Annotated in this window: 52 protein-coding genes (2 of these 52 cut by a window edge); 46 read left to right on the top strand and 6 right to left on the bottom strand. The window is 64.8% G+C overall.

The annotated features are described in order from the left end of the window. The 5 genes from HMPREF1316_RS09955 to HMPREF1316_RS13375 all read left to right on the top strand — a co-directional run. Positions 1-226, top strand: partial view of a hypothetical protein gene (locus HMPREF1316_RS09955; RefSeq protein WP_021726788.1) — the 3' portion only. The gene continues 155 nt to the left of window position 1, outside the view; only the last 226 of its 381 coding nucleotides appear in the window; its start codon lies off the left edge, out of view; it ends in the stop codon at positions 224-226. A 165-nt stretch (positions 227-391) separates the two neighbouring features. Then, the gene (locus tag HMPREF1316_RS09950) at positions 392-1,216 is read left to right on the top strand and encodes a histidinol-phosphatase HisJ family protein (protein ID WP_051332996.1); all 825 of its coding nucleotides are present in this window, start codon (positions 392-394) and stop codon (positions 1,214-1,216) included. Between the two features lie 121 nt (positions 1,217-1,337). Beyond that, positions 1,338-1,991, top strand: a complete 654-nt coding sequence (locus HMPREF1316_RS09945; RefSeq protein ID WP_021726878.1) for a GTP pyrophosphokinase — start codon at positions 1,338-1,340, stop codon at positions 1,989-1,991. Next, a complete protein-coding gene (locus HMPREF1316_RS09940) occupies positions 1,988-2,662 on the top strand; it encodes a response regulator transcription factor (RefSeq protein ID WP_021726808.1) in 675 nt (224 codons plus the stop codon). Before HMPREF1316_RS09945 ends, HMPREF1316_RS09940 begins: the two co-directional genes overlap by 4 nt. 24 nt (positions 2,663-2,686) lie before the next feature. After that, positions 2,687-3,922 (top strand): sensor histidine kinase, encoded by a 1,236-nt coding sequence (locus HMPREF1316_RS13375; protein ID WP_021726842.1) that lies wholly within the window; start codon positions 2,687-2,689, stop codon positions 3,920-3,922. Here the strand turns inward: HMPREF1316_RS13375 and HMPREF1316_RS09930 are convergent. After that, positions 3,919-4,893, bottom strand: coding sequence for a LysR family transcriptional regulator (locus HMPREF1316_RS09930; protein WP_021726925.1), 975 nt, complete (start codon positions 4,891-4,893; stop codon positions 3,919-3,921). The two genes, HMPREF1316_RS13375 and HMPREF1316_RS09930, sit on opposite strands and share 4 nt — an antisense overlap. 322 nt (positions 4,894-5,215) lie before the next feature. On the opposite strand from HMPREF1316_RS09930, the gene HMPREF1316_RS09925 reads away from it, so the two are divergent. The 7 genes from HMPREF1316_RS09925 to larD all read left to right on the top strand — a co-directional run bounded on the left by HMPREF1316_RS09925 (position 5,216) and on the right by larD (position 10,946). After that, positions 5,216-6,265, top strand: a complete 1,050-nt coding sequence (locus tag HMPREF1316_RS09925) for an inorganic phosphate transporter (protein WP_021726898.1) — start codon at positions 5,216-5,218, stop codon at positions 6,263-6,265. 34 nt (positions 6,266-6,299) lie between these two features. Continuing rightward, positions 6,300-6,932 carry a DUF47 domain-containing protein gene (locus HMPREF1316_RS09920; protein ID WP_021726875.1) on the top strand — a complete coding sequence of 211 codons (633 nt, stop codon included), beginning with the start codon at positions 6,300-6,302 and terminating at the stop codon, positions 6,930-6,932. A gap of 127 nt (positions 6,933-7,059) precedes the next feature. Further along, the gene (locus HMPREF1316_RS09915) at positions 7,060-7,476 is read left to right on the top strand and encodes a Fur family transcriptional regulator (RefSeq protein WP_021726789.1); all 417 of its coding nucleotides are present in this window, start codon (positions 7,060-7,062) and stop codon (positions 7,474-7,476) included. Between the two features lie 94 nt (positions 7,477-7,570). Continuing rightward, positions 7,571-8,554: a metal ABC transporter substrate-binding protein gene (locus HMPREF1316_RS09910; RefSeq protein WP_021726921.1), complete on the top strand. Its 984-nt coding sequence runs from the start codon at positions 7,571-7,573 to the stop codon at positions 8,552-8,554. Next, positions 8,554-9,264, top strand: a complete 711-nt coding sequence (locus HMPREF1316_RS09905) for a metal ABC transporter ATP-binding protein (RefSeq protein WP_021726886.1) — start codon at positions 8,554-8,556, stop codon at positions 9,262-9,264. The genes HMPREF1316_RS09910 and HMPREF1316_RS09905 overlap by 1 nt, the downstream gene beginning before the upstream one ends. After that, entirely contained in the window at positions 9,265-10,065 is an 801-nt protein-coding gene (locus tag HMPREF1316_RS09900) for a metal ABC transporter permease (protein WP_021726860.1), read from the top strand. Positions 10,066-10,220: 155 nt separating this feature from the next. Next, entirely contained in the window at positions 10,221-10,946 is a 726-nt protein-coding gene (gene larD / locus HMPREF1316_RS09895; protein WP_021726787.1) for a D/L-lactic acid transporter LarD, read from the top strand. A gap of 319 nt (positions 10,947-11,265) precedes the next feature. Here the strand turns inward: larD and HMPREF1316_RS09890 are convergent, their stop codons facing one another. Next, on the bottom strand, positions 11,266-12,756 hold the full coding sequence (locus HMPREF1316_RS09890; RefSeq protein WP_021726857.1) for a radical SAM protein: 1,491 nt from the start codon (positions 12,754-12,756) through the stop codon (positions 11,266-11,268). 332 nt (positions 12,757-13,088) lie between these two features. On the opposite strand from HMPREF1316_RS09890, the gene HMPREF1316_RS09885 reads away from it, so the two are divergent. The 10 genes from HMPREF1316_RS09885 (at position 13,089) to HMPREF1316_RS09840 (ending at position 26,146) form a co-directional block, all read left to right on the top strand. Beyond that, positions 13,089-13,928 carry an HAD family hydrolase gene (locus HMPREF1316_RS09885; RefSeq protein ID WP_040652118.1) on the top strand — a complete coding sequence of 280 codons (840 nt, stop codon included), beginning with the start codon at positions 13,089-13,091 and terminating at the stop codon, positions 13,926-13,928. Positions 13,929-14,112: 184 nt separating this feature from the next. Then, complete coding sequence (locus HMPREF1316_RS09880) at positions 14,113-15,003, top strand: MurR/RpiR family transcriptional regulator (protein ID WP_021726770.1); 891 nt, start codon at positions 14,113-14,115, stop codon at positions 15,001-15,003. After that, a complete protein-coding gene (murQ, locus tag HMPREF1316_RS09875; RefSeq protein ID WP_021726775.1) occupies positions 15,000-16,043 on the top strand; it encodes an N-acetylmuramic acid 6-phosphate etherase in 1,044 nt (347 codons plus the stop codon). Before HMPREF1316_RS09880 ends, murQ begins: the two co-directional genes overlap by 4 nt. Positions 16,044-16,045: 2 nt before the next feature. Next, on the top strand, positions 16,046-17,524 hold the full coding sequence (locus HMPREF1316_RS09870; protein WP_040652199.1) for a PTS transporter subunit EIIC: 1,479 nt from the start codon (positions 16,046-16,048) through the stop codon (positions 17,522-17,524). 103 nt (positions 17,525-17,627) lie between these two features. Next, the gene (locus tag HMPREF1316_RS09865) at positions 17,628-18,713 is read left to right on the top strand and encodes a MupG family TIM beta-alpha barrel fold protein (RefSeq protein ID WP_021726865.1); all 1,086 of its coding nucleotides are present in this window, start codon (positions 17,628-17,630) and stop codon (positions 18,711-18,713) included. A 116-nt stretch (positions 18,714-18,829) separates the two neighbouring features. Continuing rightward, positions 18,830-19,768, top strand: a complete 939-nt coding sequence (locus HMPREF1316_RS09860) for a zinc ribbon domain-containing protein (RefSeq protein WP_021726848.1) — start codon at positions 18,830-18,832, stop codon at positions 19,766-19,768. Positions 19,769-20,118: 350 nt separating this feature from the next. Beyond that, on the top strand, positions 20,119-21,186 hold the full coding sequence (gene pheS, locus HMPREF1316_RS09855) for a phenylalanine--tRNA ligase subunit alpha (RefSeq protein WP_040652115.1): 1,068 nt from the start codon (positions 20,119-20,121) through the stop codon (positions 21,184-21,186). 47 nt (positions 21,187-21,233) lie between these two features. Next, the gene (gene pheT, locus HMPREF1316_RS09850; RefSeq protein WP_021726877.1) at positions 21,234-23,705 is read left to right on the top strand and encodes a phenylalanine--tRNA ligase subunit beta; all 2,472 of its coding nucleotides are present in this window, start codon (positions 21,234-21,236) and stop codon (positions 23,703-23,705) included. Between the two features lie 54 nt (positions 23,706-23,759). Then, positions 23,760-24,479, top strand: a complete 720-nt coding sequence (locus HMPREF1316_RS09845) for a hypothetical protein (RefSeq protein WP_021726786.1) — start codon at positions 23,760-23,762, stop codon at positions 24,477-24,479. A gap of 296 nt (positions 24,480-24,775) precedes the next feature. Next, the gene (locus tag HMPREF1316_RS09840; protein ID WP_021726820.1) at positions 24,776-26,146 is read left to right on the top strand and encodes an alpha-amylase family glycosyl hydrolase; all 1,371 of its coding nucleotides are present in this window, start codon (positions 24,776-24,778) and stop codon (positions 26,144-26,146) included. A 321-nt stretch (positions 26,147-26,467) separates the two neighbouring features. Here the strand turns inward: HMPREF1316_RS09840 and HMPREF1316_RS09835 are convergent, their stop codons facing one another. Further along, complete coding sequence (locus tag HMPREF1316_RS09835; protein WP_084620946.1) at positions 26,468-27,190, bottom strand: helix-turn-helix domain-containing protein; 723 nt, start codon at positions 27,188-27,190, stop codon at positions 26,468-26,470. Positions 27,191-27,420: 230 nt separating this feature from the next. Here HMPREF1316_RS09835 and HMPREF1316_RS09825 point away from each other — a divergent pair, with 230 nt between their 5' ends. Next, positions 27,421-28,659, top strand: a complete 1,239-nt coding sequence (locus tag HMPREF1316_RS09825; RefSeq protein WP_021726825.1) for an MFS transporter — start codon at positions 27,421-27,423, stop codon at positions 28,657-28,659. 131 nt (positions 28,660-28,790) lie between these two features. On the opposite strand, the gene pyk is transcribed toward HMPREF1316_RS09825, so the two are convergent. From pyk to HMPREF1316_RS14125, 3 genes are all read right to left on the bottom strand, one after another. Beyond that, positions 28,791-30,233, bottom strand: a complete 1,443-nt coding sequence (gene pyk / locus HMPREF1316_RS09820; RefSeq protein ID WP_021726862.1) for a pyruvate kinase — start codon at positions 30,231-30,233, stop codon at positions 28,791-28,793. A 123-nt stretch (positions 30,234-30,356) separates the two neighbouring features. Continuing rightward, entirely contained in the window at positions 30,357-31,364 is a 1,008-nt protein-coding gene (locus tag HMPREF1316_RS09815) for a 2-hydroxyacid dehydrogenase (RefSeq protein WP_021726806.1), read from the bottom strand. Positions 31,365-31,654: 290 nt separating this feature from the next. Then, positions 31,655-33,481: a sigma-54-dependent transcriptional regulator gene (locus tag HMPREF1316_RS14125; protein ID WP_040652110.1), complete on the bottom strand. Its 1,827-nt coding sequence runs from the start codon at positions 33,479-33,481 to the stop codon at positions 31,655-31,657. Positions 33,482-33,708: 227 nt separating this feature from the next. Here HMPREF1316_RS14125 and HMPREF1316_RS13835 point away from each other — a divergent pair, with 227 nt between their 5' ends. The 23 genes from HMPREF1316_RS13835 to HMPREF1316_RS09700 all read left to right on the top strand — a co-directional run. Further along, positions 33,709-36,093 carry an iron-containing alcohol dehydrogenase gene (locus HMPREF1316_RS13835; protein ID WP_021726859.1) on the top strand — a complete coding sequence of 795 codons (2,385 nt, stop codon included), beginning with the start codon at positions 33,709-33,711 and terminating at the stop codon, positions 36,091-36,093. Continuing rightward, entirely contained in the window at positions 36,094-36,987 is an 894-nt protein-coding gene (gene dapA, locus HMPREF1316_RS09800) for a 4-hydroxy-tetrahydrodipicolinate synthase (protein ID WP_021726807.1), read from the top strand. Beyond that, on the top strand, positions 36,987-38,048 hold the full coding sequence (pdxA, locus tag HMPREF1316_RS09795; RefSeq protein WP_021726815.1) for a 4-hydroxythreonine-4-phosphate dehydrogenase PdxA: 1,062 nt from the start codon (positions 36,987-36,989) through the stop codon (positions 38,046-38,048). Before dapA ends, pdxA begins: the two co-directional genes overlap by 1 nt. Positions 38,049-38,207: 159 nt before the next feature. Continuing rightward, on the top strand, positions 38,208-39,194 hold the full coding sequence (locus HMPREF1316_RS09790; protein WP_021726818.1) for a hydroxyacid dehydrogenase: 987 nt from the start codon (positions 38,208-38,210) through the stop codon (positions 39,192-39,194). 102 nt (positions 39,195-39,296) lie between these two features. Next, positions 39,297-40,625, top strand: a complete 1,329-nt coding sequence (locus HMPREF1316_RS09785; protein WP_021726897.1) for an SLC13 family permease — start codon at positions 39,297-39,299, stop codon at positions 40,623-40,625. A gap of 157 nt (positions 40,626-40,782) precedes the next feature. Next, positions 40,783-41,607, top strand: coding sequence for an MBL fold metallo-hydrolase (locus tag HMPREF1316_RS09780; protein WP_021726867.1), 825 nt, complete (start codon positions 40,783-40,785; stop codon positions 41,605-41,607). Beyond that, a complete protein-coding gene (locus HMPREF1316_RS09775; RefSeq protein ID WP_084620944.1) occupies positions 41,604-42,212 on the top strand; it encodes an exo-alpha-sialidase in 609 nt (202 codons plus the stop codon). Before HMPREF1316_RS09780 ends, HMPREF1316_RS09775 begins: the two co-directional genes overlap by 4 nt. A gap of 12 nt (positions 42,213-42,224) precedes the next feature. Then, positions 42,225-42,713 carry a NanQ anomerase/TabA/YiaL family protein gene (locus HMPREF1316_RS09770; protein WP_021726887.1) on the top strand — a complete coding sequence of 163 codons (489 nt, stop codon included), beginning with the start codon at positions 42,225-42,227 and terminating at the stop codon, positions 42,711-42,713. Between the two features lie 385 nt (positions 42,714-43,098). After that, on the top strand, positions 43,099-45,774 hold the full coding sequence (locus HMPREF1316_RS09765; protein WP_021726829.1) for a cation-translocating P-type ATPase: 2,676 nt from the start codon (positions 43,099-43,101) through the stop codon (positions 45,772-45,774). 12 nt (positions 45,775-45,786) lie between these two features. Then, positions 45,787-46,989, top strand: coding sequence for a ribosome small subunit-dependent GTPase A (gene rsgA / locus HMPREF1316_RS09760; RefSeq protein ID WP_232204513.1), 1,203 nt, complete (start codon positions 45,787-45,789; stop codon positions 46,987-46,989). A gap of 444 nt (positions 46,990-47,433) precedes the next feature. Continuing rightward, positions 47,434-47,850 (top strand): HTH domain-containing protein, encoded by a 417-nt coding sequence (locus HMPREF1316_RS15115; protein WP_415752647.1) that lies wholly within the window; start codon positions 47,434-47,436, stop codon positions 47,848-47,850. Between the two features lie 351 nt (positions 47,851-48,201). Further along, a complete protein-coding gene (locus HMPREF1316_RS09755; protein WP_198009651.1) occupies positions 48,202-48,972 on the top strand; it encodes an SAF domain-containing protein in 771 nt (256 codons plus the stop codon). 9 nt (positions 48,973-48,981) lie between these two features. Further along, complete coding sequence (locus HMPREF1316_RS09750) at positions 48,982-50,310, top strand: AAA family ATPase (RefSeq protein ID WP_021726902.1); 1,329 nt, start codon at positions 48,982-48,984, stop codon at positions 50,308-50,310. Position 50,311: 1 nt separating this feature from the next. Further along, on the top strand, positions 50,312-51,649 hold the full coding sequence (locus tag HMPREF1316_RS09745; RefSeq protein WP_021726846.1) for a CpaF family protein: 1,338 nt from the start codon (positions 50,312-50,314) through the stop codon (positions 51,647-51,649). Then, on the top strand, positions 51,628-52,557 hold the full coding sequence (locus tag HMPREF1316_RS09740; RefSeq protein WP_021726891.1) for a type II secretion system F family protein: 930 nt from the start codon (positions 51,628-51,630) through the stop codon (positions 52,555-52,557). Before HMPREF1316_RS09745 ends, HMPREF1316_RS09740 begins: the two co-directional genes overlap by 22 nt. Further along, a complete protein-coding gene (locus HMPREF1316_RS09735; RefSeq protein WP_040652108.1) occupies positions 52,554-53,207 on the top strand; it encodes a type II secretion system F family protein in 654 nt (217 codons plus the stop codon). Before HMPREF1316_RS09740 ends, HMPREF1316_RS09735 begins: the two co-directional genes overlap by 4 nt. Before the next feature lie 68 nt (positions 53,208-53,275). Then, positions 53,276-53,452: a class III signal peptide-containing protein gene (locus HMPREF1316_RS09730; RefSeq protein WP_198009656.1), complete on the top strand. Its 177-nt coding sequence runs from the start codon at positions 53,276-53,278 to the stop codon at positions 53,450-53,452. 7 nt (positions 53,453-53,459) lie between these two features. Continuing rightward, on the top strand, positions 53,460-53,945 hold the full coding sequence (locus tag HMPREF1316_RS09725) for a hypothetical protein (RefSeq protein WP_198009650.1): 486 nt from the start codon (positions 53,460-53,462) through the stop codon (positions 53,943-53,945). Next, positions 53,911-54,147, top strand: coding sequence for a hypothetical protein (locus tag HMPREF1316_RS09720; RefSeq protein ID WP_021726798.1), 237 nt, complete (start codon positions 53,911-53,913; stop codon positions 54,145-54,147). Before HMPREF1316_RS09725 ends, HMPREF1316_RS09720 begins: the two co-directional genes overlap by 35 nt. 7 nt (positions 54,148-54,154) lie before the next feature. Beyond that, positions 54,155-54,613, top strand: coding sequence for a TadE family protein (locus tag HMPREF1316_RS09715; RefSeq protein ID WP_021726833.1), 459 nt, complete (start codon positions 54,155-54,157; stop codon positions 54,611-54,613). Beyond that, the gene (locus tag HMPREF1316_RS09710) at positions 54,585-56,642 is read left to right on the top strand and encodes an SPRY domain-containing protein (RefSeq protein WP_021726772.1); all 2,058 of its coding nucleotides are present in this window, start codon (positions 54,585-54,587) and stop codon (positions 56,640-56,642) included. Before HMPREF1316_RS09715 ends, HMPREF1316_RS09710 begins: the two co-directional genes overlap by 29 nt. 4 nt (positions 56,643-56,646) lie before the next feature. Continuing rightward, positions 56,647-57,138, top strand: coding sequence for a hypothetical protein (locus HMPREF1316_RS09705; protein WP_021726830.1), 492 nt, complete (start codon positions 56,647-56,649; stop codon positions 57,136-57,138). Beyond that, on the top strand, positions 57,135-57,340 hold the 5' portion of the coding sequence (locus tag HMPREF1316_RS09700) for a DUF192 domain-containing protein (protein WP_021726782.1). The gene runs 124 nt beyond the window's last position; 206 of the gene's 330 nt are visible here — the first part of the coding sequence; the start codon lies at positions 57,135-57,137; the stop codon falls past the right edge of the window. The genes HMPREF1316_RS09705 and HMPREF1316_RS09700 overlap by 4 nt, the downstream gene beginning before the upstream one ends.

Raw genomic sequence — 57,340 nt, 5'->3', positions numbered from 1 at the left:
GTTCTCCGTGGTCTCGATGGCCCTGATGGCATCGGGCTATGACGTCATTGGGTATGTGCCCGAGGACTCCGGCTACAGGAGCCCGCTGCCAGACATGCTGGGCGTCCTCTTTGGCGGCAGCTACGAGGGCGAGGGGCTGCCCGATGCCTCCACGGCCCCGATGTTTGCCAACATGGAGATGGCCATCAGGCGCGCCCAGGAGTCGGGGAGGCTGCCGAAGCAGTAGGCTCGTTGGTCGTGAGCGCCGCCACGTGCGGTGTGGGCGCCGCTCGACGTGTGCGTTGGATGCGTTTTTGCAAATGCCAACTGGGCAGACGTCACGCGAGGCGCACCGTACGTACGCTTTGGACGGTACCATCTGGGTATCGACCCCTATGTGACGGGAGAGGCCATGCTCAAAGCCAACTACCATACGCACACCGTGCTCTGTGATGGTACCGACACCGCCGAGGAGATGGTTCGGCAGGCTCTTGACCTGGGCTTTGAGCACCTGGGCTTCTCGGGGCACATGGACCCGGACATCCATATGGACTGGCCGTCCTATGTTGCGGAGATGGACCGCATGAAGGCGCGCTACGGTGACCGCCTGGACATCCTCATGGGCGTTGAGCTGGACAATGCCTACGACCCCGCCTGCTGTCCCGGTGCGGAGTACGTCATTGGCTCCACGCACTTCCTGCCCGTCGAGACCGAGGTCCCCATGAGCGTGGACAACACGCCCGGTATGCTCGAGACGCTCTGCCGCGAGTTCTATGACGGGGACTGGTATGCGCTCGTGCGGTCGTACTACGACTTCGAGGCACAGGTGCACGACCGTACGAACTGCAGCTTCGTGGGTCACTTTGACCTCGTGACCCGCTTCAACGACCAGATGCGCGCCTTTGACGAGACGGACCCACGCTACCTGACGCCGGCCCTGGAGGCCATGGAGCACCTGGTGAGGCAGGGAGTTCCGTTTGAGATCAACTGCGGTGCCTACAACCGCGGCCGCAAGGAGGAGCTCTATCCGCGCCGCGAGCTCCTGCGCGCGCTGCACGGCTTTGGCGGCGAGATCCTCATCAACTCGGACGCGCACCAGCGCGAGCTTTTGGACGGGGGCTTTGATGTGGCCGTCGGTGCGGCCATCACGTCCGGCTTCACGCACGTCAACATCCTTGCGCACGACGCCATGGGTGGCGTGGGAATGCGCCAGCTTGCCCTTGACGCCCTGGCATGAGGCGCAAGCTCCTGTGTGTCGGGGTATGCCGATTGTTGTCTTCCCACGCATGGATGGTGTAGAGTGCCGCCACTTTGGGCAAGACTAGAGGGATACCGGCGCATCTGGAGGAGACGACGACATGACGGAAGCCACTGCTGGCGCGAACGAGGATCCCATCTACGGGGGCAGGCTCGCCGACCTCATGGCCCTGAGGGACCGTCTCCTGGCAGGCGTCGAGCAGCTGCGTGCCAGCCTCGAGCGCGAGCAGGGCGAGGATCCCATCGAGCATTGCCTGGGCAGGATCAAGAGCGTCCAGAGCATCCGGGAGAAGTGCGCGCGCAAGGGCATGTCCCCGACGGGAGAGGTCGTGCTCCGGAACGTCTACGACATCGTGGGCATCCGCCTGGTCTGCACGTTCCTCGATGACGTCTACCTCATGCGTGACCGCGTGGCTGCGCTCCCCGGCATCGAGGTGGTGCAGGAGAAGGACTACATCCGCCACGTGAAGCCCAATGGGTATCGCAGCTACCATATGGTGGTGCGCGTGGAGGGGGATCTCTGTGCCGAGTTCCAGATTCGCACCATATCACAGGACACCTGGGCGGCCCTCGAGCATCAGATCAAGTACAAGCACGACGTGGGCGGCAACCTCGCCCTCATAACGTCGGAGCTCAAGCGCTGTGCCGACGAGCTGGCCTCCACGGACCTCTCGATGCAGACGATCCGGAACATGATCCGCGCCAGTGACGCAAGCGACACCACGACCATGATGGGGGGTGGCGAGGCCTCATGAGGCTGCTGATCGCAGAGGACACCCTCGACCTCAATCGGGCGCTCCAGGCGATTCTGGAGAAGAGCGGCTACGAGGTCACCTGCACGTATGATGGCCAGGAGGCGCTCGACCACGTGATGGCCGAGACATTTGACGGCATCATCCTGGACATCATGATGCCGCGGATGGACGGCATCGAGGCCCTGCGAAAGATGCGCGACCGTGGCGTCAAGACGCCCGTGCTGCTGTTGACGGCCAAGGCGGAGGTCGACGACCGCGTGGCCGGCCTGGACGCTGGTGCCAACGACTACCTGCCCAAGCCCTTTGCCATGCGCGAGCTGCTCGCGCGCGTGCGCGCCATGTGTCGGCAGACCACCACCGACGATGCCCCACTCTCGGTTGGCGGCACCACCCTCAGGATGGGCACGTCCGAGCTCTCGGCCGAGAACTCCGTGTGCCTCTCGTCGCGCGAGGCCGAGCTCCTGCAGCTGCTCATGCGCAATGTGGGCCGTCCGCTTTCGCGCGCCTTCATCCTGGGGCATGTGTGGGGGGACGATTCCACCGCCACGGACGAGGGCCTCGTGCTGTACCTCTCGTACCTCAGGGACAAGCTCGCTGCCGTGGGATCGGCGCTTGTCATCGCGGAGGGGGCTGACAGCGGCGTGACGCTGGACGTGTCGCGCCACGGCTAGCCCGCCATATTCGAGGGGGTTCGCATGGGAGAGAAGGCCATCCGCCACCTGCGCACGAAGATCATCGCCATCATGCTCATGGCGTTCTTGGCCATCATGGTCCTCATCGCCGTGGCCGTGAACGGCGCCTATGTCAATGCAGCCCAGTCACGGATGGATGGCATCCTGGATTCGATCATCACCAATGACGGCGTCCTGCCCGAGAACGCCCGCGACAGCCTGAGCATCACCGCCAGGCACGACGTCCAGTACTTCATGGTTGTCCTGGACAGCCGTGGCAACGTGCTGGACGTCGGCTTGGATGCCGACGCCGACATGGATCGCGCGATGGCCGTAGACCTCGCCCAGCAGGTGAGGGGCTCCCTCTTTGGCTCGGGCTCCATCGGCGACTACTACTACAAGGTGGTGGACGCACCCGACGGCGGCAAGGCCATCGCCTTCGTGAACGGCACCGTGGAGCTGGGGGAGGGCCGCAGGGTTCGCTCCATGACCCTCGTCTTCCTTGGCGCGGGCCTTGCCGTGGCGTTCGTGCTCGTGTGGTTCCTCTCGCGCCGCGCCATCGAGCCTGAGATCGAGGCGGCCAAGCGACAGCAGGAGTTCATCACCAACGCCAGCCACGAGCTCAAGACGCCCTTGGCGGTGATACGCGCGAACACCGAGGTCGAAGAGGCCCTGCAGGGGGAGTCCGAGTGGAGCCAATCGACGCTCCGACAGGTTGACTACCTCGATGGCCTCGTGAAGAACCTCGTGGAGTTCGCTCGCGCGGAAGAGGTGCCGGCTGACCAGGAGCTGGCAGAGGTGGACGTCGCCCAGGTTGCCGCCGAGGTCGTCGAGACCTATCAGGCCGTCACGCAGCAACGTGGCCTGACGCTCGCGAGCACGCCCAGCTCCGGCGTCACCGTGGCGTCGTCGCGGGAGACGGTCAGCCAGCTGCTGCGCCTGCTCGTGGACAACGCCTGCAAGTACTGCGATGAGAACGGCAGCATCCTCGTGAAGGTCTCCCCGCTCAAACGCTCGCGCGTGCTGGGGTTCTGGCGCCGGGGCGCGCGCATCGTGGTGTCCAACACCTATGCGGACGGCACCTCGATCGACTTCAACCGCCTCTTCGATCGTTTCTATCGGGGCGATACCTCACATGGCAACCAGTCGGGTTACGGCATTGGCCTGTCCATCGCACAGCACATCTGCGAGGAGAGCAACGGCTCCATCAAGGCCTCCTGGAAGGGTGGCGTCGTGAGCTTCACCTGCGTGCTGTACTAGCGCCCGTCGCCCGCCGGCGGGTCCGCCTGTCGCAGGCGGTCAAAGACGAGGGAGGACGGCTCCACGGTGCCGCTGTAGTCCATGATGCGACGCATCAGGAACCCCAGGAACTCGTCCTGCAGGGGGTTCGGCCCCCTGTCGGCATGCGCGATGTAGCCCACGTTCATGACCTCGTCGGTTTCGAGCGGGACGGAGACAAGCCCCTCGTTCTCGGGAAAGACGCCCGTGGCGATGGTATAGCCTTCCCCGCGCGCGAGCAGCCGCGCCAGCGTCCCGTTGTCGCCCACGGTGATACGTCGTGCGTTGGGTATGGTGGCCAGCGGCTCCTCGGCGAAGTACGACGAGCTCTGGATGCCCTGCTCCTGCACGTAGCGGAAGAGCCCCGTGAGCTCCTCCGGCGCGATGGAGTCGCGCTCGGCCAGCGGGTTGTGCGCGCTCACGAACACGTGAGGCTGCGCCACGAAGAGCGACATGAAGCGCAGGTCCCCGGCCTCCAGCACGCGCCTGATGACGCGGTCGTTGTAGTTGCTCAGGTAGATGACGCCCAGGTCGCTGCGGGAGTCCTGCACGTCCTTGATGACCTGGTTGGTGTAGGTCTCGCGCAGCGAGAAGTCACAGGCGCCCTCGCCGCCGTGCGCATCGACGAAGTCGCCGAATGCCTCCACCACAAAGTAGTAATGCTGCGATGACACGCAGAGGCGCGTCTCCCGTACGCGGTCGCGCGCGTAGCGGCGCTCCATGAGGTCGACCTGCTCCAGCACCTGCCGGGCATAGCTCACAAGCTCCACGCCCTCGCTCGTGAGCGTGATGCCCCTGGTCGTGCGGCTGAACGCCGTGGTCCCGCACTCGCGCTCGAGGTCGCCGATGGCCACGGACAGGCTCGACTGCGAGACGAAGAGGTGCTGGGCCGCCGCCCTGAAGGAGCCATGCTCCGCCGCGGCCACCAGGTAACGCAACTGCTGGATCTGCACGACTCCTCCTTGTCACATCCGACGCCCGGACCATGTCCTGGCACATGTCATACGAATACTCATTCTAGGTGCCAACCACGGCAGGGGTGCCGTCAGCGATTCCGAACGCTGGCGTTCGTGATCATGTGCCGCCTGCGCCCTGGGGACGCAGGACGGGTCGCGCGCTCGTGGCGCTTTCCGCCGCCTCCACGCTGCTGGTGGGAAACCTCGTCTGCCTGCTCTAGCCTTACGGGCGCCCGGTTTCCCCTGCCCTTCGCTCATGTAGAATAGGGCCCACTGCACGTGCCCCCGCATGCATGGGACATCCTCGAGAAGGGCCACCATGGTCACCATCGGTCAGTTCATGGAGATCCTCGTCTCCAACCCCTTTCTGCTCGTCGTCATGACGCTCATTCTGGGATCCATCTTCGTGAATGGCTCCACGGATGCCGCCAATGCCATCGCCGAGCCCGTGGGCACGCGCTCCATTGGCGTCAACCAGGCCATCGTCATGAGCGTCATCTGCAACTTCGTTGGCCTGGTGGGCATGACGCTCGTCTCCACGGCCGTGGCGGACACCATGAGCGGCATGGTCGACTTTGGCGGGGACACGCACGCCGCGCTCATTGCATTGGCCGCCGCCACCGTGGGCATCGTTGGGTGGGGCGTGGGCGCCTGGATCTTTGGCATCCCCACGTCGGAGAGCCATGCCCTCATCGCGGGCCTCACCGGCGCGGCGCTCGCCGTGCACGGGGGCTTGGGCGGCGTCAATGGGGTGGAGTGGGTGAAGGTCATCTACGGCCTGGTGCTCTCCACGGTGCTGGGGTACGCTGCCGGGTGGGTCATCTCCAAGGTCATACCGCGCGCCTGCCGCCAGGTTGATCGACGGCATGCGAACGACTTCTTCGGTCGCATGCAGGTGCTGGGTGCGGCGGGCGTCGCCCTCATGCATGGCGCACAGGATGGTCAGAAGTTCATGTCCACGGCGATGATGGCCATCGTGCTTGCCTCGGGCTCCTCCAGCATGGCAGGCGTCAAGTTCCCCCTGTGGATCATGGTGCTCTGTGCAGGCGTCATGGCGCTGGGCACGGCCGTGGGCGGCAAGAAGATCATCAAGACCGTGGGCATGAGCATGGTGCAGCTTGACAAGTACCAGGGCTTTGCCGCATCCGTGAGTGCGACGGTCTCGCTGCTCGTCGCCACGCTCACGGGCCTGCCCGTCTCCACCACGCACACCAAGACGGCAGCCATCATGGGCGCCGGCGCGGCGGAGAACGTACGCTCGGTCAACTGGGCCATCGCAAGGGACATGGTGCTCACTTGGGTCTTCACGTTCCCGGGTTGCGGCATCATCGGCTTCGTGCTGGCCAGGCTCTTCCTCATCTGGTTCTAGGCACTTCGTCCGCATGCATGGAAAGGGGACCCATATGGCTCACGTCAAGAAGGAAGACCCGTTCTATGGTCTGCTTCGCAAGTTCTCGGCAGACCTCGTGAAGGCCGCCAACGACTATGTGCGCTTCGTGGATGGCTATCCCGGCACCGTCACGATGATCTCCACCATGAAGCTCTATGAAGGCCGCTGTGATGCGCATGTGCGCACTATCATGAAGGAGCTCTACACCTCGTTCATCACGCCGTTCGATCGCGATGACATCAGCAGCCTCGCGCTGCGCATGGACGACATCATGGACTACATGGAGCGGGTCTGCACCGGCCTCGACCTCTTCAACATGAGCGCGACGCGTCGCGAGGCCCGTGAGCTCGCGGGGCTTACGCAGCTCGCCATCGTGGCACTCAACGAGATGTTCGAGCACCTGGCAGACTACAAGAGGGATCCCCTCGTGCGCGAGAGGGCCCTCGCCGTCGGCGAGATAGAGGACGAGGGGGACGATGTGTACGACCAGGCCATCTACCGCCTGTATCACGATGACTCGCTCGATGAGGCACGACGTGGCCACGTGGTGGGCTGGATGCGCGTGTTCGACCGCATGGAGGGCGCGCTCGACGCCTGCGACGCCGCCGCGGGTGTGGTACGTACCGTCATCATGAAGAGCGCATAGGGGCTGCGCCCCGCCCCCGTTCGATGGGCGGTACGAGCTCACGATGCGGATGTCGCTTGACAAGCTCCCCCTCTTTTCTAAAATTGAATTTCGTTTTCAAATCTGATGCCATGGGGGAGGGTGACGCATGACGGGGCGACGTACGTACAACACGCGACAGCGGCAGGCCATCCAGGGCTTCATGGCGGCGCACAGCGACCGCTACCTGAGCGTTGATGACGTCTTTGGCCGCATGCGTGCCGCAGGCACGACCGTGGGCCGCACGACGACATACCGCACGCTCGAGGCGCTCGTTGGCGCCGGAACCGTTGCCAAGGTCATCTCGCCGGGCAGGGGCGAGGCCCTCTATCGCCTCATCGATGTCGCCCATGCGGGCGAGGGGCAGATGGTGTGCCTCTCCTGCGGCAGGGTCGTCGCGCTGGACTGCGGCCACCTGCACGAGCTGGCGGAGCACGTCCACAGCGAGCACGGCTTTTCCATCGAGCTCTCCCGCACGGTGCTCTATGGAACCTGTGGCACATGCGAGGAGCGGGCCCGTGGCTAGCCATCGGCTCATCCACCCTCTGGGGGCGGCGCCGTGGGTGGCAGGCACCTGGTGTCACAAGCCCAGACGAGATTCCTGACAGACGGGAGCAAGCATGACATATCGTACGGGCGTCATCTCGCGCCGCCACTTTCTGGGCCTTTCCATCCTCTCCGCGGCCGCGTGTCTGGCGGCCTGTGGTAAGGGGCCGGACGCGTCAACCGACGCCTCGGGCAAGCTGCGCGTGGCCGCAAGCTTCTACCCCATGTACGACTTCGCCCAGAAGGTGGGTGGCGACCGTGTGGATGTGACCTGCCTGGTGCCCGCGGGAACAGAGCCCCACGACTGGGAACCGTCCACGGCGGATCTGCGCACCATCGCCAACGCGCAGGTTCTGGTGTACAACGGTGCGGGCATGGAGCACTGGGTCGCCGATACGCTTGCGAGCCTTGATGCCGGCACGCTCACGGTCGTGGAGGCGAGCGAGGGGGCTGACCTCCTCAAGCTCTCCGATGACGCGCTCGAGGAGGAGCGCAAGGAGCATGAGGAGGCGGGCGAGGACCCCAGCGAGGTGTCCGACACCGACCCCCACTGCTGGCTCTCTCCCCTCGTTGCCAAGCAGGAGCTGGCGCGCATCGCCGATGGCCTCTCCCAGGCGGAACCGGACGGCGCGGACGTCTATCACGCCAATGCCGAGACGTGGGCGGCCGAGTGCGACAAGCTGATGCAGGAGTTCACGGATGGCCTCTCGGGCCTCGCGAACAAGACCATCGTGGTGAGCCATGAGGCCTTTGGCTACCTCTGTCGGGACGCTGGCCTCACGCAGCTGCCCATCGAGGGCATCGAGGCGGATGCGGAGCCGGATGCCCAGCAGATGTCCAAGATCGTGGACTTCGTGCGCGAGAACAACGTGCGCACCATCTTCAGTGAGGAGCTGGTGAGTTCCAAGGTGGCCCAGTCCATCGCAGACGCCACGGGAGCCACCGTGGAGGAGCTCAACCCACTCGAGGGTCTCTCCGACGAGGAGCTGGCGGCAGGCGAGGACTACTTCTCCGTGATGCGCGAGAACCTACGGAAGATCGAGGAGGCCCTTGCCTGATGGCAGCCAAGCGGGAGGGCGCGCGGCACACGCACGCATCGGATGGAACGCCCGTGGCCTTGCACGACGTTCGCTTCTCGTACCGAGGGACGGAGGTCCTGCGAGGTGCCAGCGCGAGCGTTGGCGCGGGGGAGGTGTGCGCCCTTGTGGGCGACAACGGCGCCGGCAAGTCCACCATCGCGCGCCTGGTGGTGGGGGAGCTCGTGCCTGATGAGGGCACGGTGGAGCTCTTCGGGCAGAACCCCCTGCGCTTTCGTGACTGGCAGCGCGTGGGCTATGTGCCCCAGCTGCCGTCCGAGGCGGTTGCGCGCTTCCCTGCGAGCGTGCTCGAGCTGGTGGATGCCAGCCAGTATGCCACCGGACGACAGCTGGGTCGCCGCGCCCGACGCGAGCGCAGTGGGGACGCCCTTGCGCGCGTGGGCATGCGGGACGTTGGGCAGCGCCTGGTGCGCGAGCTCTCGGGCGGCCAGCTCCAGCGCGTGCGCCTGGCGTGTGCCCTGGTGGGCGATCCCTGCCTGCTGGTGCTGGACGAGCCCACCAGCGGGCTCGATGCCGAGAGCCGTGCCGTCTTCTATCGGCTGGTGGGTGAGGCGCATCGGGAGCGTGGCATGGCCGTGCTGCTGGTGACGCACGAGTTGGCGCCGCTCGAGGGGCTGGGCGCGCGCGTGGTGCGGGTTGTCGATGGCGTGGCGCGTGAGGAGGCCGCATAGATGCTGGGGTACGTGTTCATGCAGCGCAGCCTTGTCGTGGGCGTGCTGCTGGGGATCGTGATACCGCTCGTGGGTGTGACGGTGGTGCTCAAGCGTCTCTCCATGATCGGCGACGCGCTTTCGCACACGTCGCTCGCCGGCGTGGCCGCAGGCCTGGTGGCCGGCATCAGTCCCGTGGCGGGGGCGACCATCGCCTGCCTGGCGGGCGCCCTCTGCATCGAGGGGATACGTCGGCGCTTCCGCGACCAGTCCGAGCTGGCGGTGGCCGTGGTCATGGCCACGGGCATCGGCCTTGCGGGCGTGCTCTCGGGCTTCGTGCCCAACGCCTCGAGCTTCAACAGCTTCATGTTCGGCAGCATCCTCACGGTGAGCGCGGAGGAGACCGTGGCCATCGTGGCCATCAGTGTCATCGCGCTGGGCTTTTGCGTGCTGGCCCGCCGCGAGCTCTTCCTCATGTCGTTCGACGAGCGTCATGCGCGCTGTGTGGGCGTGCCCGTGAGCGCGGCCAACGTGGCCTTCGTCATCGTCGTGGCCCTGGTCGTGGCCGTGGCGGCGCGCACGGTGGGGTCCCTTATCGTGTCCTCCATGATGGTGGTACCCGTGGCGTGCGCCCTGCAGCTGGCGCGCAGCTGGCGCCAGACCTGCGTGCTGGCGAGTGGCATTGGCGTGGCGACCACGGTGCTTGGCCTTGTCATCTCGTATTGCTGTGGTCTCAAGCCGGGTGGCACCATCGTGCTCATGGCCGTGGCGCTTCTCCTGCTGATCCTTGCGGGCAAGGCCCTTGCCAAACGCAGGGGGTAGGGGCACACCCAAGCCGGTCTGCCCTGCGTCTACCAGTTTATGTGCAGCTTGCTGACCACAGTCGTTGACTGAGTTGCTACCCTAGTGGGGGCAGTGCCTGTCGCACAGTGCTGCAATCAGGTCATAGGTGTAGACAACGACTGATGGGAGTTCTCATGCCGCCTAGCGTTCTGGCCGAGTTCGGGAGCACGGTACTCATGATCGTCTTCGGTGTCGGCGTCCATTGCGACACCGTCCTCAAGGGGACCAAGTACCAGGGCTCGGGCCACATGTTTGCGATTACCACCTGGGCGTTCGGCATCTCGGTGGCACTCTTCGTCTTTGGCGGGGCCGTCTGCATGAATCCCGCCATGACGCTCGCCCAATGCCTGATCGGCCTCGTACCGTGGAGCCTCCTCGTCCCCTACATGGTTGCCCAGATGCTGGGCGGCCTGGTGGGCGCCATCATCGCATGGTTCATGTACGCGGACGACTTCAGGGCCTCCGAGGGCGAGGTCGATCCGGTCGCACAGCGCAACATCTTCTCGACCAACCCCGTGATCGAGAACCTTCCGCGCGACTTTGCCTGCGAGACGCTCTGCACCTTCGTGTTCGTCTCCGCCATCCTTGCGGCCGCCAGCCGTGCCGGCGAGAACGTGCTGCTGTTGGCCATTGCCGTGGGCATCATCGTCTGGGCCGTGGGCATGGGCATGGGCGGCATCACGGGCTTCGCCATGAACCAGGCGCGCGACCTCGGCCCCCGCCTGGCCTACCAGATCCTTCCCATCAGGAACAAGGCCGACAACAACTGGCGCTACGGCCTGATAGTGCCGGGCATTGCGCCGTTCGTGGGCGCGGCGCTGGCGGCGCTCTTCGTCCATGGCTTCCTGGGGATGTTCTAGGGGTCGCCGTCGACGCCACTTGACATAAAGGTGGGCGGGGCGGACGCCGTGGTGCCGACGTCTGCCCTCCCTACCTGAGTGGCGCCGCCCAAAGTGCACGCGCAACGCACTTCCAGAAAATGCCATCTGGGCAAACGCTGGGCGAAACGCGTTGCGCATGCACTTTGGGCGAAGCTTGCAGTCCATGCCGCTGTGATGACGTCTCCGAGTTTGTCTTCCCGTGTCTTCCGGCATGCCGCAGCGCCGGCAGGCATGAGAAACGATGGCACGCCGCCCCGCACGATGCCGGACGGCGTGCCTCACGCGGACTCACCCTCCGCTACTCGGCTGCCGAGGCGAACACGCTCTGCTCCTCGGCATCAAGCTCCCTATCCTTCTTGGCGAGGCGCTTGGCCTTGGCATCCACGTCCATCATCGAGATGTCGTCCTCGTAGACCTTCTTGCCCGTCGGGTGCTCCTCGAGCCAGATCTTGTCGGCATGTTGCTTCCAGGTCTTGGCGTAGGGAGCGGTGCGCTCGCAGAGGTGGTCGACGCTCTCGGGCGTGACGTACTCCGTGGACTTGGCGTCCGCCTCGTGCACGATCTCGGGCAGCACCTCGGGGTTCTCGAGCATCGGACAGGGTTCGAGCATGTTGTTATTCCAGGGCCAGTGAGCGCGATACGCCTGGAATATGGGCTGCTGCAGGCACTCGAGGAGGCTCTGGTCCTTGATGCTGGCGTTGGAGTAGTGGATGAAGACGCAGGGCTCCACGTCGCCACGGGCGGTGATGTGGCAGAAGACGCGCCCGCCGGCGATGCAGCCGCCGACGTACTCGCCGTCGTTCTGGAAGTCCATCGCCATGACGGAATGGCCGCCCTCGAAGTCGCGAATCTCACGGATGCGCTTGATCATGTACTCGCGCTGCTCGGGCGTGGGCATGAGGTCGGCGTTGGCGCCCTCGCCGACGGGCATGTAGTGGAAGTACCAGGCCCACAGGGCGCCCTTCTGCTCCAGGAGCTCGTAGTACTCGTCGGAGGTGACGGACTCCACGTTGGCGCGGGTGTAGGCGGTGGAGGTGCCAAAGGCGACGCCGTTCTCCCTCATGAGATCGAACGCGGCCATGACCTTGTCGAAGCAGCCGTCGCCACGCCGCCCGTCGTTGGCCTCCTCGGAGCCCTCGAGCGAGACGGAGAAGAGCACGTTGCCGACGCGCTTGACGTCATCGCAGACCTGCTGGTTGATGAGGGTGCCGTTGGTGTAGAGGCCGAAGAGGCAGTCGTTGTGCCTCTCGGCGAGCCTGGCGATGTCGCGCCAGCGGCACATGGGCTCGCCGCCGGTCATCATGAACCAGTGGCACCCCAGCTCCTTGGCCTCACTGACGAGGCGGTCCATCTCGTCAAACGAGAGGTTGAGCGACTTGGAGTAGTCGGCGGCCCAGCAGCCGACGCAGTGCATGTTGCAGGCGCTGGTGGGGTCGAAGATGATGATCCAGGGCACGTTGCACTGGTACCTCTCGGCAGACTCGGTGGTGGTGCGCAGGCCGCGGAAGGCGGCCTCGTAGGCGCCGTTGGTCACGGCGGTGTGCAGGATGTGGTGGTCGACGCGCTCGGGCAGGCTCAGGATGACCTTCTCCCACTTGGAGCCTGGGTAGAACGCCTGGCGGAGCGCATTGCCCATGTCGGGTGCGGTGTCGGCAAGGAGCTTGCCGGCCATGTCAAGGAAGCGGTTGAAGACCTTCTCGCGCGCCTTCCCCTCAGGAGCATTGATGAACTGGTCGATGACGATCTCGAAGGCCTTGCGTTCGGCCGCATGCGCGAGCTTTGACTGCATGTCCATTCCTTCCCTGGTGCCACGTGGCTCTGCTCGCCGTGGACGCACGCCTGCTTGTGGCGCAGGCCCTCTGAGTGGTCGCAAGGTCGTAGGGCCACCATGCTTGACTATGAATGTATCCACCATAGCAAATATTTTTGAATAGAGGTCAGAAACATGGTCCTTTCTTACGTATGGGAAATAAAGGCCCAGCGTGACGAAATCGTCCCAAGGGATGCTCGGGGAACGCGTCGCGCGGCCATCGATCGCGCGACGCGCAACGTCCCTCGACGTCTTGCGTCTGTTCCATGCGCTACGCTGCTGGGGAGGCGACCAACCATCGGGGGCGTGCCATGCCAGACATCAGACTCATCCTCACGGACATTGACGGCACCATTCTGCCCTACGGGCAGACACGGGTGGGGGAGCGCTGCCTCGACGCGTTCCACGCGGCCATGGATGCGGGCCTGCGTGTGGGGCCGGCCAGTGGGCGTGGTCTCAGGTGGATTCCGCCGCTGCTGAGGGACGATGGGTCGTGTTGCGCCACGGCACTCGCCTCCAATGGCATGGAAGTCTATCTGGACGGCTGCGAGGTGCACAAGGAGCTGCTGCCCCATGATGCCCTGCGGTCATTGGCTGACGTCCTACGCGGCATGCCCGGCTGTGGCCTCGTGTGCTTTGACGACGTGACGCCCGAGTTGGTCGTGGGCTCGCGCGAGGAGCTCACGCGCTGCTTCCCCAGCTATGGCAGGAGCTGCGTTTCCGTGGACGACGTTCCCCGCATTGACATCGTGAAGGCCAACGTCTTCTCTGACGACACGATCACCCTGATGCACGAGCTGGCGGATCGCCTGGCGGCGCTGATCCCACAGCTCGACTTCGACGTGCCCCGGGCGGGGTGGCTCAACGTCCTCACGCGGGGGTGGGGCAAGGGGCCGGCGATCGACGTGCTCTGTGGGCGCTTGGGCATCGGCCTCGACCAGGTCGCCGTGTTCGGCGACGGTGGCAATGACGTCTCGATGCTCTCGTACGTGCCCCTGTCGTTTGCCGTGAGCGGGGCAACGCGGGATGCGAAGGATGCGGCACGCTACCTCATCGGCGCCTGCGAGGACGATGCCGTGCCCATGGCCATCGAGGCGCTCGTACGGGGCGAGATGCCTCCACATACGGCTTCGTCCTGCCACCTGCACTGACGGCCAGGCGTGCCGAGCGGCGCTGTCGGGGTGGCGAGCGGTCTGTCGCGCGCTCTGCCTATGCCATAAGCTGACAAGTAATGAGTCACTTTTCCAAAAAGATATGACTATGCCAGTATCATACGGCCAGGGAGCGCCGCAGCATGGCGCCAGCTGATCGTTAGGGCATATGAGGAGGATTGCCATGATTCGTGGCCTGAAGCTCCGACTGGAGGAGTACTGTGGCCTTGCCACGGCATCGGAGCAGGCCATTATCAACTTCATCCTCACCACGTCCGACCAGGTCGCCGGCATATCGATGAGCGCGCTTGCAAAGCTCACGTGCACCTCGCCGTCGACCATCATCCGCCTCTGCCGCAAGCTGGGCTGCAGCGGCTATCGCGAGTTCCAGCAGTCGCTCATGCGCGAGGTGGCCATTGCCTCACAGACCGACTCCGTGGTGACGAGCGACGTGCTCTCAAGCGACTCCACGCAGGCCATCATTGACAAGGTCACACTCAAGAACGTCTCCTCCCTCAAGCTCACTGCCGAGGATCTCGATGCGGAGGCGATCAATCGGGCCGTCTCGCTCCTGGCGTCGGCGCGCAGCGTCTGCCTCTTTGGTGTGGGGGCATCCCTGCTGGTCGCACGCGACCTGCAGCTTAAGCTGCTCAGGTTGGACATACCCTGCAACCTCTGCGATGACCTTCACGCGCAGCTGTTGTGTGCCAAGAACATGCGCGCCGGGGACCTTTCCCTCGCCGTCAGCTACTCGGGCCTCACGACCGAGGTGCTCGACTGCGTGCGCGTGGCGCGTGCGAACGGGGCACGGATGGTGTCCATCACGCGCGGTGGATACGGGTCGCCCCTCGTCTCGCTCTCCGACGTGGTGCTGGGCGTAGCGGCGACGGAGCTGGTCAAGAGGACGGGTGCCATGTCATCGCGCATCGCCCAGCTCAATGTGGTGGACATACTCTTCGTATCCTATGTCAATGCCCACTATGCGCAAAGCATCAAACGGCTCTCGTCCAACTGGATCGAGAAGGGTTCGGATGTGCGCCGGCCGGCGCACGATGGGAAGGGAGGGCGTTCGTGATAGACCTCTCACATCTGTCGACCGAGGCGCGCAACCCGCTCACCATGCATCTCGACCAGATGAGCCCCCGCGAGCTGGCGGGTGTCATGAACGACGAGGACGGTCGTGTGGTGCAGGCGGTTCGTGCGGTGCTCGACCAGGTGGCCCAGGCCATCGAGTGGGCAACCGAGGCCCTGCGGGATGGGGGCAGGATCGTCTACTTTGGTGCGGGAACGTCGGGCAGGCTGGGCGTGCTTGATGCCGTGGAGTGCCCCCCCACCTTTGGCGTGCCCCCCTCTGTGGTGGTGGGTCTCATCGCTGGGGGCGAAAGCGCGTTCGTGCGTGCCGTCGAGGGTGCCGAGGACGACCTCGGGCTGTGCGGCAGGGAGATGGACGCCCTGGGGCTCTCTGGGCATGACCTGGCCATCGGTTTGGCTGCGAGTGGCAGGACGCCCTATGTGCTTGGCGGACTGCGCCATGCGCGTGCGGTGGGCTGCAGGACCGTCGCCATAGCGGGCAATCGCAATTCCCAGATAGGGATGGAGGCCGATTTGGCCATCGAGCCGGATTGCGGGCCCGAGGTGCTCACGGGATCCACGCGCCTCAAGGCGGGGACCGCCGAGAAGATGATTCTCAACATGATCTCGACGGGTTCCATGGTGGGTGTCGGCAAGACGTACCAGAACCTCATGGTGGACGTGCAGCAGACCAACGAGAAGCTGCGCGTTCGCGCACAGAACATTACGATGGCGGCGACGGGCTGCACGCAGGGCCAGGCCGAGGAGGCACTTGCCCAGGCGGATGGCTCTGCCAAGGTGGCCATCGTCATGCTGCTCACCGACACCACGTCCGACCAGGCGAAGGGCCTCCTTGCGGCGTCCCAGGGAAGGATCTCGCAGGCGGTGGCCACAGAGGAGGCCGGTGAGGGGGACGCCCACCTGGATGCGCGCAGGCGACGAGGGGGGCTCTCGGCATCCTCGGCCCCTGCGGACGTATCGCATGACGGCAGGGATGCGTTGGAAGCGACAGGGAGCGAGTACGGAGAGAAGGGACAACAATGAGCATGGAGTATGCACGTGTCGCGCGCGAGGTCCTCGCTGCCGTTGGTGGCAGGGAGAACGTGCGGGGCAACATGGCCTGCATGACGCGGCTACGCCTGACGGTGGCCGACCCGGCCAAGGTGAATGGTGCTGCCGTGAGGGCCGTCGAGGGGGTCATGGCCCTCGTGGAGGATGTCGATCGCTGCGAGGTGGTCTTTGGCCCAGGTGTCGTCAACAAGGTGCTGGACGAGTTCGTCAAGCTTACGGGCGTGAAGGCTGGCGACGTGGAGGACGTGGACGTGCGCAGCGCCGCGGCCGAGAACAAGGCCGCCCAGAGGGCCAGGTACGACAAGCCCGTGCAGCGCTTCCTCAAGCGCATCGGCAACATCTTCGTGCCCCTGCTGCCGGGCATCATCGCCGCAGGTCTCATCAACGGCATCGCCAACGTGATCAACTACTCCACGGGCGACGCGTTCAATACCGTATGGTGGTACCAGTGCATCAGGACCATGGGCTGGGCGCTCTTCCTCTACCTGCCCCTGCTCGTGGGTTCCAACGCCTGTAAGGAGTTTGGCGGCTCCTCCGTTCTGGGTGCCATGGCCGGTGCACTCTCCATCTCCAACGCAGCCATGCCATTGCTGCTGAAGGATGCCACCAGCGGTGTTGCCCTCGTGCAGCTGCCCTTCGCGCTGCCGACGGCCACGTTTGCCAACGGGGGCATCTCCATTGCGGCATCTATGACGTACAACCCTGCGGCCGGTGGTCTTCTGGGTGCCCTCATCTGCGGCATCTTCTTTGCCTTCCTCGAGAGGCGCCTGCACAGGCTCATGCCGAGCGTGCTCGACACCTTCCTGACCCCGCTCTGCACGGTCATCGTGGGCTCCCTTGTGGCCATCATCGTGCTGCAGCCGGTGGGCGCCTTCCTCACGCAGGGCATCTTCTTCGCGCTGCAGTTCTTCTACGACACGCTTGGCGCGTTTGGTGCCTACCTGCTGTCATCCACGTTCCTGCCCCTGGTCTCCGTGGGCCTGCATCAGGCCCTGACGCCCATCCATGCCATGCTCAACGATCCTGCCGGTCCCACGCAGGGCGTCAACTATCTGCTCCCGATCCTCATGATGGCCGGTGGTGGCCAGGTTGGCGCGGGCATAGCCCTTCTGGTGAGGACCAGGAACGAGCGCGTCAGGACCTACCTGCGCGAGTCCATCCCCGTGGGCATCCTCGGCGTGGGAGAGCCGCTCATGTACGCCGTGACGCTGCCCTTGGGCAAGCCCTTCGTGACCGCCTGCCTGGGTGCGGGCGTGGGCGGCGTGCTGGCGTGGCTCTTCCACCTGGGCACGGTCTCGCAGGGCGTCTCCGGCCTGTTTGGCCTCCTGATCGTGGTGCCGGGCACGCAGTGGCTCTACGTGGTCGCCATGCTGGCCGCCTATGGTGCCGGGTTCGTTCTCACATACTTCTTTGGCGTCGACGAGGACCGCATCAACGACGTGTTTGGCGCATAGCGCTCGAGCGTTTGGGCGTGGGACCCTCTCCGGCACCCGGTCGTGGAGGGTCCCACGCCGGCACCCGGTCGTGGAGGGTCCCACGCCGGCGAGGGGGGTTGGCATGCATACGGGCGTCTCGCTCTATCTGTCGAATGGCTACGAGCACAACGCGCGTCTGGTGGAAAAGGCCCGGCGTGCGGGCGTGCGGCGGGCGTTCACATCGCTGCACATCCCCGAGGAGCGGATCCCCGATTACCAGAGAGAGGCGGCGCATCTGGTGAGGCTCTGCCGCGAGGCAGGCATCGAGCTGGTGGCAGATGTGTCGCCTCGTACCCTTGGCCTGTTGGGGTGCTCCAGCATCGATGACGTGGCGCAGCTGGGACTCACATACCTGCGCCTCGACTTTGGCTTTGGCGCCCCGCGCGTGGCTGAGCTGTCGCGTCGCTTCCATGTGGTGTTTAACGCATCGACCATCTCGGACGCTGACATCGCCGCCTGGCGTGCCGCAGGCGTGGACCTTGCGCGGGTCGCGGCCTGCCATAACTACTACCCCAAACGATGGAGTGGTCTCTCCCTGCGGCGCGTGGCCTCCGTCAACGACCGCCTCAAGGCCCTGGGCGTCGAGGTCATGGGCTTTGTGCCGGGGGACGCTGGCCTGCGTGGCCCTCTGCATGAGGGTCTGCCCACCGTGGAGGGGCACCGTGGCGACACGGGCATCGGGCTCGTGCGCGACATGCTCGAGCTGTTCGATGCCCGCTGCGATGTGGTGCTCGTGGGCGATTCCGACGTGTCCGACATCGTCTGGCGACGCATGGGCGAGCTCAATCAAGGCTACGTGACCCTCCATGCCATGCTGGACGAGGCGTTCTCGTACCTCTATGGCCGTCCGCAGCACGACCGTCCCGACTCGTCGGAGTTCCTCATCCGCTCGCCGGAGTCGCGGGGCTGGGACATGCCCGTTTCCGCGGCGGGCAGCAGGGCGCGCACGTTCTCGTGCGAGGCCGGTGCCGTGGTGGTGGGCAACGAGGCCTATGGCCGCTATGCCGGCGAGGTGGGGATTGCCCGCCAACCGCTTGAGCTGGACGGGCGTGACACGCTGGCTGGTTGGGTGTGCGCCGAGGACCGGCCCCTCCTGCCCTTCGTCACGTGCGGTCGTGGCTTTGTGCTGGAGAGACCCTGGGGACCTGCCTCCGGTTGGCGTGACTGAGCACGGACCCATGGCTCGCATGCCGCTTTCAGAAAGCCACATCCATTGGGCAGGAGCTATGGGAGCCGCTCGTCACTGATACCATTGAGACACCATCACTGTGACGAGGAGCCATCATGTTCTGTACCAACTGTGGCGCGAGGATCGAGGATGGCAGCAGGTTCTGCACGGAGTGTGGTGCTCCCGTTCTTGCCGAGGGCTCAGCCGACAGGACCGTGCGTATGGATGTGGCCAAGCCCGCCGCCCGTCCTGCTGCCGCCAGGTCGGCACGCCCCGTGCCCCAAGGCGTCCAGCCTGTCGCCGTCACGCCCCATGCAGGGAAGTTCCGCTCCGCCAAGGCAGCTGCCACCATCCCTACGCCAACCCCTGCCCTGCGCCGCCCGCAGGACAGGCTGCCCGTGGCGGTGGCCATCGTCGTGGCCGTGCTCATCATCGGCATCATCGTGTTTGCGCTGGTGGCAGCGCAGGTGTCCTCGCAGGGTACTGCACCTGCGCCTGCCGGCGACGCGCCTGTCGCCCAGCAGACGCAGCAGGTGGCCGATTCGCCCGCCACCAACGCCTCGCCTTCCGTCGACACGCAGAAGGACACCTACACCACGGGCTCCGGCAGCGAGACCGCCACGTTCAAGGTCAATGCGGACAGGAGCGTGACCTGCGACGAGTATGGCATCTCGCTGCAGATGCCTGCGGGCTACACCCCCAGCGTCTCGCAGGACAGCCTGCATCTCACCAAGGGCAGCATCGACGTGAGCATTTCGGCGCACGCAAACGCCAACGGCATCAGCTTGGACGATGCCTATGCGTCGCTCACGTCGAGTTCCGGTGCGAATGGCGACCCCTCTGCCTACGCCACAAAGGGCGATGGCTGGTGTGTGGTCTCGCGCGACCGGGGAGACGGAACGACCTTCTATACCATGGAGTACGTCACGGCGGACAAGATCTGCTCCCTCACGTTCGACTATCCCACGGGCACCAGCGAGGGAGACGGCCTGATCGAGCAGGTACAGCCCACCTTCAAGGTGACGGGCGACCCCATCAGGGCGACTGGTCACTAGTTCCGGTGCACGTTACGGATTCGCTGTGACCTTCGGGTGCTGCTCCTGCCCTGTGCTACCATGCTCCAAGGCATTGACGGAGAGGTTCTTGCCGTCGCGTCGCCAGCGGACAGAGCGGGAGTCCATGGGCTGAGAGGCTCCCACGCAGGCGGACGGAAGACGTTCACTCCACCAGCCGCAACCTGAACGCGCCGCGGCGCCAGTAGGGAAGCCGTCCGTCCCACGGCACGGGACACAAGAGGGGACGTGTGCGGGTGAAAACGCGCGCGTCAAGCAAGGTGGTACCGCGGATCGTCTCCGTCCTTGGGCACAGGCTCAGGGGCGGCTTTCTTTTTGGAAGGGGTTCTCTCATGGCAATGTCCGATGACCTCAGGGCCATTCAGACACAGGCGGAGCAGGGTATCGCGCAGGCGGGCGCGCTCGACGAGCTCGAGCGGGTGCGTGTGGCCTTTCTTGGCAAGAAGGGCTCGCTCACGGCCATCATGCGCTCCATGGGAGCGGTTCCCCAGGAGGATCGTCCGGCCATGGGTCAGCTCGCCAACAGCGTGCGTGGTTCCGTGGAGTCCGCACTCGCCGCGCGCAGGGAGGCACTCGAGCGGGCCGCGCTGGAGGAGCGCATCTCGGCCGAGGCCGTGGACGTCACGCTGCCGGGCCGCCGTCTCCACGCGGGGACCCAGCATCTCATCTCCCAGATCCGCGAGGAGATCGAGGACATCTTCGTGGGGCTTGGCTACACCGTGGAGGACGGCCCCTACATCGAGGACGTCTACCACAACTTCACCGCGCTGAACGCACCCGCCGACCACCCCAGCCGCGCCGCGTCCGACACCTTCTACGTGGTCGACAACGCGCCCGAGGGCAAGGGCGACCTGGGGCTGTCCGTCTCCGACATGCTGCTGCGCACCCAGACCTCCGGCGTGCAGGTGCGTGTCATGGAGCGCCAGGGGCCGCCCATCTATATGATCTGTCCGGGCACGGTCTTTCGTCCCGACACGGCCGACGCCAACCACCTGCCGCAGTTCACGCAGGTGGAGGGGCTCGTGGTGGACGAGGGCATCACCTTTGGCGACCTCAAGGGCACGCTCGACCAACTCACGTGCGAGATCTTCGGTGCCGACCGCGCCACCCGCTACCGCCCGCACTTCTTCCCGTTCACGGAGCCGAGCTGCGAGGTGGACGTCTCGTGTGGCGTGTGCCACGGCGCGGGCTGCCGCTTCTGCAAGGGCACCGGCTGGCTTGAGATCCTGGGCTGCGGCATGGTCGATCCCAACGTCTTCGACTACGTTGGCATCGACCCCGAGCGCTACTCCGGCTTCGCCTTCGGCATCGGTGTGGAGCGTGTGGCAGCCCTGCGCTACGACCTGCCCGACCTGCGCATGCTCATGACCGGCGACATGCGCTTCCTGCGTCAGTTCTAGGCGACATCCCCACACGACCGTTTCCGCACGAACAGAAAGGCAACGACATGCGCGTCTCCTACGAGTGGCTCAAGGGCATGGTGGACATCCCCGATGACCCCCAGGACCTGGTGCGTGAGTTCGTCCGCACCGGCACCGAGGTCGAGGCCGTCGAGAGGGTGGGCGCCGACATCACCAAGGTCGTGACGGCGCAGGTGCTCGAGAAGGTCCCGCACCCCAACTCGGACCACATGTTCGTCTGCAAGATGGACGTGGGAACCCACAACGTGGACGAGGACGGCAACCCCGTGCCGCTGCAGGTGGTCTGCGGCGCCCAGAACTTCAACCAGGGCGACAAGACCGCCACGGCGCTGGTGGGAGCCACGCTTCCGGGGGGCGTCAAGATCAGGAGGGGCAGGCTGCGCGGCATCGACTCCTGTGGCATGAACTGCTCGGAGCGTGAGCTGGGCCTGGGGGGTGACCACGAGGGCATCATGATCCTGCCGCCCGATGCGCCGGTGGGCGTGGACTTCGTGCGGTGGCGCCGGCTGAGTGACACCGTCATCGACTGCGAGATCACGCCCAACCGCCCCGACTGCCTCTCCATGGTGGGCATGGCGACCGAGGTCTCCGCCATGCTCGACGAGGACACCCACATCGAGCTGCCAAAGGTGCAGAGCGAGAGCGCCGCCTTCGGTCGTTCCGCCGACCTCGTGGACGTGCGCATCGACGATGCGTCGCTCTGCCCGCGCTATACCGCGCGCGTGGTGCGCAACGTCAAGATCGGCCCCAGCCCCGAGTGGCTGGCCAAGCGCGTCATCGCCGCGGGCAGCCGCCCCATCAACAACGTGGTGGACGTCACCAACTACGTGATGTACCTTACCGGACAGCCCCTGCACGCGTTCGACCTGGGCAAGCTCTCCGAGCGCGCTGGCAAGCGCCACATCGTGGTGCGTGCCGCCGCCGATGGCGAGGAGGTCACCACCCTCGATGGCGAGCGGCGCACGCTCACGGGCGACATGGTCGTCATCACCGATGACGGCAGGGTGCCCGTGGCGCTGGCTGGTGTGATGGGGGGCCTCGACTCCGAGATCGACGAGGGCACCTGCGACGTGCTCCTGGAGTCCGCGAGCTTCGAGGCGGGGCACATCAGCCGCGCCAGCCGCAGCCTCGACCTCATGAGCGAGGCCTCCATCCGCTACGAGCGTCAGGTGGACACCGCGGGGTGCGCCACCGTAGCCACCGTGGCGGCCGCCCTCTTCGAGCAGTGCTGCTCGGCCCAGGTATGCGAGGGCATCGTGGACGTCCACCCCGCGCCCGTCTCGCCCGTGACGCTCACGCTGCGCCCCGACCGCGTGCGCGCCCTGTGCGGTGCCCCCATCGAGACCAGCTTCATGGTGGAGCGCCTGCATCGCCTGGGGTGCGTGGTCACGGGGAGCGCCGACGAGCATTCCGCACTCACGGTGGTCGCCCCCACCAACCGGCCCGACCTCACGCGCGAGGTCGATCTCGTCGAGGAGGTCCTGCGTCTCTGGGGTGAGGGCGACGTGGAGCCCACGCTGCCCGCCGCGCGCAACCACGCCGGTGGCCTCACCGTGGAGCAGCGGCGCCTTCGCAGGATCGGCGCCGTGCTACGCGCCAGCGGCCTCTCCGAGACGAGCACCTACGCCTTTGCCGACGCCGGCGACCTCAAGCGCCTGGGCATGGGAGAGACCGGTCGCGGCATTCCCGTCAGGATCATGAACCCCCTGGTGGCAGACCAGTCCGAGATGCGCCGCGACCTCCTGCCGGGGCTTCTGCGCTCCGTTGCCTACAACATCGATCATGGCGTGCAGAACGTGCACCTCTATGAGATCGGCCGGGTGTTCCATGGCCGCGAGGGCAAGAGCCAGCCGAGCGAGCCCAGCTTTGTGGCCGGTGTGCTCTCGGGCTCCTGGGACGACAACCAGTGGAACCGTACCTATCACGACCTGGACTTCTTTGATGCCAAGGGCATCGTGGAAGGTCTGCTCGAGGCGTTGCGCATCACCAAGGTGCGCTTCCGTGTGGCCGACCCCGAGCGGTACGGCTGGCTGCAGCCCGGTCGTGCCGCCGAGGTGCTTGGCAGGGGCGAGCTGTTGGGATGGGTGGGTACCATGCATCCTGCGAGCCTCCGGAACGTCGGCATCGACGTGCCGGTGGTGGCCTTCGAGCTCTCCACGGCAGCCCTGCTGCGCCTGGCCAGGCGCGAGCTTCCCTACAAGGAGGTGCCCACGCTGCCTGGCGTCTCCATCGACCTTGCGCTCGTGGTGGATGAGGATATGCCCTTCGAGCAGGTGGCGCAGCGCGTCAGGAGCGCTGGTGGCAAGCTGCTGGCAGACGTGCGCCTCTTTGACGTGTACCGCGATCCCGTGCGCGTGGGAGCGGGCAAGAAGTCCATGGCCTTCTCGCTCACGTATCGCGCGGCCGACCACACCCTCACCTCCGAGGAGGTCGAGAGGGCGCACAACAAGCTCGTGACCAAGGTGACCAAGTCCACGGGTGGTGAGGTGAGAAGGTAACTCGGAGGCACCCGTGAGGCAGCCTTCCCGCTGTCATGCGGGTACCATGCCGCTATGCCAAGCTGGAACGTACATACCGCGCACGTCGAGCGGCTCCTCCGCGAGCATACGGCCGATGAGCTGGGCATTCACGATGTGAACGCCTTTCTCTTCGGCAACTTCGTGCCAGACGTCTACGTGGGCTACATGGTACGGCCCATCACCCGTACGATCGAGTATCGCGAAACGCACTTCGCCGACCCCGCCTTTGTGCCCGAGGCCCGCTTCTGGGAGTTCTGGGAGCGCTATGGCCTACCCAGCGCGGATGACGCCGGACACGTGAGCGACGTGACGCTGGGCGCCTGGTGTCACCTTGTGGCGGACAATGGCTACAACCACTGGGTGAATGCGTTTCGCATGAAGCGTCACATTCCCTCGGGGAACGCGACGCGCGTCCTCAAGCAGGATGACTTCGCGCTCTTTGGACGTACGTTGGACATCTCGATGCTCTGCAGGGTGGATGACGCGCTCATCGCGCAGGCCGTGGCATTTCCCCAGTACCGCATTGCGGAGGGGGATGTGCGTCGTGCCGTGGACGTGTCCGATGCCATCGTGCGCGCGAACCAGGAGCACTATCTCAGCGAGACGCCGCACTACCGTATGCTGGCGGCGGGACTCTTCGAGCACATGTCCCACGACGTGCAGGAACGTCTGGAGCGGGGCCTTCTGGCCTACGCGCGCGAAGGCGCGTCGGCACCGGAGCTCGCTGCGCCACCCAAGTTCTACCTGCGATAACACCGGGCAACCTCACGGAAGCACGTCGTGCCCCCGACGTAGCCCTTGAGGGCATGGCGCGGCTCTTGCCCATGGGACGCGGCGCACTGCCCACACGGTCACAGTCCAAGAGCTAGGGGTACGTCTCCGTGACGTATGCGAGATGCCCCTCGCGCGCCGAGGACGAGACGTCCGATGCCGATGTGCTCATATTCCCCCCTTTTGCCCGAAAGCCAGTATAGGCCTGGGAATCGGTGGACGAGCACCTACAATGAAGTGACACTGCGACCTGGCGCATGCGCCAGACGGGAGGTTCTATGAACTGGTATGAGGGATCCGTGGTCTATCAGGTGTATCCGCTGGGGCTGACAGGTGCCCCGTATGAGAACGATGGCACGTCCGATCCGGAACCGCGCATCCTGCAGCTCGTGGATCATGGTTGGATCGAGCACATGACCAAGCTGGGCGCCACCTGCCTCATGCTCAACCCCGTGTTCGAAAGCGACGCGCATGGCTACGACACGCGCGACTACAAGACCGTCGACCGCCGCCTGGGCACCAATGCGGACCTGCGCAGGGTGGTGGACGCCTGTCATGAGGCCGGCATCAAGGTGCTGCTCGACGGCGTGTTCAATCACGTGGGGCGTGGGTTCTGGGCCTTTCAGGACGTGCTTAAGAACCGTGAGAGCAGCCCCTATGCCGGTTGGTTCAACATCGACTGGGACGGTAACACCGAGTGGGACGACGGCCTCTCCTACGAGACGTGGGCGGGCGTGCCCTACCTCGTCAAGCTCAACCATGGCAACCTCGAGCTCAATGACTGCCTGGCCGATGTCATTCGTGGCTGGGAGGAGGAGTTCGACATCGACGGCCTGCGCCTGGACGTGGCCTATTGCCTCGACCGTGGCTTCCTGGAGTACCTGCGCCGCATCGCCGACGAGCTCACGGCAAGGCGCACGGAGCGCCTGGGAGCGTACGACGGCAAGTTCGTGCTGGTGGGCGAGACCATGTTCGGCGACTACAACCAGTGGATGGGGGACACCCTCGCGGACTCCGTCACCAACTACGAGGTGTACAAGGGCCTCTGGTCATCCATGAACTCGTCCAACATGCATGAGGTGGCCTACGCCCTCAATCGCCAGAGCGGGAGCGACCCCTGGGACCTCTATACGGGCAGACACCTGCTCAACTTCGTGGACAACCACGATGTGCCGCGCATTGCCACCAAGCTGGATGACACACGCCAGCTCCCATGCCTGTATGGCCTGCTCTTTGGCATCCCCGGTGTGCCCTGCCTGTACTATGGCAGCGAGTGGGGCATCGAGGGCGAGCAGAGGTTTGGCGACCACGAGCTGCGTCCCGCGCTGGATGCGCCCGAGTGGAACGAGCTCACGGAAGCCATCGCCGCGTATGCGGCGGCGCGCAAGAAGGACGCCCCTGGCTTTGAGGCGCTCTGCTGGGGCGACTACACCGAGATCCAGGTGTCGTCCACCACGCTGCTCTTCCAGCGCACAAGCAAGCACGAGCGCGTCATCGTGGCCGTGAACGCCGGTAGCGAGCCCGTGACCTTCCACTTCGATGCGCAGTGCGGTCGGGCGACCGATCTGGCGACAGGGGAGTGGCACGACTTCGGTGGTGGCTCCGAGGTGGAGCCCTTCACCACGCATCTCTGGCTCTGCGAGCGCTAAAGGCGAGGGCGCAAGCTCCTCGTGTGCGTGTGATGCATGGGGCATCCCCATGTGGGTGCGATTTGCTGCATGTGGGTGCGATTCTCCACCGCTGTGGGTGTCATTCTCACCGTGTGGGTGTGATTTGCTGCATGTGGGTGCCAATCTCCCGTCTCGGCCTCTTGCGAACTGGGATTTTGTCGGCCCCTCCCGGGAGAAAGGCACCCACACGAATCATTTGGCACCCACACGGATCGATTGGCACCCACAGGGCTCCGGGGCGAACCTGCTCCGGAGCCCTCTTCCTGCCGCGAGGATGCCATTCCAGTGGCTACTACGGTGTTAAGGCTGCCAGGGGAATCCAAGGAGTGCGATGAGCACCTGGCTGCGATGATCGTGGTTCGAGGAGGCGTGCCCTGTCGTAGCCGCCACTCTCTTTGTCCACGCGTCTAAAAGCGCCTCCAGGTCAGATTCGAACTGTCCCATCTCCTCTGGTGTGAGAGAAAGCACGGTATCAAGACGTATCTCATGCTCGCGCCATGCGCGCGGCAAGTCCCTGTAGCCTTGCAGGTAGCGCTCATATGCTTCGAAATAGGTGCGTACCGAGGCACGTCCCAACTCCAGTCGGACTTCTTTGCTGGCCCCTTCATCTGGGCTGACTGCCGGCTCAATTGCTGCGTCAGATGCCTGCCACCAACTTTGACGGCGATCCATGTCAGGGTTAGTCATCTGCTCGGCAAGCCCCACAGCGGCAAGCCTCTTTAAATGATAGCTCACGCTCCCTGGTGCGAGGCCAATCTCGGAGCTGATCTGTCCCACTGTGTGAGCACCCCGGTTTCGTAGAAGGCCGAGGATTCGCATGCGCTCTGGGTTCGACATGACCCTAAGCGTAGTGATATCAGTGACTGTACGCTTAATTGTTTCTGACTTTCCCATGCTGCCCTCTATCCTCAGTGATGGCTCCTGAGCAATTCTGCCATAGCGGTGAGTCATGCCGGCTCGCCCAAATTTCCCTTTGAAATTTAGCAATAATAATTGTACAATATATGTTGATAAAATGGTCATCAGTATACAGGCGCGGACTCGAGGAAGGCGGATCTCGTGGAGGTGTATGACAGTTTCGCGCCCTATGACGATGCGTTCAAACGCGAGGACGACTACCGTACGCTCAACTCAGTTCCCAGGAGTGTGGTTGGCCAGATAGTGCAGTACTTGCTCACGGGAGATTGTTCCGTGACGAGCCGATCGTATCTCATTGATATGGAATCGCTTGCCATAAGAGAAGGAGTGCGGCTGTGACTCCTGTGGAGGGGACTGCGCCCTCGCTGCATTCCGGTGGGAGCGGGAGGAACGTCACGCTCTTTCTCCTTGGCTATGCCGTCAGCGTCATGGGGGATCAGGTCTTCTATCTTGCGTTGGCCTGGTATGCCTTGGCACTAGCCGAATCCGACCTCGTTGCTGGCCTTGTCGTTTCGATTGGTGCCCTGCCGCGCGCCATCCTACTTCTACCTGCAGGGGCCTTTGCCGATGGGAGGGGGTTTCGTCGAGTTGCCGTGAGGGCGAGCTTCCTGCGCATGGTCGTGCTCGGCGCTCTGGCCGTGGCTTGTGGCGATAGGCCCGTGCCCATGATGGGGGCCTTGTTGGCGGCGGCTCTGCTCTTCGGTTGTATTGAGGCCTTTTATCTGCCAAGTTCGCAAAGCATGGTCACCACGGTTTCGTCTGAGGATACGATCGAGAGAATCCAGCCGCTGTTTTCCGGGATACAGCGGCTGGGAGTGGTGGCAGGACCACTTCTTGGCGGCGCACTGCTCGGCTTCCTCTCTCCACGCATGCTCTTCTCAATGCTCGCCGTTGTGTCGCTCGTGTCCCTTGCCTGCCTGCTCATGGTACGGGAGCAATGCTGCCGTACCTCCCTGACGGATGGGCGCCCGCTCCATACGTTAGGGACGCGGATGCTCGGGAGCGTCAAGCGCATACTTGCCAACAGTGTGTTTCGTCCGTGTCTCGTGTTGATCGTGCTGGCGGAGTTTGCTGCCTCTGGGCTCACGAATACGGGATATGCCATGCTGGCCACGGCTCGCGCTTGGGATGGTTTCCAATTGGGACAGGTGCTCGCGTGTTATGGGGCAGGTGCGGCCGTTGCGGCATGCCTTATGGCCCTTGTGGTTCCCCAGAGGGCCGAACCGCATATCGGACGGGGGATCGTCGTCGCTGGGCTTGGGTTTGCTGCTGCAGGGGCGACAAGTTCTCACACGCTTGCGTCACTGCTCTCTGTAGCTGCGGGTTTGGGCAGCGGCGTGGGCTCGACCTTGCTTGTCACACGTTTCATCACGCAGGCACGGGGTTCCGATACCGCAACGGCAATTTCAGTGATGAGCCTTGCCTCCTTTGGTGCTGCTCCGCTCTCGTCTCTCTATTGCGGGTTTGTCGCATGGATAGGTGCGCCGTCCGCCGTCTTCATCTCCCTCGGAGCGGTGCTTGTGACGGTTGGTGCATGGTTCTCGCTGCGAAATCATGTGGAGTGCATCGAGTGAGTCCCTCACGTTCTGCCTCAGCGTGCAAGACCTCGTTCCAGCGACGGGTACGACACTGCAGCCGCACCCCCAGGTCACAAAAAGGGCCCCCGTCTGTGGCGGAGGCCCACCGTACGCTCCGTGGGCGAACCCTACTGGATCTGCGACACCATCGCCATGTTGGTGGACGTGATGTAGTCACCCTGGGAGGGCGAGGTCTGAGGGTCGCCGGCAGTGATGACCACGAGGTCACCCGTCTTGACGACACCCCTCTCCTTGGCCACAGTCAGGGCGTTGTAGCAGGTGGCGGACAGCGAACCCTGCTCGGTGGTCTTGATGGCCTGCACGCCCCACTGGAAGCAGGTCTTGCGGATGGCGTGGTTGGAGGGCGACATCGCATAAATGGGCAGCTTGGGGCGGAAGTTGGAGATCAGGCGAGCCGTGCGGCCAGAGTGCGTCGGGCAGATGATGCACTTGGCATTCACGCGATCGGCAACCTCGACGGCAGCGGCGCCGATGGCGGAGTTCACGTTCTTCAGGCCGCCACGGTCATGGTACTCGCCGGTCTCCGGCAGGTACTTCTCGGTCTCCTCGGCGATGGAGGCCATCATCTTGACAGCCTCGACGGGGTACTGGCCGGCAGCGGTCTCGCCGGAGAGCATGATGCAGTCGGTGCCGTCATAGATGGCATTGGCAACGTCTGCGACCTCGGCGCGCGTGGGGCGCGGGTTGTGGATCATGGAATCGAGCATCTGCGTTGCGGTGATGACGGGCTTGTAGGCCTTGTTGCACTTCTTGATGATCGTCTTCTGCACGTGGGGCACCTCGGCGGGGTTGATCTCCACGCCCAGGTCGCCACGGGCCACCATGATGCCATCGGAGTGCTCGAGGATCTCGTCGAAGTTCCTGACGCCCATGGCGCTCTCGATCTTGGGGAGGATGTAGAGGTTACGCAGGCCGTTCTCGGCGCACAGCTCGCGAATCTCGTCCACGGCGGCACCGTTGCGGATGAAGGACGCGGCAATGGCGTCAATGCCCAGCTCGCAGCCGAACATGATGTCGGCCCTGTCCTGCTCGGTGACGGAGGGCAGGCCCACCTCCACGTTGGGGATGTTGACGCCCTTCTTCTCTCCCAGCTCGCCACCGTTGGTGATGACGCAGTGCATGTCGGTGCCCTCGACGTGATCGACCTCCAGGCCGATGAGGCCGTCGTCGATCAGGATGATGGAACCCTTCTCGACCTCGTTGGGAAGCTCCTTGTAGTCCAGCGAGAAGCGCTCGGCGGTGCCGATGACGCCGTCATCGGTGGTGACGACGGTCGTGCCGCCGGTCTTTAGCATGACCTTCTGGTGATCCTTCAGCTCGCCGGTGCGAACCTCGGGACCCTTGGTGTCCAGCATGATGGCCACGGGCATGCCCAGCTCGGCAGAGATGCGCCGCACGCGGTCGATGTTGTTGCGGTGGTAGTCGTGGCTGCCGTGGCTGAAGTTGAAGCGCGCCACGTTCATGCCACTCGCGATGAGCTGGCGCAGGACGTCGTCGCTCTCCGTGGCAGGACCCATTGTGCAGATGATCTTGGTTCTCTTGTTGGTCATACCGGTCGTTCCCTTCTCCGTTCTAAGGCTGGCCGGCCCAAGGGGCCGGCCAGCCGGATGCTCTCGTGTATTCCACCCGTGGTGTGCTTGCTGGCGGAAGCCTTATCGAGGATAGGGCTTTGCCTAGCACACGACGCTGCGATCGACGAAATCCTTACCGTTTGCATACGCCTCGGCATTGTCGAGCGTGACGCGGGCAATCTGGCCCAGTGCCTCGTGTGTGAAGAAGGCCTGATGGGAGGTCATGACCACGTTGGGGAAGGAGCAGAGGCGCGCGGTGACGGAATGGCCAAGGATCTGATCCTCGCGGTTCTGGTAGACGTTGGCGTTCTCCTCCTCGTAGACGTCGAGGCCCGCCGCGCCGATCTTGCCCGCACGGATGCCACGGATGAGGGCCTCGGTGTCGACGAGCGCACCGCGACTGGTGTTGACGAAGATCACGCCGTCCTTCATCTTTGCGATGGACTCGTCGTTGATCAGGTGGTAGCTGTCCTCGTTGAGGAAGGCGTGCAGGCTGATGAGGTCGGCACGGCTATAGAGCTCGTCGTAGTCGACGTACTCGTCGATGACGTGCTCCTCGTCGATGAGCTTCTGGTTGGGGTAGAGGTCGGAACCCAGGACCGTCATGCCGAAGCCCTTGCAGATGCGGCAGAGTGCGGCACCGATGCGGCCCGTGCCGATGATGCCGGCCGTCTTGCCGTGCAGGGTGGTGCCCACAAGGCCCTCGAGCGAGAAGTCGTTCTCACGGACGCGGATGTAGCCCTTGTGGATGTGGCGGTTGGCACAGAGGGCGAGGGCCATGGCGTGCTCGGCGATGGCCTCGGGCGAGTAGGCCGGGACACGGGTGACCCGCATGCCGATGGACTTGGCGAAGTCGACGTTGACGGCATCAAAGCCGGCGCAGCGCATGAGGACGAGCTCGACGCCCAGGCCGCGCAGCAGCTCGAGCGTCATGGCGGAGACGTCGGCATTCACAAAGCCGCAGACGGCCTTGTATCCCTGGGCGAGGGGGGCCGTGAGCGGGGTGAGGTTGATTTCCGTGAAGTCTACCTGGAGGTCGGGATAGTCCTTCAGCTCCTTCTCGAACGAGGCCTTGTCATAGCTCTTGGTGCCAAACACAAGAATCTTCATGATCGTCCCTCCATACGTGGACTGCCAATACGCAACGCCTACCCTCATTCTAACGCGATGGCGCTGGTTGCGCAGAAATTGTGAGGGGAACTGGGCTCTGTTCCGCTATGGAACCGGGTCGCGTGCAATCGCCGGCGCGCCTGCCCCCGGCCGTTCGCGACCCTATGTGGAGTCACCGCGCGTTCGCGCAGGCACATGGGTTGAGCGGCTGTCCCGTCTTGCGGCGGCCCAGAGGGTGCATGCGACTCGCACGGGGCCGGCGGAAACGTGCGTACGACTTTCACCCCCTGCTACTGCCTACGGATGCGCCAGAGTGTCGTGCGGCTGATGCCCAGCTCGCGCGCGGCGGCACTCTGGTTGCCGCCGTTGCGGCGCACGGCGTCCTCCACGGCAAGGCGGTCAACCTGGGCCAGCGTGAGACCGGACATGTCCGTGGGTGCATGGGCGGAGGACGTCTGCGCGACGTCCTGTCCCGTTGGGCCTTGAGGATAGGTGGTTCGTTCGAGGGCGAGCGCGCTGCGCACATCCACGGTGCGAATCACATGATCGACCGCCGAGAGGTAGAGCTGTCGTATGATGCGCTCCATCTGCACGAGGTTGCCCGGCCAGGCGTACTCACCGAGCAGTCGCATGGCGGCACCATCTATGCGCAGGACCTCGTTGGGCAGCTCGCTTCTCAGCTGGCTGAGGTAGAGGCTGGTGAGCGGAGCCACACGTTCTGGCTGTTCGCGCAGGGCGATGAGCTGGACTTCGACGCACTGGAACTTGTCCTTGAGATAGGCGATGCGCCTGTGCACGTGCTCGCCGTGTGGGTCGCATGAGAAGATGACGCGGTTGCGCTCGCACACGCCCGTCTGCGCGATGGTGGAGAAGAGGCTGTCCAGGAACCCCTCGTCGGAGCTGTTGAAGTTCTTGATGTGGATGACCTCATGTCGCGTGTAGAGGGGCGAGCGCGAGCTGTTGACGAGGAAGTCGCGCGAGGAGTCGGTCATCATGCCGCAGTCGACCTCCGTGAGGGGCATGTCGGCATGGAGGCCATGGATGTAGGCGTAGAGGGCGACAGCCGTCCTGCCCGTTCCGTACTCGCCCGTGATGAGGAGGGGCTGCCCCGTCTGGTTCGAGTTGTCGATCGTCGCCGAGATGCGTCCGATGTCACTCGTGAGGGCATAGAGGCTCCTGTCATAGGCCTTGGTCGCCTCGGTCCTTGAGAAGGAGCTCATGCCTGCGCGCCGCCGCTTGGGGGTGGCGCGTGTGCCCGTGAAGTAGAAGGCGCAGAAGTCATTGTGGGGGATGGCGCTGGTGGAGACCCTCTCGCCGCGAATCGTCCAGAGCGTGCCACCCAACGACTTGCGCACGACCCGCACGTCCCCCGCCATGACCTCGTTGACGATGCCTCGCAGGTATGCCATGACCCCATCGTCCGTCTGGTAGGTGCCCAGCATGAGCGACCCGTCCTTGCGAAAGATCGCGCAGCGTTGTGGCTGGCGGTTGATGACGGTACGCAGCAGCGCGTTCTCACTGCTGTAGTGGCGCAGGTACCTAGTCTGTCTGAGGGCCTCGTCAAACACCTGCCGTATCGATGCGCCGCCCGAGGTGATGAGCACGGGATTGAGTCCCGCATCCCGTGCCGCCGAGGCCGAGATGACGTCACAGAGGATGATCTGGTAGTCGTTCTCCACGAGGAGTCCCATGACCGTACTGACGTCGTCGGTGTCCACGAGCGTGAAGATGTCGAGGCCAAGCTGCATGATCTCGTTGAGCGTGTCGGCCGTCTGGGTGATGGCCGTAAAGCCCACGACGGCGCGCCGTCCCTTGAGCCCTTCGGAGAGCTTGATGGCCTGTAGCACGTCGTAGGCGCTGACCGGGATGTCGATGACGGGAAGGCTGAAGCTCTCGCGCAGGAGGTCGGCCGTGCCGCCGCGAGAGATGATGACATCGTAGGCATTGCCTGCGGAGACCTGCTCTTGGGCTGCGGTGACGCCGGCCGAGAGGTTGCCCACGATGCAGGTGAGGCCCACATTCGCATACTCGTCGGCGACGCGCCTGAGGGCGATCGCAAGTCCCTGGTAGGGCGCGATGGCGAGTATGCGCACCCCCCGTGCGTCCGTGCAGACCATGTTCCTCTCCAAGATTCCGTCTGACGCTGCGCGTGATGGCATCATATGTCCACACCTCCCATACCCCAGATCGGATGCCCCTAGAGTATGTTCTATTTAGAAACATACTACGAGAAATTCATCATGGCTGTCCTGTAACGTTTCAAATAGGAACGTTTCCTGGATTAGGAAGCCTTGGGGCATCGGTGACGGTGGCCCATACTTTTCCGTGGATGGAGGTGCAGCACGTGATTGGTCTGCTCGTCATAGCCGATGACCTTACGGGGGCCTTGGATTCTGGTGTGCAGCTCGCTCGCAAGGGTGACCGTGTGGCGGTGTCTGCGGACCCGACCATGGATGTGGCCCTGCTTGACGATTACGACGTGCTTGTCATCGATGCCGAGACTCGTCACGCCTCCTCCGACGAGGCGTACCGTACCGTCTTCGAGCTCGTCTCGACGGCGTGCGCCCATGGTGTGACTCGCATCTACAAGAAGGTGGACTCGGGCCTGCGCGGCAACGTGGGTGCCGAGATCGCCGCGGCCCTTGCGGCCTCGGGGCGCGACCACATCGACTTCGTCCCCGCCTACCCCAAGATGGGCCGCGTGACCAAGGGCCTGGTCCAGTATGTGGACGGCAGGCCCCTTGCGCAGAGCGTCTTTGCCACAGATCCCATCGACCCGGTCGCCACAAGCCGCATCGACGAGCTCATCCACCTGGAGAGCGATGTCGCCGTGAGCCCGTGCGATGGCAGCGCGCTCAAGCCTGGGGTGGACGTGTTCGACTGCGACAGCGACGAGGGCCTCGCACGCATCGGGCGCAGGCTTGCCGAGGCTGACGACCTGGTGCTTGTGGCGGGCTGTGCCGGCTTCCTGGAGACCTATCCACGCCAGTCGAGCACGCCCGCATATGTGCCTGTATGCACGAGGCTGAGTCCCAAGCTGTCGGTGCTCTCCGGCTCGGTCAACGCGGTCACCCGTTCCCAGCTGGATTTCATTGAGGCCCATGGTGCGCCCCGTATGCATCTGCCGCTCGCCCCCGTGCTCTCGGGTTCCTGGTGCGAGTGCGATGCCATCCAGCTCGCACGAGACTTCGTCCGGGTGGCCCAAGGCGCGCCCCTCGCCCTTCTCGACACGCTTGACTTCTGCGAGGCGGCGCTCTTCGAACGCCGCATCCATCCCTCACAAGCCATCAACCAGGCCATGGGACGCATTGCTCGCGAGGTGCTGGAGGATGGCGGCCGCACGCTGATGGTTATCGGTGGCGACACGCTTGCAAGCCTCATGACCGCCATGGGCATCAGGACGCTCGAGCCCATGGAGGAGATTCTGCCCGGCGTCGTGCTCGCGCGCTTCGAGGACGCCGGTCGCGAGCGCTACCTCATCACCAAGTCCGGTGCCTTTGGCGCGGACGATCTACTCATGCAAGTCCAGCAGTACCTGGTCGAGAAACAGGAGGTCTCAGCCATGCCAGTGGATGCGTACAGCCTCAAGCTGCCACATGCGGTCTATAGCGGTGCCAATTCCCTCGGGAGGATTCCCGCCATTCTCAAGGGGGCAGGAGCTACCAAAGTCGCTGCCTTCACGGACGGGTCCATCCGGTCACGCGGCCTCTTTGACCTGGTGGCCAAGCAGGTTGAGGCCGCCGGTCTGGTATGCGAGGTCTTCGACGACCTCATGCCCGAGCCCACCTACGAGGCGGCCCAGGCCACGGTCGACCAGTTCCGCAGCACTGGGGCGGACTTCATCATCGCCTGTGGCGGCGGCTCCGTGATGGACGCCGCCAAGCTCGCCAGCGTGCTCGACACCGACGCGTACGGCGTGAAGGACCTACTCTCCGATCCCGGTCGCGCCAGGAAGTGCGCACCCCTGCTCGCCATCCCCACCACGGCCGGCACCGGCGCCGAGTGCACCCCCAATGCCATCGTGGCCGTGCCGGAGCAGGAGACCAAGATCGGCATCGTCAACGACAACATGGTTCCCGACTACGTGATCCTCGACGCCGAGATGATCCGCAACCTCCCGCGCAAGATCGCCGCCACCACAGGCGTGGACGCCCTGGCGCACTGCATCGAGTGCCTCACGTCCAAGAAGGCCAACCCCATGAGCGACACCTTCGCGCTCGAGGGCCTTGACATCATCATGAACAACATCATGAGGGCCTGCGACGACGAGGACGCCATTGTCGAGAAGAACCGGATGCAGATTGGCGCCTTCTACGGCGGCATCGCCATCACGGCCTCGGGCACCACGGCCGTGCACGGCCTGGCCTATCCGCTGGGCGGCAAGTACCACATGGCCCACGGCGTCTCCATCGCCATGATGCTCCTGCCCGTCCTGGAGTTCAACGAGCCCGCCTGCCGCACCAAGTTCGCGCAGGCCTGGGATCGCGCCCACCACGGTGACAAGGTCCTCTCCACAGAGGGGGAGAAGTCCCGCGCCCTCCTCGACCGGATCGGTGACATCGTGCGCGACCTGGACATCCCCACCGATCTCAAGGAGTTTGGCGTCAAGCCCGAGGACCTCGAGGGCCTCGTGGAGGCAGGCATGCAGCAGCAGCGGCTGCTCGTGAACAACATGCGTGAGGTCACCGCTGAGGACGCACGCGCGATCTACGAGAGGTTGCTGAGGTAGATGGCAGGCATCAAGGGCATCATCGTTCCCATCGTCACGCCGTTCAGGGAGGACGAGACCATCAACACGGCGGAGCTGCGCTGCCAGGTGGATCGCCAGATCGAGGCCGGCATCCACGCCATCTTCTGCTTTGGCACCAACGGCGAGGGCTACATCCTCGACAAGGAGGACAAGATGCTCGTCCTCGCGACGGTGATCAACCAGGTCGCCGGCCGCGTGCCCGTGTACGCCGGCACCGGCTGCGTCTCCACCAAGGAGACCATCGAGCAGTCCAAGATGGCTGCCGACCTGGGCGCCGACGTGCTCTCCATCATCACCCCGAGCTTCGCCAAGGCCAGCCAGGCCGAGCTTCAGGCCCACTACGAGGCCGTGGCCGCCGCCGTGGACCTGCCGATCGTGCTCTACAACATCCCCATGCGCACCGGCAACGCCCTCGAGCCCGCCACCGTGGCCAAGCTCTCCGAGGTGGACAACATCGTGGGCGCCAAGGACTCCTCGGGTGACTGGGACAACCTCAAGGCCTACATCGACCTCACCCGCAACAAGGACTTCGCCGTGCTCTCCGGTAACGACGCCCTCATCCTCAGGGCCCTCAAGGAGGGCGCGAAGGGCTCCATCGCCGGCTGTGCCAACGTGTATCCCAAGAACATGGTGGGCATCTACGAGAACTTCGTGAAGGGCGACCTCGACGCCGCCCAGCAGTGCCAGGACAACGTGGCCAACCTGCGCAGCGTGTTCAAGTACGGCAACCCCAACACCGTCGTGAAGTTTGCCGTGAGAGAGCTGGGCTTCCCCGTGGGCAGATGCCGCGCCCCGTTCAACCAGCTCTCCGAGGAGGGGCTTGCCGCCCTGCGCACGGCACTCGCCGAGGACAAGCAGAGGGGCATCGAGTAATGGCTGGCACAAGACCAATCGTTGGCATCACCATGGGTGACCCCGCGGGCAACGGTCCCGAGCTCACCGTGAAGGCGCTGGCGGATGCCGCGCTCTATGAGCGCTGCCGACCCCTGGTGGTGGGCGACGCAAAGATGATCGAGCAGGCCAAGGGCTTCGTCGGGCATCCCGAGATCAAGGTGAGGCCCGTCGAGAGCGTTGCCGACGCGAAGTTCGAGGCTGGCATCATCGACGTGTACCACCTGGACCTGGTGAAGGACGTCGCTAGCTTCAAGCTGGGCGAGGTCTCTGCCGAGGGTGGCATGGCCGCCTTCCAGAGCGTAAGGGAGGTCATCGAGCTGGCCATGGACGGCGAGATCGACGCCACGGTGACCAACGCCCTCAACAAGGAGGCCATGAACCTGGCGCTTGCGCCCGAGGGCATGCGCTTTGACGGCCACACCGAGATCTATGCCACCTACACGCACACCAAGCGCTACGCCATGATGCTCGCCCACCATGACTTTCGCGTCATCCACGTGTCCACGCACGTGAGTCTGCGCGAGGCCTGCGACCGCGTGAGGAGGGATCGCGTGCTCGAGGTCATCGAGCTGGCGGATGCCGCCTGCCGCGACCTGGGCATCGAGGGTCCCAAGGTGGCCGTCGCCGGCCTCAATCCCCATGCGGGGGAGCATGGCCTCTTCGGTACCGAGGAGATCGAGGAGATCATCCCGGCCATCGAGGCGGCCGAGGCCAAGGGTATCGAGGCCATCGGGCCCATCCCGCCCGACACCGTCTTCTCCGAGATGAACGGCGGCTGGTTTGACATCACGGTGTGCATGTACCACGACCAGGGACACATCCCCACCAAGCTCCTGGGCTTCGTGTATGACCGCGACAAGGGGCGGTGGCGGGCCGTCGAGGGCGTGAACGTCACCCTGGGCCTGCCCATCATCCGCACCTCCGTGGACCACGGCACGGGCTTCGACCTAGTCGGCACGGGGACCGCGAGCGAGCTCTCGCTCATGAACGCCATCGACTACGCACTGCGTATGGCCGCTGGGAGAAAGGCTCGCGAATAGACCAAATGAGGCGGGGCAGGTTCCTCGCTAGCTCATAGGGAACGGGCGTACGGTCTGTCAGCCATCCGTCCCCATTCTTTGAAGGTACGGGGTAAAGCCCCGCACGGGGGTGTCTCTATACCTTTTTGGCATCCGGACCAGACTCGAAGGGAGTTTTCCATGGATACGGTCGTCGTGTCACATGCCATGTACAAACCCGGCATGGACGCACTGGAGGGTAAGGTCAACATCGTCATTCCCAACAACGGTGACAGCGACGAGATACTCGATCACCTCAAGAAAGCAGATGGCTTCATTCTGCGCATCGGGAAGATTGACCGCAAGGCTATCGAGGCCTGTCCGGGGCTGCGTGTCATCACGCGCCCGGGAGTTGGCGTCGATAACGTCGACGTCAAGGCTGCGACCGAGTACGGCATTCCGGTGGTTATCTGCCCAGCCGTGAACTTCCACGCTGTCGCCGAGCATTCCCTCGCTCTCATACTCGCGCTCAGTAAGAACCTCAAGGAGAGCGTTGATGAGAACGAGCGGGGCAACTTCTCGATCCGCAGCAAATATGCGGCGACTGAGGTGGCCGGCAGGACGGTATCGGTGCTTGGCTTCGGCAAGATCGGTCGCGAGGTGGCCCGCCTCTGCTCTGCCATCGGCATGAAGGTGTGTGCCTACGATCCCCTCCTCGAGAAAGAGCAGATTACCGAGTACGGTTACGAGTACGAGGCCGACATGGCCGCCGCAATCAGCAAGGGCGACTACGTCACGTTGCACATGCCCTCAACGCCCGAGACCCGCAAGATGATCAACGACGGCATGTTCGCCGCCTTCAAGAGCACGGCCTTTCTCGTGAATTGCGCTCGCGGTGACATTGTCGATGAGAGCGCCCTCGTGAGGGTCCTTGAGGCTGGCAAGCTCGCAGGTGCCGGCCTTGATGTGCTCTCGGCTGAGCCCATGGATCCCAAGAACCCGCTTTTCTCGTTCCCCAATGTGATTATCACCCCACATATGGCGGCGCAGACGCAGGAGACCACCGGCAAGACCGTGACGATGGCTGCTGAGGGCACGCTCGCCGTGCTGCGTGGTGAAGAGTGGTCCAACATCTGCAACCCCGAAGTCTACAAGACCGACGCTTGGAAACATCGCGCGATGCGATGATCTGCCGCGCCTCGCCCCCGGCCGGCGCCTGCCGACGGAGGGCGGGGCTCGGTGGGGACGGCAGGGAACGCATGTCGTAGAGAACGAGGGAAGTGATAGGTAATGGCATCAAGCACCATTGCGATCGTCATTGCGGTTGTAGCGATCGTCTTGTTCATGGTGAATAAGATCCCCATGAGCATCGTTGCCTTGGCCAGCTCTGCCCTGATGGCAATCCTCATCCCTGAGATGAAGCTTGGCGCTGCGTACGAGGGCTTCGCCGCAACCGGCTGGATGATGGTCGTCGGCATGCTCGTCGTCAGTGACTCGCTGTTCGAGACCGGTGTCGCCCAGAAGATTGGTGACCGCATCGCTCACTCCTGGTGGGCGCAGTCCGAGCGGCGCTTCATCGTGGCCGTTGCCGCCATCTGTACGCTCATGTCGGCCTTCATGAGCAACAACGGCACCGTCGCGATCTGGATGCCCATCATTGCCATCGTCGCGGCGGGGTCTGGGGGCAAAATCCGCTCCAAGATAGTCATCTTCGTTGCTGGCACTGCGGCCGTCATTGGCGGGGCCTGCACACTGATGGGTTCCACCTCGCAGCTTGCCGCCAACGCAGTGCTTCAGGGCTACGCCGGCTTCGAGGACGGCTTCGGCATCTTCGATCAGGCCAAGATCATGCTGCCCACTGCTCTAGTACAGATTACCTTCTGGGGCACCTTTGGCTATTCGCTGCTCAAGAAGGTCCTCAAGCCCGAGAGCCCCGACTTTGACAAGGACAACATGTACGCACCCCAAAACATGAAACTCTCGACAGAGAGGACCCCCGACGCGCCTCTCTGGAAGCGGCGCGTGTCACTTGGCACCATGCTTCTGTGCATCGTGCTGTTCGTGCTTCAGGGCTTTGCCCCGTTCAATGACTATTTCAACATTGGCATCATCGGCATGATCGGCGCCGTCATCGTGCTCGTGACTGGCTGCATTCCTCTCAAGAAGGCCTACTCCGAGCTGCCCTGGGACGTACTGATTACCATCGGTGCCATTTCCGGTCTTGGCACTGGTTTGCAGGTGTCGGGTGGCGGCGCGCTCATCGCTAACGCTGTGCTTGGGTTCTTCGGTGGCCAGAACGCATCGGTCGTTGTGCTTACGATTGTCATCGTCGCGCTGACCTCGGTCATGACCAACTTCATGGCCAACAATGCGACCGCTGCCATGCTCTCTCCAATCTGCATCGAGATGGCGCTCGCCTTGGGCATCAGCCCCATCCCCTGGGTCGTCGTCATTGCCGCCTGCTCTAACCTCGCTATTGCGACAAACTATGGCACGGCGGTCAACATGCAGATTCTGCCTGCCGGCTACAAGTTCTCCGACTTCATGAAGATCGGTGGCCCGCTGCTGCTCATCCTCATACCCATCGTAATCATCACGACGCTGCTCGTCCTATTTTAGGATGTTGGAGAGTGCCCGCCGCTAGCTTTTGGCGTGAGGTGGGTCAACGATCCGTCTGGACATTGCACGTAAGAGAGAGGAGGCTCCCCAGTCTTTGTGCGACTGGGGCCTCTGTTTATGTCGGGCCCAGCCCGACGGGTGACTGTGGAGGCGAGAGATGTTCGAGGATCCCAGGAGGGACATGACGGCCATCCGCTGGATCAATGACGCCTGCTACGAGATTTGGCTGTCCGATGGTAGGGAGGTGCTCATAGATCCCTATATCGACGAGAGTCCCAACCACGTGTTGCATATGGATGCGGAAGGCGCAGACTACGTGCTGATCTCGCATACGCACTTTGATCACGTGTTGAGCCTTGGGACCATTGTCGAGCGCTTCGACCCGCAAATATTCGTGGGAAAGGGGTCCATGCTGGATCTCGTTGAGGCCTTCCGGCTTCCCGGCCATCGTATAAACGGCTGTGTCCCCGGAGACATCTTTGAGTTTGATGATCTTAGGATCGAAGCGCTGCGTGGCAAGCACACCAAACTTGGGTCAAGAGACACCCCTGACGGTTGGCGGGCAATCGAGGAGGCGAACGGCATCAGCTCCGCATTCCACCGTACGGACGTTAACGGCTCGTATGAGTACACCAATTATCTGCTGACCCTCCAAGACAATCTGTGTGTGCTCGTGTGGGGTGGCACACCCGACTACGATAACGCAGCCCGTATGGCGCGACTTCGACCAAATGTCTCGATTGTGCAGTTTACGGGCAATGCGCTCAACCCGCTTGAGAGGGTCGCCGACTTCTGTGTGGCCGTTGGCGGCCCGCTCGTCTTCCCTCACCACCACGACCGCCTCTCCCACGAGATGGCGGAGGGTTCGCACGAGCTCGTCGATATTGTCGATGACATAGAGAGAAGGTCTTTCCACACGAGGGTGGTCCTGCCTGAGAAGGGCGTTTGGTACCGGCTCTCGATGGGCTGCGACCGCCTATGAGAGGGGGCGCCTTCCGTCGGTTTGGCGTGGCCGTTTGCGCCGTCGAGGAGGATGAGTGCTGGCGTCCCCGAACTCACCTCGTCGCCTTTATGCGCTCGCGGCAGGCCGACTGGATCTACCGCAGCGAGTCCTTCGACTACGGTGACACCTGGACCGTTCCCGAGCCCACGGTGCTCCCCAACAACAGCTCGGGCATCTGCGCCATCAAACTCACGAGCGGTCGTATCGCCGTGGCGCACAATCACTCCAGTGCACCTCAGGCCTATGGCCAGAAGGGCGCCTGGCCGGGGCTGCGCTGCCCCGTCTCCATTGCGCTTTCCGAGGATGGCGGCAGGACCTTCCCGCTCATCCGTCACATCGAGCGCGGCCAGGGCTACGTGGGCGACGAGAACAAGGCCAACAACCTGCAGTACGAGTACCCCTGCGTCATCCAGGCCGCCGACGGGATGATTCACCTTGCCTATGCCTATGAGACCCGTAGGGGTGTGAAGTGGGTGACGCTCTCCGAGGCTGACGTCATGGGCGAGAGGCGCGGTGAGAGCACATACAACCCCACGTCGGGTGACGTGGGGGCACACGAGGAAGCCAACAGCCACACATCGTGAGAGGGGATTGACATGATCTACGATGGCATGGGCGTCATCGAACGGTACCGGGGCCTATACAAGGGCCTGGACGTTCTCATCGACTGGCTGGGCGAGCACGAGTGCCGGAAGCTCGAGACGGGCCCGCACGAGATCCTGGGGGACAAGGTGTTCGCTCTCGTGCAGGATGCCAAGACGCGTACGTATGGCACTGCGCGCTACGAGGTGCACCGTCGATATATGGACTTGCAGGTGGACATCGAGGGTGCCGAGCGTTTTTTCGTGACGTCCGGCCCCACCGAGCCGCTCGGGGAGTACGACGAGACATCCGACAAACAGTATGTGAAGGCTGCTCCCGACAACGGCGATGAGATCGAGGGCACGCTCGAGAAGCGCCACTTTGCCATCTTCGTGGCTCACGAGCCGCATATGCCCAACGTCATCTGTGCCACGACGGAGCCTGTCGCCATCAGGAAGGTCTGCTTCAAGATCCTCACGGACGAGTTCTGGGACGAGGGATAGCCCCGAGGAGGCAATCGAGTCGTATGCAATCTTGGTGACGGCCGCTTTGCGTCGTTCGCATTTTTTGTGCGCCACCGTTTTGTGTTTGTGCAGGTACACGGATTGTATGATCTCTCCCTTGTCCAGAAACGACCAAAAAGGTGCATACGACTCGCAAGAGGTGGACGGAGAAATGCGTGCGACTCGGTGATGCAGGCGCGGAGGAGCTTGTACCCACAAAGCTTCGGCCCACAGAGCCCTTGCGATACTATGTAGCGGACAAGGTGCCTGGCACGGCAGCCTTGGTGAGCCCTTGCCCCTCCTGGGGAATTATGATCGGGCATCAATCTGCCAGGTGCGAAGAGAGGACGGCAGGGGGCCGTCCGAGACCCAGGAGGGACATAGCGTGAGAGAGTATCTGGTAAGCGCGTCGGACGTGCTTGAGGAGTGCGCAACCGATGCCAAGCAGGGCCTTGGTGCCGGTGTCGCCGAGGAACTACTCAGGCAGAACGGCCCCAACAGGCTCAAGGAGGCCGAGAAGACCCCGCTCTGGATCCGCTTCTTCCAGCAGATGGGCGATCCCATGGTCATCATGCTCATCGTGGCTGCGGTCATCTCGGCGGCAACGAGCGTGGCGCAGGGCGAGGCGGACTTCGCCGACGTGATCATCATCCTGTTCGTCGTCATCCTCAACTCGGTGCTGGGCGTCGTGCAGGAGGCCAAGTCCGAGGAGGCCCTGGCGGCCCTGCAGGAGATGGCGGCGGCAACCTCCAAGGTCATTCGCGGCGGCAAGCAGGTCGAGGTTCACTCCCAGGACCTCGTTCCTGGCGACATCGTGATCCTCGAGGCTGGCGACTCCGTGCCGGCCGACTGCCGCGTCCTCGAGAGCGCGTCCATGAAGGTCGAGGAGGCGGCGCTTACCGGCGAGTCCGTTCCCGTCACCAAGCACGCTGACGTCATCACCCTCGAGGAGGGCGCGGACGACATTCCCCTCGGCGACCGCAAGAACATGTGCTACATGGGCTCCACCGTGGTCTTTGGCCGTGGCCGTGCCGTGATCGTGGCGACGGGCATGCAGACCGAGATGGGCAAGATCGCCGGCGCCATCGCCGAGGCACAGGACGAGGAGACCCCGCTGCAGGCGAGGCTCAACGAGCTCTCCCACATCCTCACCATCCTCGTCGTCACCATCTGCGCCATCGTGTTCCTCACAGGCTTCTTCAGGTATGGGTCTGGCTTCATCACCAACCTCGATCTCGTGCTCAATACCTTCATGGTCGCCGTGGCGCTTGCCGTGGCCGCCATCCCCGAGGGCCTGGTGGCCGTCGTCACCATCGTGCTCTCCATGGGCGTCACCAAGATGAGTGAGCGCCACGCCATCATCCGCAGGCTCTCCGCCGTGGAGACCCTGGGCTGCACGCAGATCATCTGCTCGGACAAAACGGGTACGCTCACGCAGAACAAGATGACCGTCGTCGATCACTTTACCGAGAACCTCACGAGCCAGGTGCGCACCATGGCCCTGGCCTCCGACGCCAGGTGGGACGACACCGCGGATGCCGCGGTGGGCGAGCCGACCGAGTCCGCGCTTGTGGCCGATGCCGCCAAGCTGGGCTTCAGCACGGCGCATCTGGCCCAGAGCCGCCCGCGCGTGGGCGAGGCGCCGTTTGACTCCGGCCGCAAGATGATGTCCGTGGTCGTCCGCGGCAAGGACGGCTACATGCAGCATACCAAGGGCGGCCCCGACGTGGTGCTCTCCCGCTGCACCAAGTACCTCTCGCAGGATGGTATCGTGCCCATGACCGATGAGCTGCGCTCGCAGGTCATGGAGGCCAACAAGGCCATGGCCGACAGGGCCCTGCGCGTGATGGCCGCGGCCCGCCGCGACTGGGGTGACGAGAGGCCCAAGGGATTTGAGCCCGACTACCTTGAGCACGACCTCACCTTTGTGGGCCTCTCCGGCATGATCGACCCCGTCCGTCCCGAGGTGAAGGCCGCCATAGACGAGGCCCACTCCGCAGGCATCCACGTGGTCATGATCACCGGCGACCACATTGACACCGCCGTGGCCATCGCCAAGGAGCTCGGCATCGTGAGGGATCGCTCACAGGCCATCATGGGCGCCGAGCTCGACCGCCTGTCAGACGACGAGCTTGCCGCCCGAATCAGGGACTTTGGCGTCTATGCCCGCGTGCAGCCCGAGCACAAGACCCGCATAGTCGACGCGTGGAAGCGTGAGGGCAAGGTCGTCGGCATGACCGGCGACGGTGTGAACGATGCCCCCTCCATCAAGCGCGCGGACATCGGCATCGGCATGGGCATCACGGGCACCGACGTCACCAAGAACGTGGCCGACATGGTACTGGCCGACGACAACTTCGCCACCATCATCGGTGCCGTCGAAGAGGGCCGGCGCATCTACGACAACATCCGCAAGTGCATCCAGTTCCTGCTCTCCAGCAACCTGGCCGAGGTCATCTCGGTGTTCGTGGCGTCACTCGTCGGCTTCACGATCCTGGAGCCCACGCACCTGCTGTGGATCAACCTCATCACAGACTCGCTGCCCGCGCTCGCCATGGCAACGGAGGGCGCCGAGGCTGACATCATGCGCCGTAGGCCGCGCGACGCCAAGGACGGCATCTTCGCCGGTGGCATGGGTGCGGACACCATCTTTCAGGGCGTCGTCATCGCCCTGCTCACGTTGGCCGCCTACTTCATCGGCATCTCGACCGCAGGCGTCTCGCTTGCCGACGCGATTGCCAGTGACCAGGCGGGCCTCGTGGGCATGACCATGGCATTCCTCACGCTCTCCATGGTCGAGATGTTCCACGCGCTCAACATGCGCAGCCAGCGTGGCTCCATCTTCACGCTCAAGGGCCAGAACAAGTGGCTGTGGGCATCGCTGGGTGTCGCCCTGCTGCTCACCTTCCTGGTGATCGAGACGCCGCTCGCCCAGGCGTTCGACTTCGCCGAGCTTGATGTCGCCCACTACCTCATCTCCATGGGCCTGTCCATCCTCATCATCCCCATCGTCGAGGCGGAGAAGGCCGTCATGCGCGCCATCGACAAGGGCAAGAAGTAGGTGGGGACGCTGGTGGCCAGGCGTCCACGCAGCAAGAGGCGTTCCAGGCGTGCCGGTGGGGCCTCGGTCGAGGCTCTGCCGGCACTTTCCTCGCTCACGGAGTTGCCAGCGTTTGACGAGCTTGCGATGAGCGACGCGCAGCGCGAGGCCTACGAGGACGACGTGGACGTCCTACGTGGCGAGGGGGCCGACGCCCGTGAGGTGGAGCCTGCCTGCGTGGTGCGGCTCGATCGCTCCTTCCCCGCCCTCATGGCGGCCTCGGGGCTCTGTCGCGCCGAGTTCTCGTCTCGCTTTGGGGTCGTGCGGGAGCCCTCGGCCGCCGTGGGCGACTGGGTCGCGTTGCGTCGCCCCGAGCATCATGACATGGGCGTCATCGAGTTCGTGCTGCCGCGTGAGAGCGACATCGCCCGTTGGAGGGGTGGCTCGCGTGTCCGCAGGCAGACGCTTGCGGCCAACGTGGACGAGGTGCTGGTCGTGCAGGCCCTTGGCGCGGAGCCCGTCTCGTGCGACCGCATGGTACGCTCGACGGTGGTTGCCGTCGGCTGCGGTGCGCGTGTTGCCCTGGTGCTCACGAAGGCCGATCGCACGACGCCCAAGGTGCTTGCGGCCGATCTCGCACGCATCCACGAGGTCCTGGGCGATGATGTCCCCATCGCGGTGACATGCACCGGGTCGGGGCATGGGAGGATGGACAACGGGCCTCTCGCGCAGGCCGCTCGTGAGCGTCATGCCCTCTGGGGCGAGCGAGGGGTGCGCTCGCTCATACCGGCAGGCACCGTGGCTATCGTGCTGGGGGAGTCCGGTGTAGGCAAGTCGACCCTGCTCAACACCCTGCTCGGGACGAACGTGCTTGAGACGCGGGGCATCCGCGAGCGCGATGACACGGGACGTCACACGACGGTGGCGCGGCGCATGGTCTCCATGCCGGGGGCGGGGATCGTCATCGACGAGCCGGGGCTCAGGAGTCTGCCCATCGTGGGGCACGAGCAGGGTCTCCTGAGGGTGTTCCCTGAGATCGCCTCCGCTGCGCAGGGATGCCGCTTCCGTGACTGCACGCACACGCATGAGCCTGGCTGTGAGGTGCGGGCGTGCCTCGAGGCGGGCGCGTTCCCTTGGGCACGCCTCGATGCGTACCTGTCGCTGGCACGGGAGATGCGGGCATCCAGGGTGGCGCTCGATCCCGACGTGACGGCCGGCCCATCCACCCATGGGTGAGCGTCCCGTCCGGTTCGCCGGGCCAACCCCCCTGCCCTTTGCTGTGGGACACGCGCTTTGCAGGAAACCCCATCTCGCGAAGGGGAGTCCATACGCGCACGTTCGATTTCAAGGGCGACGCCAATGGCACCTGCTGGGACATCCCCACGGGCGAGACATCCGATGGCCGCACGATACGGACGGCCGCCAATGTCGCGAGCGTCGGGGAGAACGGTCGCGGCATGCCCTTCCCCACCGTCAGCTCCGCCTCAAACGGACGGGGCGGCGTCTTTGCCGTCACGAATGACGCAGGCTCCTGCAAAGGCAGGATCTACCATCCCGTGAGGGGGCACGCCGCACCCTCAGCCATACGGACGCCAACTGATGTGGACCCTATAGAATGGACACCGGAACCGGTTTCCGAATGAAACCTGGCGGCGAGCCCGAGAACGAAAGGGCCCGCAAGTGCACAAAGGACGGTTCACCGACGAGGAGATGGAACACCTCTCCTCACTCGATGCCGTGAGGCGGGTCGAGCCGCTCCGGATCACCTACTCGAGGGAATTCAAGAGTGAGTTCATGATCCGGTACCACGCCGTCGAGAGGCCGAAGGCCATATTCGAGCCCGCCGGCCTGCACGTCTCGCTGGTCGGCTACAAGGGAATGGGGCGCGCCTGCGCGAGGCCGCGCCCCAGGACGTCATGCTCTGGAACAGGCCTTTGCTCATGGCCATCTATGTCTGGTGCGGCACGGATGGCAGCTCGACGTCGCCGGTACAGGCGTCCGATGACACGGCAGGCCATGCGCACGACATCACGGACGAGGCGCCCTCGAATTCGAGTCCAACGCCGGCGGGGGCGGTGGGTTCTCCAGCGGTGGTGAGGATGGCTTCGGCGGCGGTGGTGCGTCCTAGCGATGTGACTCACGCCGCGACGGAACGTGCGGGATCGTTTGCCCCGATGCATGGGGCGCGCTGCCCTGGAGGCGTCCCATATCGTCACCTTGCCCGATGGAGACGCCACCGGTAGGTGCGCCTGGCGTTTTTTGTGGCCTACATCTCCGGGTAGGGGTTCCTGCCTGGTCTTCCCCTCGTTTGTCGCAGACGTGTGCAGATATGCGTGACACGGCTGCCAGCAAGTCCGAGAAACCTCTCCTGACAAGGCCCCCTGCCTACGAGAATGTTCCCACGCAGGGGAGTCGCACCGTGGTCAGGGGATGACGGGGGGGATGGGCATGTCACTCAGGTTTCGGATCGTCTTCGCCAGTGCCTGTGCGGTGCTCGTGGCGATGCTGGCCGTTGGCTATGCGGACACGATTCGCGCTGCGGCACTTCAGGAGCATAACGACGCCGTGGCGCGTTACGGCGGGGATGTGGCGAGCGTGGTGGTTGCCACTGCGGCGTTAGAGCCCGGAGACGTCGTGGAGGCGTCCGATGTGGGCATGCGCGACTGGATAGCGGACCTTGTTCCCGAGGGTGCCTGCACGAGTCTGGATGCCGTGCTGGGACACGAGGTCACAAGCCCCATTCCCAAGAACGCCGTCGTTGCGGACTCGAGCTTCCGTACGGACGAGGCCATGGCACAGGTCCCCTCTGGCATGGTTGCCATAACGCTTCCCGTAACCGACAAGCTGGGCATACAGCGTGGCGTGCCCGTTGGCACACACCTTAGGGCCTATCAGGTGGACAAGGAGAGCGCACGGCTCCTGGCCGAGGGGGTGGTGGTGTTGAGCGTGCCGAGTGGCCCCTCCGCAAGTGGCCTTGCGGCTTCCGCCGCGCAGGCACAGCTGACCGTCGCTGCCCCCTCGGACGATGTGGACGCCCTGCTTGCCGCCAGTGCTGCAGGCACGCTCAAGTTCGTTCTTCCTGCCGATGATGCCGTGCTGCCGGATGCGAGCGCCACGTCTGGGGACGCACGGGCACCTGAGCCCGTGGAGGGGGTGGCTGCGGCCGACGAGCCCTCCATCCAATCGCATGCGACGGTCGAGCTGGGCTCGGCGGAGTAGGAGATGGGCATGACTGACATATGGATGGGATATGCGGCTGCAGCCGCTCGACGCGAGCTGCGCGAGAGTCTCAGGTCCATTTCCCCCGGCTCCCTGCTCTGCCTGGTTGGCGGCCCAGGCGAGCTCCGTGATGCCTTCAGGGACGAGGAGCCAGGCTCCGTCGGAGCCATCGTGGGCATGAGCGAGCGGGGCATCTCTGACGTCAACCTTGCCGCCGCCATCGCGCATGACGGCCGTGCGAGCGAGATCGTGCTGGTGTGCAGGCATCCCTCGGGCTCGTTGAGATCACGTGCCGCACGGGCAGGCATCTCGCGTGTCATCGACGCAGCGGCACCGAGCTCCCCCGTTCGTACGGGTGACGACCAACACAACCGCGCACGGAGGCATCCGATGGCGCCCCCGGAGCGAACGGGGGAGGAAGGGAGCCCTGCAGACAAGACGATGGCCCTGCAGCCTACGAAGGCATCTCGCGTGAGGGAGACCCTCGCCCAATCCCAGCAGGCACGCGTGACACGGCAAGGCGGTGCCGTGGTCACGTTCGTCTCGGGGCGGGGTGGCGTGGGAAAGACCACGGTCGTCGCCTCCTGCGCGGCCCGTGCCTCGTCATGGGGCATGCGGGTGGCCCTCGTCGACCTCGACTTCACCAGTGGCAACCTCAACAGCCTCTTTGGCGTTGCCCATGGGAGCGACCTCGGCAAGCTGGCGGGAAGCGAGCTGACCAGGGAGGCCATGGGACGCACGAATGTCCGCGTCGCGGAGAACGTCTTCCTCTGGGGTCCCTGCGAGCGTCCCGAGGAGGCCGAGGGACTCATGGCACAGGTCGGAACCCTCATCGGCTACCTGCGTGAGCGCTTCGATCTGGTGCTGGTTGACTGCCCGGTCACCTTCACCGTGGCGGTTGCCAAGGCGGTGCAGCTGACGGATCGCCTGGTGCTGGTCTCGCCACCTGGCAGCCGTGCCATTGCGTCGGTTGCGCGCGTGAGTGCCCTGGCCATTCGGCTGGGTGTCGCGCGCACCAGGCTCATACGGCTCGAGAACTGGTCGGCCGCACACGGGGAGGAGGGGTTGGCCCTGGGCCGCGCGGAGGTGGGCCTAGAGGGTGCACGGGTCTTCCACATGCCCGATGGTGGGGCCGATGTGGATGACCTCACTGCGGCGGGGGAGGTGTGCGCCCTCGCGACGGATGAGGGCGCCTTTGGGAATGCCATAGGCCTCATGCTTGCCCACATGCTCTCGGAGCTGGGCAAGCTGCCGGATTGCGATGCGGCACGCGCGGATGCCGACAGGCGTGAGCGCCCGAGGCGCTTCCTACTCTTTGGACGCAGGAAGGAGGCCTGACATGTCCCTGCTCGATATGGTTCGCGCGCAGGATGGGCAGGGTCCTTCGTCCGAGGGCATGGAGGCTACCGAGGGACGTGCGCGTCAGGCCGCGTTGCGCTCGCGGCTGAAGGAGGCGCTGGTGGAGCGCCTGGGCCTCGATGTGGTGGCACGTATCGCCACGGGACGTGACGTCGAGCGTTCCCGGGCAGAGCTTGCCGTCACCTGTCGTGCGATTCTCAACTCTGGTGGATACGAGGACGTTGCTGACGACGAGCGCGCGGCCCTGGTGAGACAGGCCCTGGATGACGTGTGCGGCCTTGGGCCCCTGCAAGGCCTGCTTGAGGACGATGCGATAACCGAGGTGGTCGTCAACGGGACGCACGGGCTCTTCTTCGAGCGGGACGGCAAGCTGTACACGGCACCGCTCGTGTTTGACTCGGACGAGCAGATCCTCACGGTGGTCGACAAGATCCTGGCGCCCTTGGGACGCAGGCTCGACCAGGCAAGCCCCATCGTGAACGCACGCCTTGCCAACGGTGACCGCGTGAACGCCGTGGCCCCGCCCGTCGCCGTGGATGGGCCGGCCATTACCATCAGGAAGTTCTCCAACCGCATCACGTCCCTTGACGAGCTGACAGCCCTGGGGTCACTTCCCACATGGTATGCGCGGCTGCTCTCGTGGGCGGTTGCCCTGCGCAAGGACATCGCCGTGGCAGGAGGTACGGGATCTGGCAAGACGACGCTGCTCAACGCCCTCTCCTGCGAGATTGGCCTCGAGGAGCGCATCGTGACCATCGAGGACTCCGCCGAACTGCGCTTCCGGTCCCATCCAGACGTGGTGCGCCTTGAGGCGCGTGCGGCATCGATAGAGGGGACCGGTGCGGTAAGCATTCGCGACCTGGTCAAGAACTCGCTGCGCATGCGTCCCGACCGCATCATCGTGGGCGAATGCCGCTCGGAGGAGACCATCGACATGCTGCAGGCCATGAACACGGGGCACGACGGCTCCATGACCACGCTGCATGCCGGTACCCCCCATGAGGCGATCCTGCGTCTCGTGCTCATGGCGCGCTTTGGCATGGATCTGCCCACCGATGTCATCGAGGCACAGATTGCGACGGCGCTCGACCTGCTGGTCATGAGCCACCGCCTGTACGACGGAACGCGGTGCATCGGCTCGCTCTCGGAGGTCTCGCCTTCGGATGGGGGTGGCGTGAGGCTGGCGACCTGCGTGACCTTTGACAGTGCGCAGCGCAGCTGGCACCTGGAGCACCTGCCGGCATTCGTGGACGCGGCGCTCACGGCGGGCGCACTGAGTCGTGGGGAGGTGGACGCATGGAAGTCGTCCGTCTCCTAGGGATCGCCGCCGCATCGTGGCTTGGCGCCTTCTCCCTTGTGGGCGCACTGGGCATGGGTGGGCACTCGCCCGCCCTGCGTGCGGCCCGTGTCCTGCGCCTGCTGTACCGCCTGCTGGGGCAGATGGCACGAACGCAGCCCGTGCGCTGGCTTCTGAGGCTCCCCTCGTGGCGGGAGGCCTCCGATGAGGTGGCGACGGTGCTCGGACGACATGGCATCGTCCTCGAGCGGGAGGAGGGGTGCGCGTTTCTGCTGGCCGCTGCGCTACTTCTGGTGGGGGTGCTCCATAGCCCGCTTGGCCTCGTTGCGGTGGTCGCCGTCCTCGCGGGAGGCATTCCCGCATGGCATGAGGGGCGCTGCCGTGCTCGTGCGAAGGAGCTTTCGCGCGAGATGCCCGAGGTCTTCCGCACGCTTGCGCTGGCACTGGGATCCGGGCAGACGCTTGCGCAGGCCATCGGATATGTCGGTACCCATGCCCAGGGACCGGCGGGCAAGGCGTTCTCGCGCTGCAGCCTGCGGTTGGGCTGTGGGGCGACGGTGGCGGAGGCCATCGAGGCGCTGCGGGGGGAGCTGGACACCCCAGGGGTGGGGCTGCTCGCCACGGCGCTGGTCGTCTCGCAGAGGACGGGCAGCCCGCTCAAGGGACTCTTTGACTATGCGGCGGAGCTGCTGGAGAGCCGCGGAGAGTCGGAGCGACTCCTCGCCGTCAAGACGGCCCAGGTGAGGCTCTCGGTACGCATCGTGACGCTCATGCCGCCCGTGTTGGTGGGCACCCTCGCCCTGCTGTCCGCCGACTTTCGCGCCGGTCTGATGACGATGCCGGGCATGGTGAGCCTGGGCCTTGCGACTGCCATGGACCTGTGCGCCATCCTCATCGTGCGCAGGCTCCTCGCGGGGGTGCTCTCATGAGCGCGGCGGAGATGGCATACCCTGCGGCCTGTGGCGTCATTGCATTCGCCTGCGTGTTCGTGCTCATGGGCACGCGTCCCGTACGGGGGAGACAGGCCGACTCGGGATGGGGGCATCGTGTGGACGAGGCGCTCCGGGACGTGGGGCGACGAGTGCCTGCCGTGCGCCGCCTGCGCGAGCGCGCCGCCCGTGCGCGTCGGCGCACGACGTGCCTGCGCGAGCTTCCCCAGATGCTCGACGTGGTCAATCTCGGGCTGCTCTCGGGCCTCTCGTTCGACGCCTCGCTCGAGCTCTACTGCGAGCACTTCCATACGCCCACTGCGGCCTCGTTCAGGGAGTGCCTGCTGAGCTGGCGCATGGGCACCTGCACGCGTGACGGGGCGCTTGCGTCGCTGGCCGAGGAGATGGACGTGGCGGCGCTCAGGAGCTTTGCCGCGACGGTGTCACAGGCGCTGACCTTTGGCTCCCCTCTGGCAGCGGCGCTGGAGCGACAGGCCCATGCCATCAGGGAAGAGCAGCGCAGCGAGCTCGAGGAGGAGATCGAGCGCGTCCCCGTGCGCATGCTCATCCCCCTGGGGACACTGGTGGTGCCGGCGATGCTGCTGGCGATACTGGGTCCGCTCCTTGGCGGGACCCTCTTGGCCGGTTAGGTGGGCGTGAGCGCCCATGGATGAAGGGAAGGGATATGGAACGTCTCAATCTCGTTGTGTGGGGTGCGATGGATGGGGTGCGACAGGTGCTTACGGAGGCACACGACCAGAGCGGCCAGGGGACGACGGAGTACGCCATCCTCGTAGGCGTGCTCGTGGTCATCGCAATCCTCTCGATCATCACCTTCAGAGGCAAGATCCAGGAGCTCTGGGATGCCATCGCCAGTGGCATCGGGTCGCTCTAGGTCGGGCATGGGTCAGGGAGGACACGGGCGCCTCACACGTCACAGGGCATGGGTGTTGGTTGGCATGCTCGTCGTGGTGGTGCTCGCCCTCGTGGCGAGGGTCACACTCATGCGCCCTGGTGCGGAGGGGGAAGCGGGCATTGCCTCGCCGTCGAGCGACTCCGACGGAAAGCCTGCCACCCCCGCCCCTGGGGATGTGGACGACCCCCAGCGCACGGGGTCTTGGAAGAGCGAGCGGACCCTTGGGCAGCAGGCCCAGAAGCTCCTCGCAGACTATCGCGACGAGGGACGCTGCGTCCTTACACAGGCCGGCTACATCGACCTTGCAGGAAGGGTCTGGAGCTGCGTGGTGACGGGGGACGGATGGGTTGACCTGTGCGTGGTGCGCGCCAACGAAGATGGTGGGAGTGACGTGAGCGTGCAGAGGATGGAGGCATCATCGTGGGAGGAGGAGGTCGATGCATCGAATGGAGCGGACGGGGACGTGGCATAGGCCGTTTCCGCGCGACCAGACGGGGCAGGCGAGCTTGGAATACGTCGTCGTGCTCTGCGCGTTTCTTGCAATGGTGGTGGCGCTCATTGCCCTGTGGAGGTGGCTCTCGGCGGGAGGGCTCTTGGGCACGGCCCTGGGCAGCGCCTCGCACTCGATTGATGCGGGACTGGTCGACGCATTGCAGGACGTGCTGCTCTTCTAGGGAGCGTATGGGGGAGGGGGGTCAGGCGACGGTCGAGGCGGCACTTTTGCTGCCTGCGGTCATGCTCGTGCTCGCCCTGGTCCTGGAGCCTGCGTGCATGGGCTACACCTATGCGACCATGCGGGCCGTGGCCGCCCAGACGGCGCGTGCCGTCGCAACGGACTACGACGGGAGCCTGGGCGACTGCGCACAGTATGCGAGACGTCGTCTCGCGGCCGTGCCCGAATTGGCGCCTTTCCATGTGGGAGGGGCCGAGGACTGGAACTGCCAGATGGCACGCGACGGTTCCCGCGTGACCGTGAGCATCCGGGGGCATGTGCGACCGCTTCCCCTGCTTGGGGTCGCCGCGTCGGCGTTTGGTCAGTCGGATGGCACGGGCGTGGTGCTTGAGGCCACCTGTGCCGAGCAGGTTCGAGCGGAGTGGGTGGGAGGCGGCTATGGCGAATGGCAGCAGATGTGGGGGTAGGGAGAGGCATGCTTCCCTGCTGCCCCGTCTTGACACGTTCATTGACGATGATGGGGGCTACACGACCGTCGCCGTCGCCTGCGCGCTCCTCGTCAGTCTGGCGCTCGTGTGCTCGACGGCGGCTGCCGTCTGGACGAGCAGCCGATCGAGTGACGTCCAGACGGTGGCGGATGCGGCTGCCATGTCGGGCGCGAATGTGGTCGCCGGCTATTCCACGGTCGCGCAGGTGCTGGATGCCTGCGTGCTCAGCATGGGGCTTACGGGTGCCTCGGTGATGGCTGCGGGCATGGTGGTCTCGGCCATACCGCTTCTGCAGGAGGCCGCACCGAGGATCTTGGACATGGGCCGGAAGATCCTGGATGCGCGGCGCAGCTTTGCCACGTCCGCCGCAGAGGGGCTCCAGAGGCTCGAGCGGGCGATTCCCGCACTCGTGGCGGCCAATGCCGCCTCGACGGCCTCGGCGAACTCGGGCGCATCGATGAGGTATGCGGGGACGGCCCTGCCCATGCCCCTGGACTCCCAGAGCGACTTCTCCTGTCTGGATGATGGGCTGGATGGAGAGGAGATGGAGCGGCAGGCCAAGGAGCTGCAGGAGGCCAGCGCCAGGAAGGCGGAGGCGGACAGGCGCGTCAGCGCCGCCAAGGAACGCGCCTGGCGTGCGGACACGGTGGATGACCCACTGTGCATGCGGAGCCGTGCCGAGAGCCTGGCAGGCCTCTCGGGAGCACAGAACCCCGCCTATCCGAGCGTTGCCGAGTGGCGCTTCGAGTATGCCCGCGCGCGGGCGGAGAACTACTACTACGTACGCTGGCAGCGTGAGGCGGCGTCTGGGAACACGCCAGACGAGCTGCAGAGGTCCTGTGCCCGCAAGGTGTTCTACCACTATGCGTGGGAAAAGGTGAGGGACGCCACCTGTCGTGAGGGCGATGATGTGGTCATTGACCTGCCTGATCTTCCCCATAAGGCCGACATGGTGCGTGAGACGACGCTCTGCACCGATCCCATCTGGCCCTGCACCGACGAGCCCGAAGGCAGGACGCTGCACGCCTCGTCCGTCTGTCCGGGAGCGACGGGGGCCCCTTCGGGCATGGCATCCCTTGCGGACGTCGATGCCGGTGCGGTGAGGCGCTGTGAGACCTGTCAGATGGATGTGGTGGCCATGGGCAACGTGGCCAACGCCTCCACGAACATCGACAATGGCTTCGAGCACTACTGGCGCGTGGTCGTCGAGGCATCCAAGGAGTACGCTGTGGCGTGCAAGGATGCCCAGCGCTACGAGCGAGAGATGCAGGAGAAGGCCGAGGGTTCGGCATCCGCCTTTCAGAAGGCGATCGACCTCTTGTCCGTTGATCGACCCAAGCTCACCCCGCCAGGCTCCTATGGGTGCATCGCCTTCGTGTGGCGTGGCGACACGGAGGTCCCCTCCCAGCTCACCTCTGCCTTTCTCGAGGAGGGAACGCTTCCCGCGGGCGTTGCCGTCGCGGGCGCCACCTTGGCGCCCGATGAGGCGACCGACGGGCACAATGTGCTCTCGAGCGTCTTCGACGGCCTGAAGGGAGACGGCCAGCCAATCGCACTCTCGCTGGTGGGAGGCATCACGGACCTGTGGGGCAGGCTGCTGGTGGGCTATGGGAGCTCCTATGAGAGCGTATCAGGCTCGGTGGATGGCTTCCTCGACGGCATAGGGGGCATGGGTGGCGAGAAGGTCGCAGGCTGGCTGAGGGACAGGATCTCCTCCATCGTGGAGGCAGGTGGGTTCGCCCCTGCGGACATGCGCCTCAGAAAGCCGGTGCTCGTCAACAGCCAGACCATCATGGACAAGGCGGGCAACAGCAGTGCGACGGAGCTGAGGTCATTTCTGGAATCGCTCCCACAGGATCCGGAGGGACAGGCAAAGGCCTGCCTCGGCCGCGCGCTCGAGGAGCTTGGCGGCGCGGAGTTCACCATCGCAGAGGTGCCCATTCCCGGTGTTCCCGGCATGAGCATACCCCTGACGATACGTCTTGACGACCTCTTGGAATCGGGGTGATCGCATGGATGGGACCCTGGGCGAGGGCTGGCGCGAGGGCGGGCAGATGACCGTCGAGCTTGCCGTGGTGTTGCCTGTGACCATCGCGGTGGTGCTCGTGGCCATCAACCTGCTGCGCTTTTCCGCCGCCTGCGCGAGCTTTGACCGCGTGGCGCTCGATGCGGTGGTCTCTCAGGGAGTGGCACCGGCAGGCGACCAGAACCGTGCGGCAGCGGTGGACGAGGTGAGGTCCTGCATCCAGGGCGCGCTCCAGGACGATGATCTTGCCGTCGAGGTGTCTGCCGAGCAGCTCTCCGGTGGCGCGGGTGACGTCAGCGGCGGCAGGGGCGTGGGGTTTCCCGTCTCGCCCCTGCTCACGCGCTTCACCTGCACCATGCACTACCGGCCATGGCCACAGGTCGACTCGTTTGCGGGGGTGCGCGTGGGGACGCCCCTCACCATCGACCATACGCGCTCTCTGGTGGTCGACCGATTCAGGGCGGGGGTGGTCGTATGAGTGCGACGGTCGTGCGGCACGTGCGGACGCCCACGTGGTCGGGGGACGTTCGTGTGCTCGACACCTTCAGCCAGCGGCTGCGGGGGCTTTTGGGCACCAACGCGAGCACCCTGCCCGTGCTCATATGCCGCTGCTCCTCGATCCATACCGTGGGCATGGGCTATCCCATCGACGTCGCGTTCGTGGATGGGCGGGGAGTCGT

The sequence above is a fragment of the Olsenella profusa F0195 genome (assembly GCF_000468755.1).
Classification (GTDB): Bacteria; Actinomycetota; Coriobacteriia; order Coriobacteriales; family Atopobiaceae; genus Olsenella_F; species Olsenella_F profusa.
The sequence above is the reverse complement of the archived record's forward strand: the minus strand, read 5'-3'. Positions and strand labels throughout refer to the sequence as shown.

Coding starts and splice junctions, on each gene's coding strand:
- HMPREF1316_RS09880 (WP_021726770.1), top strand. CDS start 14,113: ATGATTCGTGGCCTGAAGCTCCGACTGGAGGAGTACTGTGGCCTTGCC.
- HMPREF1316_RS09950 (WP_051332996.1), top strand. CDS start 392: ATGCTCAAAGCCAACTACCATACGCACACCGTGCTCTGTGATGGTACC.
- HMPREF1316_RS09835 (WP_084620946.1), bottom strand. CDS start 27,190: ATGACCATTTTATCAACATATATTGTACAATTATTATTGCTAAATTTC.
- HMPREF1316_RS09750 (WP_021726902.1), top strand. CDS start 48,982: ATGACTGACATATGGATGGGATATGCGGCTGCAGCCGCTCGACGCGAG.
- HMPREF1316_RS09745 (WP_021726846.1), top strand. CDS start 50,312: ATGTCCCTGCTCGATATGGTTCGCGCGCAGGATGGGCAGGGTCCTTCG.
- HMPREF1316_RS09790 (WP_021726818.1), top strand. CDS start 38,208: ATGGATACGGTCGTCGTGTCACATGCCATGTACAAACCCGGCATGGAC.
- HMPREF1316_RS09870 (WP_040652199.1), top strand. CDS start 16,046: ATGGAGTATGCACGTGTCGCGCGCGAGGTCCTCGCTGCCGTTGGTGGC.
- HMPREF1316_RS09705 (WP_021726830.1), top strand. CDS start 56,647: ATGGATGGGACCCTGGGCGAGGGCTGGCGCGAGGGCGGGCAGATGACC.
- HMPREF1316_RS09740 (WP_021726891.1), top strand. CDS start 51,628: ATGGAAGTCGTCCGTCTCCTAGGGATCGCCGCCGCATCGTGGCTTGGC.
- HMPREF1316_RS09945 (WP_021726878.1), top strand. CDS start 1,338: ATGACGGAAGCCACTGCTGGCGCGAACGAGGATCCCATCTACGGGGGC.
- dapA (WP_021726807.1), top strand. CDS start 36,094: ATGGCAGGCATCAAGGGCATCATCGTTCCCATCGTCACGCCGTTCAGG.
- HMPREF1316_RS09920 (WP_021726875.1), top strand. CDS start 6,300: ATGGCTCACGTCAAGAAGGAAGACCCGTTCTATGGTCTGCTTCGCAAG.
- pdxA (WP_021726815.1), top strand. CDS start 36,987: ATGGCTGGCACAAGACCAATCGTTGGCATCACCATGGGTGACCCCGCG.
- HMPREF1316_RS09885 (WP_040652118.1), top strand. CDS start 13,089: ATGCCAGACATCAGACTCATCCTCACGGACATTGACGGCACCATTCTG.
- HMPREF1316_RS09845 (WP_021726786.1), top strand. CDS start 23,760: ATGCCAAGCTGGAACGTACATACCGCGCACGTCGAGCGGCTCCTCCGC.
- HMPREF1316_RS09710 (WP_021726772.1), top strand. CDS start 54,585: ATGGCGAATGGCAGCAGATGTGGGGGTAGGGAGAGGCATGCTTCCCTG.
- HMPREF1316_RS09840 (WP_021726820.1), top strand. CDS start 24,776: ATGAACTGGTATGAGGGATCCGTGGTCTATCAGGTGTATCCGCTGGGG.
- HMPREF1316_RS09890 (WP_021726857.1), bottom strand. CDS start 12,756: ATGCAGTCAAAGCTCGCGCATGCGGCCGAACGCAAGGCCTTCGAGATC.
- HMPREF1316_RS09940 (WP_021726808.1), top strand. CDS start 1,988: ATGAGGCTGCTGATCGCAGAGGACACCCTCGACCTCAATCGGGCGCTC.
- pheT (WP_021726877.1), top strand. CDS start 21,234: ATGCGCGTCTCCTACGAGTGGCTCAAGGGCATGGTGGACATCCCCGAT.
- HMPREF1316_RS09910 (WP_021726921.1), top strand. CDS start 7,571: ATGACATATCGTACGGGCGTCATCTCGCGCCGCCACTTTCTGGGCCTT.
- larD (WP_021726787.1), top strand. CDS start 10,221: ATGCCGCCTAGCGTTCTGGCCGAGTTCGGGAGCACGGTACTCATGATC.
- pheS (WP_040652115.1), top strand. CDS start 20,119: ATGGCAATGTCCGATGACCTCAGGGCCATTCAGACACAGGCGGAGCAG.
- HMPREF1316_RS09925 (WP_021726898.1), top strand. CDS start 5,216: ATGGTCACCATCGGTCAGTTCATGGAGATCCTCGTCTCCAACCCCTTT.
- HMPREF1316_RS09730 (WP_198009656.1), top strand. CDS start 53,276: ATGGATGGGGTGCGACAGGTGCTTACGGAGGCACACGACCAGAGCGGC.
- HMPREF1316_RS09720 (WP_021726798.1), top strand. CDS start 53,911: ATGCATCGAATGGAGCGGACGGGGACGTGGCATAGGCCGTTTCCGCGC.
- HMPREF1316_RS09770 (WP_021726887.1), top strand. CDS start 42,225: ATGATCTACGATGGCATGGGCGTCATCGAACGGTACCGGGGCCTATAC.
- HMPREF1316_RS09780 (WP_021726867.1), top strand. CDS start 40,783: ATGTTCGAGGATCCCAGGAGGGACATGACGGCCATCCGCTGGATCAAT.
- HMPREF1316_RS09755 (WP_198009651.1), top strand. CDS start 48,202: ATGTCACTCAGGTTTCGGATCGTCTTCGCCAGTGCCTGTGCGGTGCTC.
- pyk (WP_021726862.1), bottom strand. CDS start 30,233: ATGACCAACAAGAGAACCAAGATCATCTGCACAATGGGTCCTGCCACG.
- HMPREF1316_RS09905 (WP_021726886.1), top strand. CDS start 8,554: ATGGCAGCCAAGCGGGAGGGCGCGCGGCACACGCACGCATCGGATGGA.
- HMPREF1316_RS13375 (WP_021726842.1), top strand. CDS start 2,687: ATGGGAGAGAAGGCCATCCGCCACCTGCGCACGAAGATCATCGCCATC.
- HMPREF1316_RS09735 (WP_040652108.1), top strand. CDS start 52,554: ATGAGCGCGGCGGAGATGGCATACCCTGCGGCCTGTGGCGTCATTGCA.
- HMPREF1316_RS14125 (WP_040652110.1), bottom strand. CDS start 33,481: ATGGTCTGCACGGACGCACGGGGGGTGCGCATACTCGCCATCGCGCCC.
- HMPREF1316_RS09915 (WP_021726789.1), top strand. CDS start 7,060: ATGACGGGGCGACGTACGTACAACACGCGACAGCGGCAGGCCATCCAG.
- HMPREF1316_RS09715 (WP_021726833.1), top strand. CDS start 54,155: ATGGGGGAGGGGGGTCAGGCGACGGTCGAGGCGGCACTTTTGCTGCCT.
- HMPREF1316_RS09860 (WP_021726848.1), top strand. CDS start 18,830: ATGTTCTGTACCAACTGTGGCGCGAGGATCGAGGATGGCAGCAGGTTC.
- HMPREF1316_RS09775 (WP_084620944.1), top strand. CDS start 41,604: ATGAGAGGGGGCGCCTTCCGTCGGTTTGGCGTGGCCGTTTGCGCCGTC.
- HMPREF1316_RS09785 (WP_021726897.1), top strand. CDS start 39,297: ATGGCATCAAGCACCATTGCGATCGTCATTGCGGTTGTAGCGATCGTC.
- HMPREF1316_RS09900 (WP_021726860.1), top strand. CDS start 9,265: ATGCTGGGGTACGTGTTCATGCAGCGCAGCCTTGTCGTGGGCGTGCTG.
- HMPREF1316_RS09725 (WP_198009650.1), top strand. CDS start 53,460: ATGGGTCAGGGAGGACACGGGCGCCTCACACGTCACAGGGCATGGGTG.
- HMPREF1316_RS09815 (WP_021726806.1), bottom strand. CDS start 31,364: ATGAAGATTCTTGTGTTTGGCACCAAGAGCTATGACAAGGCCTCGTTC.
- HMPREF1316_RS09865 (WP_021726865.1), top strand. CDS start 17,628: ATGCATACGGGCGTCTCGCTCTATCTGTCGAATGGCTACGAGCACAAC.